59 protein-coding genes (2 of these 59 only partly in view) are annotated in these 56,147 nt (G+C 60.4%); 27 read left to right on the top strand and 32 right to left on the bottom strand.

Annotated elements, in window-relative coordinates; all coding sequences use genetic code 11:
* The 6 genes from BS629_RS23875 to BS629_RS23850 form a co-directional block, all read left to right on the top strand.
* A protein-coding gene (locus BS629_RS23875; RefSeq protein ID WP_018246588.1) for an ABC transporter substrate-binding protein crosses the window boundary here: on the top strand, positions 1-11 show its end. Its footprint begins 1,516 nt before the window's first position; only the last 11 of its 1,527 coding nucleotides appear in the window; its start codon lies off the left edge, out of view; it ends in the stop codon at positions 9-11.
* An 80-nt stretch (positions 12-91) separates the two neighbouring features.
* Positions 92-1,033, top strand: a complete 942-nt coding sequence (locus BS629_RS23870; protein WP_018246589.1) for an ABC transporter permease — start codon at positions 92-94, stop codon at positions 1,031-1,033.
* A complete protein-coding gene (locus BS629_RS23865) occupies positions 1,033-1,902 on the top strand; it encodes an ABC transporter permease (RefSeq protein ID WP_018246590.1) in 870 nt (289 codons plus the stop codon). The genes BS629_RS23870 and BS629_RS23865 overlap by 1 nt, the downstream gene beginning before the upstream one ends.
* 35 nt (positions 1,903-1,937) lie before the next feature.
* The gene (locus BS629_RS23860; protein WP_018246591.1) at positions 1,938-2,450 is read left to right on the top strand and encodes a RidA family protein; all 513 of its coding nucleotides are present in this window, start codon (positions 1,938-1,940) and stop codon (positions 2,448-2,450) included.
* A gap of 68 nt (positions 2,451-2,518) precedes the next feature.
* Entirely contained in the window at positions 2,519-3,715 is a 1,197-nt protein-coding gene (locus BS629_RS23855; protein ID WP_018246592.1) for an aminotransferase class V-fold PLP-dependent enzyme, read from the top strand.
* A 35-nt stretch (positions 3,716-3,750) separates the two neighbouring features.
* On the top strand, positions 3,751-5,586 hold the full coding sequence (locus tag BS629_RS23850) for an ABC transporter ATP-binding protein (RefSeq protein WP_018246593.1): 1,836 nt from the start codon (positions 3,751-3,753) through the stop codon (positions 5,584-5,586).
* A 31-nt stretch (positions 5,587-5,617) separates the two neighbouring features.
* Here BS629_RS23850 and BS629_RS23845 read toward each other — a convergent pair whose 3' ends face one another.
* Positions 5,618-6,832 carry a polyhydroxyalkanoate depolymerase gene (locus BS629_RS23845; protein WP_077988520.1) on the bottom strand — a complete coding sequence of 405 codons (1,215 nt, stop codon included), beginning with the start codon at positions 6,830-6,832 and terminating at the stop codon, positions 5,618-5,620.
* 122 nt (positions 6,833-6,954) lie between these two features.
* Here BS629_RS23845 and BS629_RS23840 point away from each other — a divergent pair, with 122 nt between their 5' ends.
* The 4 genes from BS629_RS23840 to BS629_RS23825 all read left to right on the top strand — a co-directional run bounded on the left by BS629_RS23840 (position 6,955) and on the right by BS629_RS23825 (position 9,478).
* Positions 6,955-7,608: a glutathione S-transferase gene (locus BS629_RS23840; protein WP_077988519.1), complete on the top strand. Its 654-nt coding sequence runs from the start codon at positions 6,955-6,957 to the stop codon at positions 7,606-7,608.
* Between the two features lie 114 nt (positions 7,609-7,722).
* On the top strand, positions 7,723-8,541 hold the full coding sequence (locus BS629_RS23835; RefSeq protein WP_026188779.1) for a bifunctional allantoicase/(S)-ureidoglycine aminohydrolase: 819 nt from the start codon (positions 7,723-7,725) through the stop codon (positions 8,539-8,541).
* A gap of 19 nt (positions 8,542-8,560) precedes the next feature.
* Positions 8,561-9,082 (top strand): GNAT family N-acetyltransferase, encoded by a 522-nt coding sequence (locus BS629_RS23830; protein ID WP_018246596.1) that lies wholly within the window; start codon positions 8,561-8,563, stop codon positions 9,080-9,082.
* A gap of 21 nt (positions 9,083-9,103) precedes the next feature.
* Positions 9,104-9,478, top strand: coding sequence for a type II toxin-antitoxin system RelE/ParE family toxin (locus BS629_RS23825; protein ID WP_018246597.1), 375 nt, complete (start codon positions 9,104-9,106; stop codon positions 9,476-9,478).
* A gap of 14 nt (positions 9,479-9,492) precedes the next feature.
* Here BS629_RS23825 and BS629_RS23820 read toward each other — a convergent pair whose 3' ends face one another.
* A complete protein-coding gene (locus BS629_RS23820; RefSeq protein WP_011655201.1) occupies positions 9,493-9,807 on the bottom strand; it encodes a helix-turn-helix domain-containing protein in 315 nt (104 codons plus the stop codon).
* A gap of 515 nt (positions 9,808-10,322) precedes the next feature.
* On the opposite strand from BS629_RS23820, the gene BS629_RS23815 reads away from it, so the two are divergent.
* Positions 10,323-11,060, top strand: a complete 738-nt coding sequence (locus BS629_RS23815; protein ID WP_026188781.1) for a hypothetical protein — start codon at positions 10,323-10,325, stop codon at positions 11,058-11,060.
* 6 nt (positions 11,061-11,066) lie between these two features.
* On the opposite strand, the gene BS629_RS39310 is transcribed toward BS629_RS23815, so the two are convergent.
* Both BS629_RS39310 and BS629_RS23810 read right to left on the bottom strand, forming a co-directional pair.
* Entirely contained in the window at positions 11,067-11,228 is a 162-nt protein-coding gene (locus BS629_RS39310; protein WP_018246599.1) for a hypothetical protein, read from the bottom strand.
* Between the two features lie 817 nt (positions 11,229-12,045).
* The gene (locus tag BS629_RS23810; RefSeq protein WP_018246601.1) at positions 12,046-12,606 is read right to left on the bottom strand and encodes a hypothetical protein; all 561 of its coding nucleotides are present in this window, start codon (positions 12,604-12,606) and stop codon (positions 12,046-12,048) included.
* Between the two features lie 559 nt (positions 12,607-13,165).
* Between BS629_RS23810 and BS629_RS23800 the strand changes: the two genes are divergently transcribed.
* A complete protein-coding gene (locus BS629_RS23800) occupies positions 13,166-13,507 on the top strand; it encodes a hypothetical protein (protein ID WP_018246603.1) in 342 nt (113 codons plus the stop codon).
* A 53-nt stretch (positions 13,508-13,560) separates the two neighbouring features.
* On the opposite strand, the gene BS629_RS23795 is transcribed toward BS629_RS23800, so the two are convergent.
* The 6 genes from BS629_RS23795 to BS629_RS23770 form a co-directional block, all read right to left on the bottom strand.
* Positions 13,561-13,965: a type II toxin-antitoxin system VapC family toxin gene (locus BS629_RS23795; protein ID WP_018246604.1), complete on the bottom strand. Its 405-nt coding sequence runs from the start codon at positions 13,963-13,965 to the stop codon at positions 13,561-13,563.
* A complete protein-coding gene (locus tag BS629_RS23790; RefSeq protein WP_018246605.1) occupies positions 13,962-14,231 on the bottom strand; it encodes an antitoxin in 270 nt (89 codons plus the stop codon). Before BS629_RS23790 ends, BS629_RS23795 begins: the two co-directional genes overlap by 4 nt.
* Before the next feature lie 221 nt (positions 14,232-14,452).
* Complete coding sequence (locus BS629_RS23785; protein WP_003547964.1) at positions 14,453-14,671, bottom strand: hypothetical protein; 219 nt, start codon at positions 14,669-14,671, stop codon at positions 14,453-14,455.
* 60 nt (positions 14,672-14,731) lie between these two features.
* Positions 14,732-15,577 (bottom strand): pirin family protein, encoded by an 846-nt coding sequence (locus tag BS629_RS23780; RefSeq protein ID WP_018517211.1) that lies wholly within the window; start codon positions 15,575-15,577, stop codon positions 14,732-14,734.
* 95 nt (positions 15,578-15,672) lie between these two features.
* Entirely contained in the window at positions 15,673-17,433 is a 1,761-nt protein-coding gene (locus BS629_RS23775) for an MOSC and FAD-binding oxidoreductase domain-containing protein (protein WP_018246607.1), read from the bottom strand.
* A gap of 52 nt (positions 17,434-17,485) precedes the next feature.
* A complete protein-coding gene (locus BS629_RS23770; protein WP_018246608.1) occupies positions 17,486-18,019 on the bottom strand; it encodes a mismatch-specific DNA-glycosylase in 534 nt (177 codons plus the stop codon).
* Between the two features lie 142 nt (positions 18,020-18,161).
* Between BS629_RS23770 and BS629_RS23765 the strand changes: the two genes are divergently transcribed.
* Complete coding sequence (locus BS629_RS23765) at positions 18,162-18,647, top strand: DMT family transporter (RefSeq protein ID WP_026188782.1); 486 nt, start codon at positions 18,162-18,164, stop codon at positions 18,645-18,647.
* Positions 18,644-19,084: a DMT family transporter gene (locus BS629_RS23760; RefSeq protein ID WP_018246610.1), complete on the top strand. Its 441-nt coding sequence runs from the start codon at positions 18,644-18,646 to the stop codon at positions 19,082-19,084. The genes BS629_RS23765 and BS629_RS23760 overlap by 4 nt, the downstream gene beginning before the upstream one ends.
* 269 nt (positions 19,085-19,353) lie before the next feature.
* On the opposite strand, the gene BS629_RS23755 is transcribed toward BS629_RS23760, so the two are convergent.
* The 8 genes from BS629_RS23755 to BS629_RS23720 all read right to left on the bottom strand — a co-directional run bounded on the left by BS629_RS23755 (position 19,354) and on the right by BS629_RS23720 (position 28,851).
* A complete protein-coding gene (locus BS629_RS23755) occupies positions 19,354-20,802 on the bottom strand; it encodes a M20 family metallopeptidase (protein WP_026188783.1) in 1,449 nt (482 codons plus the stop codon).
* 134 nt (positions 20,803-20,936) lie between these two features.
* A complete protein-coding gene (locus tag BS629_RS23750; protein ID WP_018246611.1) occupies positions 20,937-22,481 on the bottom strand; it encodes an ABC transporter substrate-binding protein in 1,545 nt (514 codons plus the stop codon).
* Positions 22,482-22,505: 24 nt separating this feature from the next.
* Positions 22,506-23,369 carry a serine hydrolase gene (locus BS629_RS23745; protein ID WP_018246612.1) on the bottom strand — a complete coding sequence of 288 codons (864 nt, stop codon included), beginning with the start codon at positions 23,367-23,369 and terminating at the stop codon, positions 22,506-22,508.
* 1 nt (position 23,370) lies between these two features.
* Positions 23,371-24,999 carry an ABC transporter ATP-binding protein gene (locus BS629_RS23740; RefSeq protein ID WP_018246613.1) on the bottom strand — a complete coding sequence of 543 codons (1,629 nt, stop codon included), beginning with the start codon at positions 24,997-24,999 and terminating at the stop codon, positions 23,371-23,373.
* Positions 24,996-25,814 (bottom strand): ABC transporter permease, encoded by an 819-nt coding sequence (locus BS629_RS23735; RefSeq protein ID WP_017992060.1) that lies wholly within the window; start codon positions 25,812-25,814, stop codon positions 24,996-24,998. The genes BS629_RS23740 and BS629_RS23735 overlap by 4 nt, the downstream gene beginning before the upstream one ends.
* Positions 25,811-26,755: an ABC transporter permease gene (locus BS629_RS23730; RefSeq protein WP_018246614.1), complete on the bottom strand. Its 945-nt coding sequence runs from the start codon at positions 26,753-26,755 to the stop codon at positions 25,811-25,813. The genes BS629_RS23735 and BS629_RS23730 overlap by 4 nt, the downstream gene beginning before the upstream one ends.
* A 178-nt stretch (positions 26,756-26,933) precedes the next feature.
* Positions 26,934-27,839 carry a LysR family transcriptional regulator gene (locus BS629_RS23725; RefSeq protein ID WP_018246615.1) on the bottom strand — a complete coding sequence of 302 codons (906 nt, stop codon included), beginning with the start codon at positions 27,837-27,839 and terminating at the stop codon, positions 26,934-26,936.
* 37 nt (positions 27,840-27,876) lie between these two features.
* A complete protein-coding gene (locus BS629_RS23720) occupies positions 27,877-28,851 on the bottom strand; it encodes a LysR family transcriptional regulator (protein ID WP_018246616.1) in 975 nt (324 codons plus the stop codon).
* A 39-nt stretch (positions 28,852-28,890) separates the two neighbouring features.
* Here BS629_RS23720 and BS629_RS23715 point away from each other — a divergent pair, with 39 nt between their 5' ends.
* On the top strand, positions 28,891-30,264 hold the full coding sequence (locus tag BS629_RS23715) for an MmgE/PrpD family protein (protein WP_018517212.1): 1,374 nt from the start codon (positions 28,891-28,893) through the stop codon (positions 30,262-30,264).
* A gap of 67 nt (positions 30,265-30,331) precedes the next feature.
* Here BS629_RS23715 and yghX read toward each other — a convergent pair whose 3' ends face one another.
* Complete coding sequence (gene yghX, locus BS629_RS23710) at positions 30,332-31,219, bottom strand: YghX family hydrolase (RefSeq protein WP_018246085.1); 888 nt, start codon at positions 31,217-31,219, stop codon at positions 30,332-30,334.
* Positions 31,220-31,548: 329 nt separating this feature from the next.
* Here yghX and BS629_RS23705 point away from each other — a divergent pair, with 329 nt between their 5' ends.
* The 5 genes from BS629_RS23705 to BS629_RS23685 all read left to right on the top strand — a co-directional run bounded on the left by BS629_RS23705 (position 31,549) and on the right by BS629_RS23685 (position 37,073).
* Complete coding sequence (locus BS629_RS23705; RefSeq protein WP_018448632.1) at positions 31,549-32,706, top strand: Gfo/Idh/MocA family protein; 1,158 nt, start codon at positions 31,549-31,551, stop codon at positions 32,704-32,706.
* A 13-nt stretch (positions 32,707-32,719) separates the two neighbouring features.
* Positions 32,720-33,604, top strand: a complete 885-nt coding sequence (locus BS629_RS23700; RefSeq protein ID WP_018246087.1) for a carbohydrate ABC transporter permease — start codon at positions 32,720-32,722, stop codon at positions 33,602-33,604.
* The gene (locus BS629_RS23695) at positions 33,601-34,458 is read left to right on the top strand and encodes a carbohydrate ABC transporter permease (RefSeq protein WP_018246088.1); all 858 of its coding nucleotides are present in this window, start codon (positions 33,601-33,603) and stop codon (positions 34,456-34,458) included. Before BS629_RS23700 ends, BS629_RS23695 begins: the two co-directional genes overlap by 4 nt.
* A gap of 73 nt (positions 34,459-34,531) precedes the next feature.
* The gene (locus BS629_RS23690) at positions 34,532-35,737 is read left to right on the top strand and encodes an ABC transporter substrate-binding protein (RefSeq protein WP_018246089.1); all 1,206 of its coding nucleotides are present in this window, start codon (positions 34,532-34,534) and stop codon (positions 35,735-35,737) included.
* Positions 35,738-35,939: 202 nt separating this feature from the next.
* Positions 35,940-37,073: an ABC transporter ATP-binding protein gene (locus tag BS629_RS23685; protein WP_026188731.1), complete on the top strand. Its 1,134-nt coding sequence runs from the start codon at positions 35,940-35,942 to the stop codon at positions 37,071-37,073.
* A 160-nt stretch (positions 37,074-37,233) separates the two neighbouring features.
* On the opposite strand, the gene BS629_RS23680 is transcribed toward BS629_RS23685, so the two are convergent.
* From BS629_RS23680 to BS629_RS23660, 5 genes are all read right to left on the bottom strand, one after another.
* Positions 37,234-37,734 carry an SRPBCC family protein gene (locus BS629_RS23680; protein WP_018246091.1) on the bottom strand — a complete coding sequence of 167 codons (501 nt, stop codon included), beginning with the start codon at positions 37,732-37,734 and terminating at the stop codon, positions 37,234-37,236.
* The gene (locus BS629_RS23675) at positions 37,721-38,074 is read right to left on the bottom strand and encodes an ArsR/SmtB family transcription factor (RefSeq protein ID WP_018246092.1); all 354 of its coding nucleotides are present in this window, start codon (positions 38,072-38,074) and stop codon (positions 37,721-37,723) included. The genes BS629_RS23680 and BS629_RS23675 overlap by 14 nt, the downstream gene beginning before the upstream one ends.
* A gap of 321 nt (positions 38,075-38,395) precedes the next feature.
* Positions 38,396-39,496 carry a D-TA family PLP-dependent enzyme gene (locus BS629_RS23670; RefSeq protein ID WP_018246093.1) on the bottom strand — a complete coding sequence of 367 codons (1,101 nt, stop codon included), beginning with the start codon at positions 39,494-39,496 and terminating at the stop codon, positions 38,396-38,398.
* On the bottom strand, positions 39,497-40,972 hold the full coding sequence (locus tag BS629_RS23665) for a M81 family metallopeptidase (RefSeq protein WP_018246094.1): 1,476 nt from the start codon (positions 40,970-40,972) through the stop codon (positions 39,497-39,499). It lies immediately after the preceding gene.
* A 30-nt stretch (positions 40,973-41,002) separates the two neighbouring features.
* Positions 41,003-41,485 carry a hypothetical protein gene (locus tag BS629_RS23660; protein ID WP_018246095.1) on the bottom strand — a complete coding sequence of 161 codons (483 nt, stop codon included), beginning with the start codon at positions 41,483-41,485 and terminating at the stop codon, positions 41,003-41,005.
* 111 nt (positions 41,486-41,596) lie between these two features.
* Here BS629_RS23660 and BS629_RS23655 point away from each other — a divergent pair, with 111 nt between their 5' ends.
* The 5 genes from BS629_RS23655 (at position 41,597) to BS629_RS23635 (ending at position 46,438) form a co-directional block, all read left to right on the top strand.
* Positions 41,597-41,986 (top strand): RidA family protein, encoded by a 390-nt coding sequence (locus tag BS629_RS23655; RefSeq protein WP_018246096.1) that lies wholly within the window; start codon positions 41,597-41,599, stop codon positions 41,984-41,986.
* Between the two features lie 22 nt (positions 41,987-42,008).
* On the top strand, positions 42,009-42,872 hold the full coding sequence (locus BS629_RS23650; protein WP_018246097.1) for a MurR/RpiR family transcriptional regulator: 864 nt from the start codon (positions 42,009-42,011) through the stop codon (positions 42,870-42,872).
* 39 nt (positions 42,873-42,911) lie between these two features.
* Entirely contained in the window at positions 42,912-43,688 is a 777-nt protein-coding gene (locus BS629_RS23645) for an SDR family oxidoreductase (RefSeq protein ID WP_018246098.1), read from the top strand.
* Positions 43,689-43,851: 163 nt separating this feature from the next.
* Complete coding sequence (locus tag BS629_RS23640; protein ID WP_018246099.1) at positions 43,852-45,051, top strand: MFS transporter; 1,200 nt, start codon at positions 43,852-43,854, stop codon at positions 45,049-45,051.
* Between the two features lie 184 nt (positions 45,052-45,235).
* The gene (locus tag BS629_RS23635; RefSeq protein WP_018246100.1) at positions 45,236-46,438 is read left to right on the top strand and encodes an ROK family transcriptional regulator; all 1,203 of its coding nucleotides are present in this window, start codon (positions 45,236-45,238) and stop codon (positions 46,436-46,438) included.
* A gap of 140 nt (positions 46,439-46,578) precedes the next feature.
* Here BS629_RS23635 and BS629_RS23630 read toward each other — a convergent pair whose 3' ends face one another.
* Positions 46,579-47,490 (bottom strand): DMT family transporter, encoded by a 912-nt coding sequence (locus BS629_RS23630; protein ID WP_018246101.1) that lies wholly within the window; start codon positions 47,488-47,490, stop codon positions 46,579-46,581.
* 154 nt (positions 47,491-47,644) lie between these two features.
* Between BS629_RS23630 and BS629_RS23625 the strand changes: the two genes are divergently transcribed.
* The gene (locus tag BS629_RS23625; protein ID WP_483414382.1) at positions 47,645-48,508 is read left to right on the top strand and encodes a helix-turn-helix domain-containing protein; all 864 of its coding nucleotides are present in this window, start codon (positions 47,645-47,647) and stop codon (positions 48,506-48,508) included.
* Between the two features lie 106 nt (positions 48,509-48,614).
* On the opposite strand, the gene BS629_RS23620 is transcribed toward BS629_RS23625, so the two are convergent.
* Together BS629_RS23620 and BS629_RS23615 are read right to left on the bottom strand one after the other, a co-directional pair.
* On the bottom strand, positions 48,615-49,616 hold the full coding sequence (locus BS629_RS23620) for an NADP-dependent oxidoreductase (protein WP_026188732.1): 1,002 nt from the start codon (positions 49,614-49,616) through the stop codon (positions 48,615-48,617).
* Between the two features lie 50 nt (positions 49,617-49,666).
* Positions 49,667-50,482, bottom strand: coding sequence for an oxidoreductase (locus tag BS629_RS23615; RefSeq protein WP_018246104.1), 816 nt, complete (start codon positions 50,480-50,482; stop codon positions 49,667-49,669).
* A 90-nt stretch (positions 50,483-50,572) separates the two neighbouring features.
* Between BS629_RS23615 and BS629_RS23610 the strand changes: the two genes are divergently transcribed.
* Positions 50,573-51,037, top strand: a complete 465-nt coding sequence (locus BS629_RS23610) for a winged helix-turn-helix transcriptional regulator (protein WP_018246105.1) — start codon at positions 50,573-50,575, stop codon at positions 51,035-51,037.
* 100 nt (positions 51,038-51,137) lie between these two features.
* Here the strand turns inward: BS629_RS23610 and BS629_RS23605 are convergent, their stop codons facing one another.
* The 5 genes in view from BS629_RS23605 to BS629_RS23585 are tightly spaced (at most 21 nt apart) and all read right to left on the bottom strand, a layout consistent with a single transcriptional unit that may run on beyond the window.
* Complete coding sequence (locus tag BS629_RS23605) at positions 51,138-53,159, bottom strand: beta-N-acetylhexosaminidase (protein ID WP_032980956.1); 2,022 nt, start codon at positions 53,157-53,159, stop codon at positions 51,138-51,140.
* Between the two features lie 21 nt (positions 53,160-53,180).
* Entirely contained in the window at positions 53,181-53,651 is a 471-nt protein-coding gene (locus BS629_RS23600; RefSeq protein WP_018246107.1) for a GNAT family N-acetyltransferase, read from the bottom strand.
* A gap of 11 nt (positions 53,652-53,662) precedes the next feature.
* The gene (locus BS629_RS23595; protein ID WP_018246108.1) at positions 53,663-54,589 is read right to left on the bottom strand and encodes an ABC transporter ATP-binding protein; all 927 of its coding nucleotides are present in this window, start codon (positions 54,587-54,589) and stop codon (positions 53,663-53,665) included.
* Positions 54,586-55,401, bottom strand: a complete 816-nt coding sequence (locus BS629_RS23590) for an ABC transporter ATP-binding protein (protein WP_018246109.1) — start codon at positions 55,399-55,401, stop codon at positions 54,586-54,588. Before BS629_RS23590 ends, BS629_RS23595 begins: the two co-directional genes overlap by 4 nt.
* Positions 55,398-56,147 carry the 3' portion of an ABC transporter permease gene (locus BS629_RS23585; protein WP_018246110.1) on the bottom strand. 153 nt of this gene lie beyond the right edge of the window, so 750 of the gene's 903 nt are visible here — the last part of the coding sequence; its start codon lies beyond the right edge, outside the window; its stop codon occupies positions 55,398-55,400. Before BS629_RS23585 ends, BS629_RS23590 begins: the two co-directional genes overlap by 4 nt.

Below are 56,147 nucleotides of genomic sequence, written 5' to 3'. Positions count from 1 at the left end.
TCAAGAAGTAAGCGTCGCCATCGGTACCGGCCATTCCTGACCGGTACCGGTCTTATTTTTCGCAGCATCTGCAAAGGTTTGCCAGGCATTCATGATACGCTACATCCTCCAGCGCCTGTTCGGCATGATCGTCGTGATGTTTCTCGTCGTCACGATCGTCTTCGTCATCGTGCGCGTGACGCCGGGAGATCCGGCCGCCGTCATGCTCGGGCCGGATGCGACGCCGCAGGATATTGCCGATCTCAGATCCCGGCTCGGCCTCGATCAGTCTCTCGGCCTGCAATATGTCTATTATATCGGCCAGCTGCTGAAGGGCGATCTCGGCCAGTCGATCTTCCTCAACATGCCTGTCACCTCGGCCTTGCTCGACCGCGCCGAGCCGACCTTCTTCCTGACGCTGTTCTCGCTTGCTATCGCCAGCATCATCGCCTTGCCGATCGGCATCTATGCCGCCTATCGGCGCGGCTCCTTCGTCGACCAGGCGGCAACGACGCTCGCGATGTTTGCCGCTAGCATTCCAAGCTTCTGGCTCGGTCTTATCCTGATGCAGTTCTTCGCCGTCAGGCTCAATCTCTTCCCGGTTTCAGGTTATGGCGGTCCCGGTTCGACCTTCTTCGAGCGGATGTATCACCTGACGCTGCCCGCCTTTGCGCTCGGCATCGTCTCCTCGGCGCTGATCCTGCGTTTCACTCGCGCCTCGATGCTCGATGTGCTCGGCGACGATTATATCCGCACGGCGCGCGCCAAGGGGCTGATCGAGCGCCGGGTGATCCTCAAGCACGCGCTGAAGAATGCACTGATCCCGATCCTGACGGTGATCGGCCTGACGGCAGCGGTGCTGATTTCGGGCGCCGTCGTCACCGAAACCGTCTTCGGCCTGCCGGGTGTCGGCAATCTCGTCGTCTCGGCGGTTCTGCGCCGCGACTATCCGGTCATCCAAGGGGCGCTGCTCGTCATCGCCGCGCTCTACGTGCTGATCAATTTTGCGATCGACATGCTTTATCTGTTGATCGATCCGAGGGTGCGCTACTGATGGCCGATATCGCAATCAAACCAGTCGAAGGCGAGGGCAGCAAATTCGTTCGCCGTCTGCTGAAGCGCAAGACGGTCGCCTGCGGCCTGGTGATCCTGACGATCTTCGTGCTTCTGGCGGTCTTCGCGCCTGTTGTCGCGCCCTATTCGCCGTCCAAGCTTTCCATTGTCAACCGGCTGAAGCCGCCGAGCGGCATGTTCTTCTTCGGCACGGACGAGTTCGGCCGCGACGTCTTCTCGCGCACGATCTTCGCCGGCCGCCTGTCGCTGCTTGTCGGTGTTGCGGTCGTGACCCTGTCGGCCATGATCGGCGTGACGCTCGGCCTGCTTGCCGGCTTCTTCCAGAAGCTGGATACGCCGATCGCCCGGCTGATCGACGCGATGATGGCGTTTCCGGATATTCTGCTGGCGATCGCGCTCGTCGCAGCCCTCGGTCCCTCGCTGACGACCGTCATCATCGCGCTGTCGATCGTCTATGCGCCGCGCCTTGCCCGCATCGTCCGCGCGTCGACGCTGGTCATTCGTGAGCTGCCCTATGTCGAGGCGGCAAGGGCGCTCGGCATCTCGACCTTCCATATCATGACGCGACATGTGCTGCGCAATCTGCTGTCGCCGATCCTGGTGCAGGCGACCTTCCTTTTCGCCAGCGCGATGCTTGCCGAAGCCGGCCTGTCTTTCCTCGGCCTCGGCGTCAGCCCCGAAATCCCGACCTGGGGAACGATGATCGCCGCCGGCCGCCAGTATATCGGCCAGGCCGACTGGATGACGCTGTTTCCTGGCGTCGCCATTATTCTCTCCGTGCTGTCGCTACAGATGGTCGGCGACGGCCTCAGGGACATGCTCGATCCAAGACTTCGCAAGGATCTTTAATCTGCCGACCGTGGGTCGGCCCAATCGAAATTCGCATGACAGGAGTTTGCGTGAATCAGTTTCCTACCGCCGCCGGCAAGGTCGAGAACTCGCCTTACGAACGGCTTGCCGCCCTCGGCATTACGCTTCCGCCGCCACCGCCGCCGATCGCCAACTTCGTGACGCATGTGTTGGAGGGCAACATGCTCTACCTCTCCGGCCAGGGACCGCGCGAGGCCGACGGCTTCATGCATGCCGGCAAGGTCGGCGGTGGGGTCAGTGTCGAGGCGGCCTACGGCCATGCGCGGCTGACCGGCATCAACCTGCTTGCAGTCATGCATGACGCGCTCGGCGATCTCACCCGGGTCAAGCGGGTGGTGAAACTGCTCGGCATGGTCAATGCCGTGCCTGAGTTCGAGGATCATCCGAGCGTCATCAACGGCTGCTCGGATCTGCTGATCGCAGTCTTCGGCGCGGCCGGCGAACATGCCCGCTCGGCCGTCGGCTTCGGTTCGCTGCCCGGCAACATCACCGTCGAGATCGAGGCAATCGTCGCCTTGCACGGTTGATGGGAGCTCGACACACTTGATCGACCGCCCCATGTTTCGTTTTTCGACCCAGAATCCTGGAGATCTCCATGTCCACTGATATCCGCCCGTCGCTCGGCCTGCGCCCTGTCATCAATGTATCGGGCACGATGACCAGCCTCGGCGCATCGATCGTCGTTCCCGAAGCCATCGAGGCGATGGCATCGATCCTGCCTCACTTCGTCGAGATCAACGACCTGCAGCGCAAGGCAAGTGGCGTCATCGCCCGGCTGACCGGCGGCGAGGCGGGCTTCGTCACCGCCTCTTGCTCGGCCGGCATTTCGCTCGCCGTCGCCGGCGCGATCACCGGCAACAATCTGCTGGCGATCGAGAGGTTGCCGGATGTCGTGCCGGAGAAGAACGAAGTGCTGGTGCAGATGGGCCATGTCGTCAGTTACGGCGCTCCGGTCGATCAGGCGATCCGGCTTGCCGGCGGCAAGGTCGTGCTTGTGGGGCAGGCGACCTCGACGCATCGCTTCCACATGGAAAACGCCATCACCGACAAGACCGCAGCCGCCGTCTATGTCGTCTCCCACCATGTCGTCGATTACGGCCTGTTGAACCTCAAGGAATTCGTCGAGATCGCCCATGCCAAGGGCGTGCCCGTCATCGTCGATGCAGCCTCGGAATATGACCTGCGGATCTTCCTCGAGCAGGGGGCCGATATCGCGCTCTACTCCGGCCACAAGTTCCTCGGCGGCCCGACCTCGGGCATCGTTGCCGGCAGGAAGGAGCTGGTGCGCCACGCCTTCCTGCAGAATATGGGCATCGGTCGCGGCATGAAGGTCGGCAAGGAGAGCATCTTCGGCGTCATGGCGGCACTCGAAGCCTGGGAAAATCGCGACCATGCCGGCATCCGGGAACGCGAGACCAGCTATCTCAACCTGTGGAAGCGCACGCTCGACGGCCGCCCTGGCCTCACTGCGCTGATCGAGCCTGACCCGACCAACAATCCGCTCGATCGGCTGCGCCTGATCGTCGATCCCGAGCAGGCGCATATCACTGCCTGGGATCTGGCGGATGCGCTTGCCAAGGGCAGCCCGCCGATCATCGTGCGTGATCACGAGGTGGAGCACCGCTATTTCTACCTCGACCCGTGCAATCTGCACCCGGGCGAGGAGACGATCGTCGCGGAGCGCCTGGCGCAGGAACTCGACAAGGCGCGCGCCTCCAACGAGATCATCGCAACGCCGATCGAAAACCGCAGCAGGCACCGCTTCGACGGTGCGCTGCGCTGGCCGGATTGATCCGCCGCCGCTCATCTGCCGCAAGAGGAACCACCATGGCCAGTGCCCAAGCGCAACCGATTGAGACAACCAGCGCCGTTCTTTCCGTCGAAAGGCTGACGACGTCCTTCCTGGTGGACGGCGTCTGGAAACCGGTCGTGCGCGACGTTTCCTTCACCGTGGCGCCGGCGGAGACGGTGGCGATCGTCGGCGAATCCGGCTCGGGCAAGAGCGTCACCTCGCTCTCGATCATGCGGCTGCTGCAGGCGGACACGAGCCGTGTCGAGGGCCGCGTCATGCTCGGCGGGCGCGACCTGCTGGCATTGCCGGAAAATGCCATGCGACAGGTGCGCGGCAACGAGGTGGCGATGATCTTCCAGGAGCCGATGACATCGCTCAATCCGCTCTTCACCATCGGCGACCAGATTTCCGAAGCGCTGCTCTGCCATTCCGACATGAGCAGGGCAGATGCCAAAGCCGAGACGATAAGGCTGCTGGAAAAGGTCCGCATCCCCTCTGCCGCTTCGCGCTTCGGCGAATATCCGCATCGTTTTTCCGGCGGCATGCGCCAGCGGGTGATGATCGCCATGGCGCTCGCCAGCCGGCCGAAGCTATTGATTGCCGACGAGCCGACGACGGCGCTCGACGTGACCATCCAGGGCCAGATCCTCGATCTCATCAAGGTGCTGCAGGACGAGGAGGGGACCTCCGTTCTGTTCATCACCCATGATATGGGCGTCGTTGCCGAGATCGCCGACAGGACGGTGGTGATGTATCGCGGCGAACAGGTGGAAAGCGGCGCCACCGCCGATATCTTCCACCGCGGCAAACATCCCTATACCAGGGCGCTCCTGTCAGCCGTGCCGGTGCTCGGCTCGATGCAGGGCCGGCAACGGCCGCTGCGCTTCCCCGTGGTCAATACCGCAACGGGTGAATCCGACATTCCCGCCGAGGCCGCCGATACCGTCGCTGCGACGCCGGTCCTGCAGGTGAAGAACCTTACGAAGCGCTTCGACATTCATTCCGGTCTCTTCGGCCGGCTGACCAGCCGGGTGCACGCGGTCGAAAACGTCTCCTTCGATCTTCATGCCGGCGAGACGCTGTCGCTGGTCGGCGAATCCGGCTGTGGCAAATCGACGACCGGCCGCGCCATCATGCGGCTGATCGAACCGCAGGCCGGTTCCGTTCTGGTCGAGGGCAGGGAGGTACTCGGCCTCGACAGGAAGGATCTGCGCGAGATGCGCAAATCCGTGCAGATGATCTTCCAGGATCCCTTTGCCAGCCTCAATCCGCGCATGACGGTCGGCGCAGCGATCGTCGAACCCTATCTCGAACACAGGATGGGCAACTCAAAACAGGCAAAGGACGTCGTCGCCGACCTGCTGGTGAAGGTCGGTCTGTCCTCGGATATGGCCGCGCGTTATCCGCATGAATTTTCCGGCGGCCAGCGTCAGCGCATCTGCATCGCCCGCGCGCTTGCCTTACAGCCGAAGGTCATCGTCGCCGATGAAAGCGTCTCGGCGCTCGACGTTTCGATCAAGGCGCAGGTCATCAACCTGATGCTGGATCTGCAGCAGAGCCTCAACCTTGCCTTCCTGTTCATCTCGCACGACATGGCGGTGGTCGAACGCGTCAGCCACCGGGTGGCGGTGATGTATCTCGGCGAGATCGTCGAGATCGGCCCACGGGGCGCGGTTTTCGAAAATCCGCAGCATCCCTATACGAAGAAACTCATTGCGGCAGTGCCCGTGCCCGATCCAGACCGTCGCCATGAAAAGCGGATGGTGGCGAACGACGAGATCAAGAGCCCGATGCGATCAGTCGACTATCAGCCCGCGAGCACTTCTTATCGCGAAGTCGGGCCGGGCCATCTGGTCATGGCCGATCGGTAAACTTGCCGTCGCGTTTCGGATTTGGCGGGCACTATTCCATGGCCAGGATCATGTTGCGCACGACGGGGTAGATTTCCCCCTCCCAACGACGGCCGTTGAAGACGCCGTAATGTCCGACATTGGCTTGAAGATGATGGCGCTTCAGATGCGGGCGCAGCGCCCGACAGAGATCGTGCGCGGCCGAGGTCTGGCCGAGGGCGCAGATATCGTCGCGCCCACCCTCGACGGTCAAAAGCGCGGTGTTGCGGATCTGGCCCGGATCGACCTTGCGGCCATGGTGGGTCAAGTCGCCGGTTGCGAGTTCCGCTTTCTGGAAGACGCGTTCGATGGTCTCGATGTAGAATTCCTCGGTGAGGTCGAGCACTGCGAAATATTCGTCATAGAAATTCTTGATCTTGCCGGCCTCGGCGGTCTCGCCCTTCGCCAGATGGTCGTAAAGCTTGCGATGAGCGTCCTGGTGGCGCTCCATGTTCATCGACATGAAGGCGACGAGCTGAAGGAAGCCGGGATAGACGCGCCGTCCGGCGCCCCGATAGCGCCAGGGAACAGCTGCGATCAACGAATTCTCGAACCAGGCGAGCGACTTCGACACCGCGAGTTCGTTGACTTTCGTCGGGCTTTCGCGCGGATCGATCGGCCCGGCCATCAGCGTCATGGTGCGTGGGGTGGCGGGATGCCGCTCTTCCGACATCACGGCAACGGCGGCCAGCGCCTGCACGCAGGGTTGGCAGACGGCGAGGATATGAGCGCCCGGACCGATCTCCTCCAGGAAGCGGATGATATAGTCCACATAATCGTCCATGCCGAAACGCCCTGCCGACAGCGGCACGTCGCGGGCATTGGCCCAGTCGGTGATATAGACGTCGTGATCGCGCAGCAGGGTCTGCACGGTGCCGCGCAGGAGTGTGGCGAAATGACCGGACAGCGGTGCGACGACCAGCACCCGCGGTCGCGGCGCGTCTGTTTCCGCTGCAAAGCGCAGCAGCGTGCCGAAGGGCATGTCGAGCACGGTCTCGACGGTGACGGGCGCCATGCGGTTGCCGATCATCGCCGAGGTGATGGCGAAGTCTGGACGTTCGTGGGTGATCTCGAAGCGTGAGATCATCTCCAGCGCACCGGCGAAGTGCCGGCCCATACTGCCGACAGGTTCCCAGAACGCTGTCGCAGAGAAGATCTGCAGGCGCCGTGCCAGATCGCGCAGGGGCGCGATGAGATCATCCTGGAACTGATAGGCCTGATAGAGCATGGCCGAAATCTCCCGCACTGCCGCATCGATGCGGCGGTGCAAAAAATGCTAGTGGAATATGTCCTGCCATGCGAGAAGATTATCGAGGAAGAAGCAACATTGTCCGACAAGGATAGAGCCCGATGTCGCAGGCGGCACTGACGATTTCCTCGAAGAACTACTCCTCATGGTCTCTGCGCGGCTGGCTGCTGTGCCGGATGGCGGGGCTGGACTTCGCCGAAGTCCTTGTGGAGCTGGATGACGAGCCGCGCCAGGAACTGCTTCTGCTTTCACCGTCGGTTCTAGTGCCGAGGCTGACCCATGACGACGTGACGGTCTGGGACACGCTGGCTATCGCGGAATATCTCCACGAAGTGGCGCCCACTGCCGGGCTCTGGCCCGCCGAGCGCGCGGCGCGCGCCCGCTGCCGGTCGGTCTCGGGTGAGATGCATTCGGGTTTCCACAATCTGCGCTCGGCATTGCCGATGAACCTCAAGGCGCGGCATGCAAGCTTCAAGATATTCTCGGGCGCGCGGCCCGATGTCGAGCGCGTCAAGGCCATCTGGACCGAATGCCTCGAGGCAAGCGGCGGGCCTTGGCTGTTCGGGACCGCGCCGACCGTGGCCGATGCGATGTACGCGCCGGTCTGCACCCGCTTTCGCACCTATGCGGTGGAGTTGGAGCCGCGGCTCGCAGCCTATGTCGAGACGGTACTGTCATGGCCGCTGATGGGCGAATGGACCGAAGGGGCGTTGGTCGAGCCGGACGAGATCGTCGAGCTGGAAGTCGAGTTCTGACGGAAACGCGGCCGGTCGGCTCCGCATCGATTTTCACGGTCGAATTAGGAGTTGCCTGGAAGGTGAGCGGCGCATAAAGCAGATGCAATGCCAAATGCCGCGAAGCCTGGACCGATGAACAGAGATTATTATTCCAAACTCGGCGGACTACCGCCGCAAACCGAGCTGCTTTCCAGCAAGGCCGTCTTCACCACAGCCTATGCGGTCATCCCGCGCAGCGTCATGACCGACATCGTCACCAGCGTCCTTCCCCATTGGACGGGGACACGGGCATGGGTTCTCTCCAGGCCGCTCTCCGGTTTCTCCGAGACTTTCTCGCAATATGTGATGGAAGTTCAGCCGGGCGGCGGAAGCGACCGGCCAGAGCCCGACAAGCGGGCTGAAGCAGTTCTATTCGTCGTCGAAGGCGAGATGACAGTGGAACTCGAAGGCGTCAGCCATGCGCTTCGCAGCGGCTCGTTCGCCTATATTCCGGCGGGTTCGGTCTGGTGCCTGAAAAACGGCGGCTCGACTGCGGCAAAATTCCACTGGATTCGAAAGGCCTTTCAGGAGGTGGAGGGGCTAGAGCCGCCTCCGGCGATCTTCACGCATGAGGACGAACACGCCATCTCGGCAATGCCGGACACTGATGGACGTTGGGGGACGACTCGGTTCATCGATCCGGCCGATGTCCGCTACGACATGCACGTGAATATCGTGACTCTGGAGCCGGGTGCCGTGATCCCCTTCATGGAAACCCATGTCATGGAGCATGGTCTCTATGTGCTGGAAGGCAAGGCGGTCTATCGGCTGAACCAGGATTGGGTCGAGGTCGAGGCCGGCGACTTCATGTGGTTGCGCTCCTTCTGCCCGCAAGCATGTTACGCCGGTGGCCCCGGCCGTTTCCGCTACTTGCTCTACAAGGACGTCAACCGTCACATGACGCTCTGGTAGGATCTGTCGCAGAGGGACGATGAGGCTCGAAAGCGAACGTCTGATTTTGAGACCCTGGCGATCGCAGGATCGCAAGCCCTTCGCTGCGATCAATGCCGAGCCCGACGTTATCAGATATCTCAATCCTCTGACCGGCGAACAGTCGAATGCTATGCTCGACCGCATCGACCTTCACTTCGAGGATCATGGCTGGGGGTTCTGGGCGCTGGAGGAGAAGGCAAGCGGCGAGTTGATCGGTCTCTGCGGTCTCAACAATGTTTCGCCGGCTTTGCCGTTTGCCCCGGCAGTCGAAATCGGTTGGCGGCTTTCAGCGTCGCGGCATGGCGCCGGATATGCGCGCGAGGCCGCGGAACGGTCTCTCGACTTTGCATTCAACGATCTGAATCTTGACCGCATCGTCAGCTTCACGGTGCCCGCAAACAGCAATTCCTGGGGTTTGATGAGACGACTGGGAATGAACCGGATCGGTGAGTTCGATCATCCCAATTTGGCCGACGGGCATCCGTTGCGCCGTCACGTGCTCTACGAGAAGGTCAGCTAGAAAGAGGGCTATCGTGAAGTGATGGGGAAAAATGTCAAAAAAATGAATTTAGAGTACGTGAATAACTCCGTGCTGAAGGCGATGAAGGCTCTCCCAAAGGAGATCGCACTCCAATTTGCGACGGACCTGCAGAGGGTGCAAGAAGGCAAGAGCCCCCTGTCGGATTTTAAACATTTAAAGGGTATCGGGCAGGGCGGGGTAATCGAATTAATCGAAAACGGCAGCCCGGCTTATCGGGCAGTCTACTGCGCCAAGTATGAAGATACGGTGTTCGTATTGCACGCATTCACCAAGACCACGAACGGGGTAGACAGGGCTGCAATGAAGACGGTGGAGGAGCGCTACAAGGCCATGATGGCCGAGGTGAACGCGCGAAAGAAGCAAAAGAAGAATTGAGACAACTGAGGCCGCTAGGCGGCCTCTGTCATTTCCACATCACAGACGATTCTGTGATGTTCAAAGGATGGTTTGAAGCGAACGCCGAGGCGAGCCAGGTAGCCTATGAGCCGATCAGCGGAGAACAGATGAACCTTTCCCCGCATCAGCTCACTAACTCGTGGCTGTGGGATGCCTAGTGCTTCTGCTACATCTGCTTGCTTCCAACCGCGATCCTCGAAGAGATCGACGAGAGCGGAGATCAACGACGCGCGGAAGCTCAAGTCGGCGGCTTCATCTTTGTCGTCAACGAGTGACTCGAAGACGTTGTCGTAGACAAGCCGTTCCATATGATAACCCCTTTATACAGGTTCCAGTATATAGGTCAAAATGACGGGACCGTCAAGCTGGTTCCGTAAATCGCTTCGCCCCGCCTACGAAAAGCTGCATCGCACCGTCAGCTTTACGGTGCCGGCAAACATCAAAGAGACGACGGGGGATGAGCTGGATCGGTGAGTTCAATCATCCCAATTCGCCGAGGTGCATCGCTTGCGCGATCACGTGCTCTACGAACTGCGATTATCAAACGGTATTGCCGCCGCATTCGAAATCAACCCTTGAGAGCAACTGTTCTAATTCGCAATCTGTCTTAACAATGTCAAAGCTGAATAGATGTGCGACGTCACCAGCCAGTTAGAAATGCGACATTGGCCCCTCAGTCAGCCCCCGATCCGACCGGCTTGACCGGTTGCAAGGGAGGAGCGGGTTAGACCCACCCCTTTAGCTTTCTCACTGGCAATTGTTTTCTCGCCGGTCGATATTCGCTGGCACTTGCATGGCCCAGGACAGGGATCAAAGTCGCACGATGCTTCCGGAAATCAAGCTGCAGGGTAACATTGACGTCGCCGCGCTGTCACCACTTCTGCGCGGCATGCTTCTTTCGGTTGCCTATGCTTACGATGAGGGTGGCATAGGATTGACGGCAACCGGCGCCATGAACCGCAAGTTCGTGCATTGGGCCGCTGTGCACTTCCTCTGGCCAGGCTTCACAGCCGAAGACCTCTACAGCATGAACAAGGTACTCAATGAAAGCGACATGCCGCCGCTTTGGGTCGTGCGCGACATGACCCGTCATCTGAAGCTTCTTCGCCGGAAAAAAGATGTGCTGCTGCCAACCAGACGCGGTCGGGAGTTCCTGGTGAACCCGCAAGCCTTCTTCGATCTGGTCGCCACGGACTATCTCTATTCGTATGTCCACACCACCGAGCGGGAAGAGCAGGTCCGAGCGCGGTTACGCTGGTGGCGCATGTTCCTCAATCTTCTCAATATCAAGGCCAGAGAAGGGTGCACGCCAATAGACATTGTGAAGATCCTCTATCCAGACTTGGCGCCTCTGTCGGACACCGAAATGACCATAGAAGCCTGGAAGTTGAAATCCGATCTCCAATATGGCGTCTTTCGACGCCTGTGCTGGCTCGGTGTGCTCTATGAGGCACGAGAGGGGCTCACGCTCCTCCAGGATGGAGCCTTCCACAAGACGCCACTTTGGCCAGCTTGCCTGCAGTTGGAATCGGATACGCAGAGCGACATCGGCGTGCATTGACGCTGTTTATTCCGCCGCTGGCTGCCTCATCAACGCTTTCTCTCGTCGCGCAAGAACCTTCGGATCGTTCATGAAATCCGTGCGCCGACCGGGCTTGCGACCGTCGATGACTTTCGACAAAACCTCGATCCGCTGCAGGTCACGCTCGCTCATCGCAATCAGTCCCATCGGCAATCTCCCACGTCATCAAACGCGGGGAGTGTGACATTCCAACTTTGCAGAAACAGGACACTTCAACTTTGCGGCTACAGGCAAAAGTGGCATAAGATATCTTATGGAACTATAGGCGTCTGCTTGGTCTTGGGTTGATATCGCACGGGTCGGAAAAACCGGGAAATGTGACGGTAGCCTCCAACTCTCTGCTTAGTCAGTTGATGAATAGAAATGCCGCATGACAGACCATCACGCAACGATGGGCTGGTCCGAATTGATTGGAAATGCGCCGACAAAAATTGCGTGAAAGTACGTGCCACAAAAGCCGATTAGATCGCCTTGTGCCTACGCCAGCCCAGGGCCCAAATCACTCGCTACGCCAATGATCACAACAGCGGGCTGAATTCCCTAGTTGTCCTAGTTCTTTTCGCGCTGCTCGGTCATCCTGACCTTGAGCTTTTTGTGATCGCGTCGGTGGCCGATAATAATCCTTATTGGGTGCGGCTCGAAGTCTGCGCCCAACCTCGCTCCTAACTTGCCATCAAGCTGAGTTTCTTTGGGCAACGGGCTTCGAGTACGCGGTATCATTGCGCTTTAGTTCGGCTTGGGATTTCAAATCAATTACGCGTGGTTCCAAGCTTCCAGCGGAGCCATTGGTATCGATCCGGTTGTCGTGGCGGCGATTAGACTTGGTCTGGTTTTGTGTTTCCTTCCTCGGCTGCTCAAAAGTTCGCGGAATCGGCGTAGCCGCCACTAGGCGATCCCTCTGCCGTGGACGTGTTCGATAGCGGAGGGAGATGGAATACGCTACGCAAACGCCGTGGAGCCAGGCCTACCAGATCACCTTGGAAAGTTCGGAGAGGACATCGTTGCCATAGCTCTCGTCTTTGATGCTGAACTCAGCCTCGCCAGACACGAGATTGAAGTTAAAATAGACTTCAGCCTGATCTTGTCCGAGGAAAATCTTGGTAGTGTACCAGTCTCCAGGACCGCCGCCGAAACCGCCTCCGAAGGAGCGGATGGTCGGTGGTCCGAGAAATGCTATATCGAACGCTAGCGTGTCCTGTTTGGCGTCTGAAAGGCGAAGATCGCTCGCTTCCAGGGCTTTGCCCAGTTCGGAAAGGAAATGCGTGGGGCGCGGCCCGCCTGTGACATGGCGGAACATGCCATGCGACTCGCTCTTTAGTTCGATGGCGAATTTCGTTTCGTCGTCACCCTCACCATACGACGCCATCAAAGCGAGGTCATCGGCGTTCGACTTAACGGGCAGCGGTGTGATCTTGAAGGCAAGCGACCCCGGAGACCGGCCGTCGGTAACCTGATCCTGTGCATATACGCCGCCCGACAAAGCAGCTCCTGCAAAGACTATCAGGGCGGAGCGTCGGCTGATCATGTCATTCTCCTGAGAAAGAAACTGCGGCCGCTGACATAGCACATCCTCCTTGGCTCCGTCGCGGACCGCATGGAGGTTCATTCGGGGCCTGCCCTGCGGGTAACTGGCGGTTCACCATCTCACTAAAGTATGTGTGAAGCGATGCGCCGGTCTAGTTGATTTCAAAGGGATTTCAGGCTGAGGTGAACGCTTCCACTCTAAGGCTTCAGTATGCCGCGCTACGAAATACAAGCACTTGAGAACGGGATGTGGTCGGTCATGGATCGCCAGACCGGCAAGCCAATCGCCGACCGTGAGGGGGCCAGCGAACGGACGAGGCTGGAAGCCCAAGCCCTGGCTGATTTCCGCAACGGCATGTTGATTCCTCCCGCAAAGGAGCGGATTTCCTCCAGGCTCGAGAAGATACGTCGCGCCTGGGAACTGCTCTCTGGGAAGCACCAGCCACGGAAACCCGTCCGCGTAGTCCCAATCCGACCCTCTCAGCAATGTTCCGACGCCGTTTCAACAAGATGACTGGCGACCGGTCGGGAGGAGCGTTAACCGACCCGGAGAATGGTAAATGCGAAAGATTTTAGAAGCGTTTCGGGTCGAAGGCCGCAATGGCACTATGGTCGCCGTCGAAGGATCGACCGACGTCCCTATCGGCAGTAGGCTTATTGCGAGATTACATGTTCCTGGCAAAGAAATACGTGAAGTCGCAGCTTACAAGGACCGGCTTCGTCCCAGACCATTGAAGGAGTCGTCAACCGAGGGCTTCCTATTAGTTGGATTGGATAACTCCGAGATCAAAGACGGCGCGATGGTTGAGATAAGCAGCTCGCTTGCGTGTCAGTTCGCGATCTCTGCGACAGAACCCGAAATGATCTTCGCGCCAACCTACCTGGCTATGACCGGATTGTGAAACTGATGCAGAGGGTTGCCATCGGGAATCTCCCGATCGGGCCTGTCGCCCTTTCAAATCAACCAGTTTTCGACCTGCAAAGCGCGGATACGCATGAACTCGCCCATGTTCGCCGTCACCAGAACTGCTCCGAGGGCAGAGGCGTGGGCAGCGATGAATAAGTCATTTGGACCGGTAGGCTTGCCAGCACCCTCCAGTTCAGCCCGGATGCCACCGTATTCAGCATCGGCGGGCAGATCCAGCGCAAGCACCGGTATGCTGCCAAGGATGGCTTCGATCTGTGCTAGAAGTTTCGGTGATCCCTTCTTGGCGCACCCGTAGCGCAACTCCGATGCCGTGATAATGCTGACGCAAATTGCATCGGGCCCAACCTCGGCGATGCGTCGGGTGATTGTGCCCATCGGGTTTCGAGCAAGCTCCGAGACGATATTGGTGTCCAGCATATAAAGCCTGCTCACAGGTCGATTTCCTCCACAGGAAGCAGGGTATCGTCGACATCGGGAAACTGATCTTCAGGACCAAGCGGCTCCAGACCAGCCAGAACTTCCAGGAGGTTCTTCCGGTGCACAGGCTCTATAATGAGCCGATCGCCGTCGCGGTGGATCATCACTCTGTCACCGGGTAGCTCAAAGTCAGCCGGGATTCGTACAGCCTGACTCTTGTTGTTTCTGAAAAGCTTGGCCTCCCGCTGGGGAATAGGCTCTTGACGTCGGGAATTGACCACGTCGGACTCCTATGTATATACACATGCATATACATGTCGGCGAAGATTTCAAGTAGGATCGAGGTCTTGTGACCTCCGCTGCTTTTGAAAAGGCTTGGCGCGGTTCATGGTTGAGATTAAAAATCATCGAGTGAAATGGGATAACATCTCACAGAATCTTTCTGAGGCCCGGAAGGTGCTGTGCTAACCACGTAACCCGATCTTTGCCGGAGTTTTATCGGTCAGGCCGTTCGTCCAAGGGTGGAAAGCGCATCCTGCAGTCTAAGCGCCGCCAGCGCCTCGGTTGCCTCATCCGAAGACCATCCCGCTTCCAGCGCCGCAGACAGGACCAGCGATTCCGTTTGAAGCTCAAGCTTCTCATAAAGCGGCTCGATGGCTTCGCGCGCTGTTACCACGTGCTGGTCTGGTGGGGTGATGGGTGTGGCGGCAACCGTAGGCATGAAATGCTCCTCCTATTGAACGCTAAGGTTCGAAACCCGTTAGGGGCATCCTTGTTCCATTCATATCGCCTTTTCGGTCTTCGAGCGGCGATGCGAAAGATGACGACGCCACATATGGCGAAATTTCCTCCATCGCAGGAACGCGCGAATGATGATTGCCGGCGGGATCTTCTTGTGGTCGCCGACAGTCCCCTGCCTGGTGATAGATGCGTTCGGGTCGAGCAGAAACGCGACCAACGTGCTTGCACTCTGCGCCTCTAGTTCGAGCTTGTCATCAGATAAATGCAGCCCCTGCTCGCCTTCGGCGAAGGTCTGCTGATCGACGACAATGGATCCGCCAAAGACATAGAAATAGAGGTCTCGGCCTTGTTTCTGCGGGAATTCCACCCGGACGCCTGTCTCTAGCCGCATGTCGAAGACGTCGATTGCGCTGCGGACATAGAAGGGCGCGCCCTCTCCTTCCTGCCCGACCAAGTGTCGCCAGACGTTTGCCGCGGCAGCTGGCATCGGCCCGTGCTGGATCCTTGGCTCCAGATCGACCGCATAAGGGCGAACGAGGATCTGCAGCATCCGCAGAGGCGGATCGGATGCCAGCGTCTCTTCGGAATGCCAAAAGCTTTTTCCGGCATTCATCACCATCAGATGGTCACGGTCGATCACTAACCGGCCAGCTGCCTTGTCGTCGTGACGCATGACGCCTTCGGGCACCCAGGAAATTATTTCGTCGTTCCTGTGCTCGTGCATGGCGATCAGGCGGCCGGGATCGAGGATCGATTCAACGACCATTGCGAGAGGGCCTTGGCCGTGATCGGTCGGCTTGGGCTTCAACCACCCTGGCATGTTGATGTGCGCGACGAAGCCTCCCATATCCCGCACCACGAATGTTCGTTCGCCCTTGAGCAGCATCGCATCCTCCATGCTTGCAAGGCAGTGACGACACCGGGCCATTACCGCGCCGTGCGTCGTGAGCAAGACTCACGGTCGGCGCGTTCGTCCAGGAGTTACAAATCAATCACGATGTCGCCCTCAGGTTTTGAGCAGCAAATCAGCACATTGCCATCCGCCGGAGCATCGACAGGCTCCGGCCGGTAGCCGACATTTCCCTCCACAAGTCCGGTCTCGCAAGTGTGACAGACGCCAGTTCGGCACGACCATCGCACAGGCACATCGCAGGCCTCGGCCAGTTCGAGCAAGCTCTGGAATGTCGGCTCCCAGCGCACGTTGAGACCGGTGCGGGCAAATGACACCAACGGCCCCGAGCCTGGGAGCCCGGCAGGCAAATGTGGTGGCCGGCGAGATGAAGCAGCTATGCCGGGGGTCATCGCAGGACCGGCTCCGAACATCTCGGTGTGGATGCGATCCGGCGCGATGCCCAAGGCTGCAAGGCCGACGGTCAGATCGCTCATGAAGCTCGACGGTCCGCAGACATAGACGTCACAATCGCGTGGCAGGTTGAGCGACTTGAGCGCCTGCGCATCCAGGTGGCCGCGAGCGTCGAAATCTATATCGGGCCGATCCTCAGGGTCGGGAGAGCTGTAGCAAATATGGCTGTGATGGTGAGCGAGCGCCTTCAGCAGCCCGCGCGCCTCATCGGCAAACGGATGTTCGCGGCCATTGCGGGTTCCATATAACCACCAGACCTCCCGCGTCGATGCTTCGGCCGCCAAAACATGAAGCATCGCCAGCACCGGCGTCACTCCGATCCCGGCACTCATCAGAACAACCGGCGTATCGCCTGGCCGCAATGTGAAACTGCCGCGGGCGGCACTTGCCTGGACGATGTCGCCAACCTGCAGCTCGTCGTCGATGTAGCCGCTGGCAGCGCCATGGGCCTCCCGCTTGACGCTGACGCGGTAGCGGGTGGCGCTGGGCTCGCCTGACAGCGAATAGCTGCGCATCAGCGCTGGCGCCGAAGTCGGCCCGAGCCGCAGCACCACGAACTGCCCGGGGAGTGCGGCGGCAACAGGTTGGCCATCCGCCGGTTCGAGCACGAGCGAAACCACGCTACCACTTTCGCGCACCTTGCGCGACACACGCAGCGGGCGGAACCCGCGCCATGCCGGAGGTGGGGCGGACGCGGCGGTCAGCCCGGCATTTCCTGTCGGCGCGCCCTGCTTCCGCTCCTGCTTGATCAGCGCCTGGAAAGAACGACGCCAGCCTGGGCTCAGCGCCGGGATGCGCAGCGCGCGCTCCAACTGATCGCGGGGGTGGCCCGGCATATAAAGCAGCGCGTTGATCTCGAAAACGCTCATGCCTTCAGGCCCGGACGCCACTTTCGTGATCTCGTTGCCGGCCTGCACTTCCCCTTCCTCCAGCACACGGAAATAGAAACCAGGCCGACCGTGTTTGACCATCAGCGCGGCCATCTCCGGCTCGTCCATGCGTATGCCGAGCCGGTAGCAGGTGACGCGTGGTTGCGTCACTTCGAACAAAGCACCGCCGATCCGGTAACGGTCTCCAATGCATACTTCTGCATCGGGCAAACCATCGACGGTGAAATTCTCGCCGAACTGCCCGTAGACGAAGTCGTCTCGGCGCAATTGCTCCTGCCAGTACCGATAGGAATCGATTTGATAGACAAAGACTGCGCGGCGTTCGCCGCCGTGGCCAGCCAGGTCGCCTTGTCCATCGCCGTCCACGTTCAGGCGCCGCACCATACGCGGGCCGTCGACCGGCGTCTTCCAAATGGCCGTGTTGACGATCTTGCCTTGCCAGGTGATGTCGCGCGGCAGGCCCACATTGACCGAAAGCAAGTGTACCATGACATTTCTCCCGAATGATGCTCACCGCAATTTCGAGATCGACGGAGGACGGTTACAGCGTCAATCTCAGCTCGAGATAGTGTTCGGTCAACGTCGTCAAGGTGAAGGCTCTGTTGAGGCCGCTCGGATTTGGCAACAGCCAGACGGCGGCGCCGGCAAATGTCTCGGGTTGCCGACCCCATTCAACATCGGCGCGAAGACTGATCCCCGCGTATGCCGCCTTTCCGAGAAAGGCCAGATTGGCCGGCGCAAACTTTCGTGTCTTGTTTTCCAGGACAGGCGCGGCGCTCAGATAATCCTGCCTCTTGAGCTCGCTTGCGCTTTTCGTCGGACGTGAAACCGCCGATGTCAGACCACAGCCATATTGCAGCAGCTCGCGCTCTTCATCCGCCTGCAGCAGCAACACGCGCCAAAAACGGTTGCTCGGGTTCGAGAAATTATGCCCGTCGCGAACGGCCGACAGAGCCGGATTCAATCCGCAGAAAACCGCGGAAAGGCCAGGTACGAGGATTTCCGACAATCCGGCTTTCGGCATCGTGGAGGCATCTGGACCATCGAGATCCGCGGACGCGGCATCATCTTGCATTGTAGGACGTCGCTCGAATTTAGCCTGTCAAATACACCAACCATGTGTCGATCGGACGGTGCTAATCATCTTGCTGAAAATGCCGATGAATGGCCTTAGTGGCAATTTGAAAGGCGCAATCGATTCTTTGACAGGATCCGTAATGACCACCGAAGCAGCGCGTAATTCGCATCCCATCTACTTCATCGGAGCTTTTGCCACGGGTGGGCTCCTGACTTTTATGGTGCATCTCAATGGGGAATTGGCCCGTTATGGGAATCCCCTGTTCTCATCTTGGACCGCGCACGGCACGGGCATCATCGCAGCCGTCATTCTTCTCCTGGTGGTCCACCGCCGAGGCAGGCCGAGGGTAGAAAAAGCCCCCAACGCGCCTTGGTGGGCCTACTTCGGTGGGATATCCGGTGCGGCAACGGTGATTCTGACCTCGACTGCGGTCAACTCACCGCTCGGGCTCTCCGGCACCTTGGCGTTGGGTTTGGCAGGCCAGGTCGCCTTCAGCGTCGCGGCCGACAGCTGGGGACTGTTCGGTCTGCCAAAGCGGCATCCAGATAGACGAGACATCGCCGCGCTCGGCTTGGTCGTCACGGGGGCTGCACTCATTATCCTGTTTGGGCGAGGTGCGGCGTGACGGTGTTTATTCTCCTGGCTTGCCTGGGCGGTGTGCTCGTTGGCCTCAGTCGTCAGCTGAATGGGCGGTTGAGCATATCCACCACGCCGCTGATCGCATCCTTCTGGAATCATGCCATAGGTTTTGCTGCCCTCACCTGCCTTGGTCTCTTTGTCGGAGGTCTGCTTCCTGCGGGCGCTGCCGAGGCGCCTTGGTACGCCTATCTGGGTGGTTCCATCGGCGTTGTTTTCGTGGCCGCGGGCAGTTGGGTCATTGCTCGAATAGGTGCGGTTAATTCGGCTCTGCTGATCATCGGTGGCCAGATGGTAACAGGGGTGGCGTTTGATTATATCAGCGCCGTTCCAGCGTCATTTTGGGCGAACGCGACCGGAATTATTCTCATCGTCGGCGGAATGATGGTCAGCCGGCGACGACGCAAAGTCGACGGCTCGCAATAGCCAAGCGCTGCGCTGTCATTCCGGTGCCATCGCTGACCGGTCGCAAGCCACGGGGATGGATGGACGGCGGGCAATGGATCCCCGCCGCATTTGCTCTTTCACTCAGCCCTTAGTCGCCGGGCTCACTTGCCCCGGCTCCCTAGCGAAAGGGCTAAATCCAGGGCAGGCGGCCGGCGTCCGACCGGACAAAGACTATTGCAACAGCGGCTAAAATGAGCAGGCGCGCGCTCGACAAGCGGAAATAGCCGGGAAGCCCGAGCGGGCGGGAACTACCGGCTGTGAACCGTTGCGGGCATCACATTGTCGGGGATCGGGCATGTATAGGCTTTGCCGCTGGTCTTTTCTCGCCACTCGGCCGTCGCGGCTGCCAGGAGGTCGGATGACGACATCAATGCGAGCCCCGTTGTCGCAAGCGTCTTGGCCGCATGCGCCATGGCCTTGTGCGCGGCCGGGCTTTTTCCCTGCGCGACGACCTGCCAGGTATGGGGATTGGTGCCGATCGCCCAGGCTGGCGCCCAGCATTGCGCGGTCGGCGTCACCCAGCTGACGTCGCCGACATCGGTCGATCCGGCCCGGAAATGCGATTGTCCCTCGAAATCGCGCAGACCGGTGTGCAAGGGCGCCGAGCCATCGACCTTGGCATTGGAGAACACATCGCCCTTGATCTGATAGAGGCGGATGCTGCTCCTGATCGCTTCCTCAGTGAAGGTAACCTGGATTTTCCTGGCGAAGGCGATGTCGGCCTCGTCGAAGGCTATCGGCCCGAGCGCGACCATGTTTTCGTGCATTGCCGTTTCCAGCGTGATGTTGGGAAGAAGGTTCGTCGAGGCGGTGTCGAACACGATCTCGACCTCGGTTTCGGTCATCATCGCCGCACCTCGTGCAACTTTCTCGACGCGCCCGGCAAGCTCAAGCGCCTGCGGCATGTCAGGCGCCCTGATCAGATAGAGAACCTCGGCACTGGCCTGCACGACATTGGCGGCCCTGCCGCCGGTGTCGGTGATCGCGTAATGAACGCGACAATCCTGCGGCATGTGTTCGCGCAGGAAATTGACGCCGACATTCATGAGTTCGACCGCATCCAGTGCCGAACGGCCGAGATGGGCGCTGTTGGCAGCATGTGCCGCGACACCCCTGAAGCGATAGTAATATTCGAGAACGGCAAGATTGTTCGTTGAACGTACACCGTTGAACGGGGCCGGATGCCAGGTCAGGGCGGCATCGACGTCATCGAATGCGCCGGCGCGAACCATGAAGGTCTTGCCGGAACCGCCCTCCTCTCCTGGGCAGCCGTAATAGCGCACCGTCCCGGGCAGGTTGTTCTCCTTGAGGTGGCGGGCAAGCGCAACCGCCGCCATCAGCGACCCGACGCCAAGCAGATTGTGTCCGCAGCCGTGACCGGTCGCCCCCGCCGCTTGGGGACGAGGCTCGGCCACGTCGGCGGTCTGGCTCATTCCGGCCAGGGCATCGAATTCGCCGAGGAAGGCAATCACCGGCTTGCCGCTGCCGGATTCGCCGATGAAGGCCGTTTCCATGTCTGCGACGCCGTGGCGCACGGCAAAGCCGTTTTCCTCGAGTGTCCTTGCCAGCAATTGCGACGACCGCCGCTCCTCGAACTTCAACTCCGCGAAATCCCAGATACTGTCGCTGAGAGCGACATAATCCGGCTTCATCTTTTCGATCGTCGCGGCAATAGAGCTGATCGCGTCAAGATTCATGGCATTTCCTCGCTGTCTGTCCTGCCGCCACAGGGACGTGTTGCACCGGATCCGGCAGGACTGCCTGCCGGATCTCCTATTGACTGTCGAAGTGGGATGGCGGCGCCCGATCCACCGGGCGCGGCAATTCGGGCTCAATTGTCGAGCGAAACTTCCCAAAGACGAGCATTCGATTGCCAGACGGGCTGACCCTTCAGCTTCTTGGTCGCGCCCCAGACATCGACCATGTCGTAGAGGAAGATGCCCGGCATTTCCTTGAGCATCAGCGTGTGAAACTCGTCGAAGATCGCCTGACGCTTCGTCTGGTCGGACTCCGCATAGGCGGCCTTCATCAACTCGACGGCTTTCGGGTCATCCCACATCAAAGAAGCGTTCTTGTCCTTGTTGCCGACATAGAAGCCGTACATCAGCGCCGGATCGAGCCGCGGCGCGACCGATTGCGAGATGATCTGGTAGTTGCCGGAGCGGCGACGATCGACCTGCGTCGCATAGTCGAGCACCTCGATCTGCACATTGAGACCTGCCTGCTGCATCATGGCCTGCGCCATCACCGCGGCCGGGAAGCTTGGCACGTTGCTGCGCTTGTTGGCGATGATGGTGATCGGCTCGCCCTTGTAGCCGGCCGTCGCAAGCTCCTTCTTCGCGGCCTCTAGGTCGTAGGGCAGACGCGTCTTCTGGACATCGTCGAAATAGAGCGAGTCTTCCGAAACCATGGAGCCGTTGGCTGCTCCGGTGCCATTGGAGGCGGCCTCGACGAGCTGGTCGAGATCGAGTGCCATCGCCATGGCGCGGCGCACGCCGGGATTGCTCAGAACCTTGTCGCGCGTCTGGATGTAGAAGAGGTTTTTGCCGTTGTTGCGCGCCACGATCAGTTGCATCGTGTCGCTCGTCTTGAATTCGGGAATGAGATCCGGCGAAATCTCCGCGGTGTCGAGCACACCGGACTGAAGGCCGGCCTTTACGGTCGAAGCATCGGGAATGACCATGAACTTGATGCCATCGACGAGAGGGCGTTTGGAGCCGACCATGCCATCGGGCTTGCCGTCGTTCTGGGGCGACACATAATCGTCAAACTTGGCAAGGTGGATATACTCGCCCTTCTTCCATTCATCCCATTTGAAGGGACCGGTGCCGATCGGTTTGATGAAGCTGCCGTCCGAGCCGACCGATTCCGGCGAGATCATCCCGGTATAACCGCATTCGGGGCGCGACATCAGGCCAAGGAAAATCGCGGATGGCTTTTCCAGCGTGATGGTGACTGTGGAAGCATCGACTGCCTTGACCCCCGTAACATGCACGCTGCCGCTGCCGTCGAAATCAGGAAGGCAGGTCCATTTCGTTTCGGGCTTGAGATAGCGGTTCCAGTTCCACACGACGTCATCGGCGGTCAATGTCTTGCCGTTGTGAAATTTGACGTCGTCACGCAGTTTGAAGCTGTAGCTCAGCCCATCCGCCGAGACTTCGAAGCTCTTTGCCAGCAGCGGCTTGACCTCGCCGTTGTTGGCATAGCCGACGAGTCCTTCGACGATATGCAGGATGACGCCATCGGTATTGCCGTCGCGATTGACGCCTGGATTGGCGCTGCGCAGATCGGAGCTTTGAGCCACGACGATGTCGCGGGCGTCGACCACGCCGGTCATCGCCATCAACATGGTCCCTGCAAGAAGAAGCTTATGCATTGTTCTACCCTCTTTTATGGATTGTTAGGATCGGAGTTCATCCCAGCAGGCGCGTGAAAGCCTGCCGATGGTTTCAAGCGCGACCGTGTAGCCAGGGGTGCCGTCCGGCATTTCCTGCGGCACATCGTCGGTATAGGCGGCGATGATGTAGAAGGGGGACCCGTCGCGATAGACGATACCGGCATTCATGCGGCCGCGCTTTCCCGTGCCGCCCTTGTGGGCGACGAGCACACCGAATGGCAGCCGGGAAGGAATGGCATAACGCAGGATCTGGTTCTTCAGGGTTTGAAGCGCGTAAGCGCACAGCGCCTGCGAGCAGCCGAGCCGGTCCGCGGCTTCCGGCGAATCCTGGGCATCCAGGATGGTCTGCAGCAGATAGACCTGATCCCGCGCCGTCGTCGTGGTGACGGCCTTCAGGGAATGATCGGGCGACAGCGCCAAGGGAGGGATGAGGAAGCGATGGTTGGTGCCTGACATGCCGATCGACTTGCAATAACCGTCGACCTCTTCGAGCGTCAGCCTTTCGAAGACCATCTTGGTGCAGACATTGTCGCTCAGCACCATCATGCCGGTGATGGCATCGCGCAGCGATATGACGATACCGGGCGTCAGATAGCGGAACATCCCGCTCGCCACTTCCTCGGCGAAGCGCTTTTCGTAGGTAATCCGTTCGTCCAGATCGAGGCGGCCTTCATGCGCGGCCTTCAGGGCTGCCATCATGATCGAGGTCTTTCGGGTGCTGGCGGAGGGCGTTTCCTCGTCCGCGCCTCTGCCGATCGTTTCACCGCTGCCAAGCGCACGCACCATGAAGCGCGTCACGAAAGGCTGGGCATCGCAGATCGCGTTCAATCGCTCCGCGAGCTTTGTGGATTCAATCATCGTCGTCATGTCAGTTCTCCAGGCGCCATTTGAGGATCACGCCGCCCTGAGCATTGTGGTCCAGAGCGGGGATGGCCGAGAGAAGCCTTTGCGTATAGGCCTCCTTCGGGCTGTCGAAAACCGTATTGCGGTCGCCCTCCTCGATGATCCGGCCGTCCTGCATGACGACGACGCGATCGGCAACCTGTTCGACCACGCCGAGATCGTGGCTGATGAACAGGCAGGAAAAGCCGTAGCGTTTTTGCAGATCGGACAGGAGTTCGAGCACCTGCGCCCGGACCGTCACGTCAAGCGCCGATACCGGTTCGTCGGCGATCAGGAATTTCGGCCGGCGCGCAATGGCCCGGGCAATCGCCACGCGCTGGCGCTGGCCGCCCGAAAGCTCATGCGGGTAGCGCTCGGCATAATCGGCCCCAAGCCCGACTTCCTCCAGCGTCCCCAGGGCGCGCTTGCGCTTTGCCGCAGCGTCGAGATCGGGAACGAGCCGCAGCGCTTCTCCCACAAGCGCGACGATGGTCATGCGCGGATCGAGCGAGGAATAAGGATCCTGAAAAACCATCTGGCAATTCAGCCGATAGTCCATCCAGTCGTCGTCGCGGCTGCGTCCCTTGAACCGGATATCGCCTTCGCTCTCCCGGACCAGTCCGGCAATGGTGCGGCCGAGCGTGGTCTTGCCGGAACCCGAACCGCCGACCAGGGCCACGACTTCGCCCTCGTGGATATCGATGCTGACGCCATGCAGCGCCCGTTTCGGCGTTGCCTTCTTCATCAGCGACCGCCGGCCTGCATAGTCGACGACGATATCCCGCGCCGAGACCATCGGCGCCTTGGTCTTGTCGATCGTCCGCGTCTCTCCGCGAAACGGCAGGGAGGAGAGCAGTTTCTTCGTATAGGCACGCTGCGGCGCGTCAAGCAGATCGGCGGTGCGTCCTTCTTCGACAATCACGCCCTTTTCCATGACGACGATGCGGTTCGTGTAACGGGCAACCATCGGCAGATCGTGACTGATCAGCAGCACGGCGGTGCCTTCCGCCTGTGTCAGTTCCACCATCAATTCCATGACGTCGCGCTGGATCACGGCATCGAGCGCCGTCGTCGGCTCGTCGGCGATCAAGAGCGCCGGTTTCAGCAGCATGACCGATGCCAGCATGATGCGCTGGCGCATGCCGCCCGAGAATTCATGCGGATAGGAAGTGAGCGCTCCGGCGGGATCGCGGATCCCGACCCGGTTCAGCATGTCGAGGATCCGGCTGCGCCGCTCTTCCCGCGAAAGTTTCGTGTGCAGCTGCAACCCTTCTTCGAGTTGGCGGCCGACGATCATCGAGGGATTGAGCGAGGTCATCGGCTCCTGGAAGACGACACCGATTTCTGCTCCACGCAATTGGCGCAATTGCGCGCCGTTCATCGCAAGCACGTCGCGTCCCTTGTAGGCAACAGAACCGCCGATCACCTTGATGGGCGCCGGCAGCAGCGAGATCAGGGCGCGTGTTGCCAGCGTCTTGCCCGATCCGCTTTCTCCGACAATGCCGAAGATCTCGCCTGGCGCGATGTCGAAGCTCACGTTCTTGACGACCTGCACACCGGTCCCAGTGACCTGAAGCGACAGGTTGCGGACATTCAAAAGCGTTTTATTGGTCATTTCAGCCCCCTCATCCGCGGATCAAGCTTGTCTCGAAGAGCGTCGCCCAGAAGATTGATGCCGAGGAGCGTCAGGGCGATCGCCAGGCCTGGGAACAGACCCAGCCAGACAGCCTGTTCGATGAATGGTCGGCCGGCGGCCAGCATGTTGCCCCAGGTCGGCGCCGGTGGCGGGACGCCGAGACCGAGAAAGCTGAGCGCGCTTTCTGAAAGGATCGCCCAGCCGAACATCGAGGTCGCAAGCACGGTGATCGGGGCGATGCAATTGGGGAGGATATGGCGGAACATGGTGTAGAGCTCGCCATTGCCCATCACCTTGGAGGCCTCGATGAACTCCCGCTCGCGCAGCGACAGGACGGCACCCCGGACAACGCGGGCCATCGAGGGCGAATAGGCAATGCCCAGCGCGAAGATGATGCCATATTGGTTGGCGCCGAAGACCGCGAGCAATCCAAGCGCCAGAAGGATGCCCGGGAAGGCGAGAAGCGCATTGTTGACTGCCATGATGACGGCGTCGATCCAACCACGGGCGTAACCGCTGACGAGACCGATCAGCGTGCCGCACACCGTTGCGAATGTGACCGTCAAGGTGCCGATCCAGACGCTCGCCCGGGCGCCGACGATCAGGCGGCTGAGCACGTCGCGGCCGAATTCGTCGGTTCCGAGCCAGTGGGCGCTGCTTGGCGCCGCCAGCCGTGCGGTGAAGCCGAGCTTCATCGGATCATAGGGGGTCCAGAAAAGGCCGATCGCAGCGGAGATGAGCAATGCGGCAATCAGAATGCTGCCGATGAAGCCGTTGAACGTGACGTTTTTCATTCGGCGACTACCCGCGGATCGAACAAGGGATAGAGCAGGTCGACGACCAAATTGACCAGCACATAGGAAAGCGAGACGAACAGCAGGCAACCCTGGATAACGGGGTAGTCGCGGGCAAAAATACTGTCGACCATCAGTCGCCCGAGCCCCGGAATGGTGAAGACCGTCTCGATGACGGCAATGCCGCCGAGCAGATTGCCGAGGATCAGACCGATGACTGTCCAGGTTGGGCCGAAGGCATTCTTGAAGGCGTGCCGCCAAAGCACGGCGCTCTCGGAAAGCCCCTTGGCGCGGGCGTGGGTGATATAGTCGAGCCGCAGCACTTCCAGCGTCGAGGCGCGTGCCATGCGGATCAACACACCCATTTCGTGAATGACCAGGGTCATGATCGGCAGCACGAGGTAGAGCAGGCCACCGGTGACGTTGCTGCCGATCGAGACATAGCCGAGGACCGGTAACCAACCGAGTTTCAAGCCGAAGAAAAGCAGAAGCAGAAGTCCGAGCCAGAATGTCGGGATCGACAGCAGGATCGTGGCCGTGCCGACCAGCGCCAGGTCCGTCAGACTGTTTTGCCGCCAGGCGGCGATGACGCCCGCCGGCACGGCGATGAGGCTCGCCAGAAGAACGGCGACGACGACGATTTCGGCGCTGACCAGAAAGCGTGATGCGACGAGCGGCAGAACCGCCTCGTTATTGACGATCGAACGGCCGAAGTCACCCTGCACGACGTTGGCGGTCCAGATCAGGAACTGTTCCGGCAGCGATTTGTCGAGGCCGAGTTCCGAGCGCATCGCCGCGATCTGAGCCGGCTCAGCCATATCACCCAGCATCAGTGCCGCCGGATCGCCGGGTATGAAGCGGATCAGCGTGAAGACTGTCACCGAAACGAGGACGATCGTCGGCAATGCCATCAACAGGCGGTTCAGGACGAATTTCAGCATTTTTGTTCCCCGCGATGGGCGACGGGCAGTGCCCAGCGCCATCGGTTTCGTTGCCGCAGACTATGATCGAATGAAGAAATATCCGCAATATTATGCGATTCCGTCATAAGTCTATGCGGAATACGACCGCAACCAAAGCGGCTGCTTTCGTGTAGGAATTCAGGCTAAAAATTTGATTTCAAATGTCTTTTTGCGAAAGCTTGATCTGTCGCTTCAAGGCGTCGCTCAGGGCGTGGGCGGCAATCGAGAGTGGCGTCCCGACCGCCCTCGCCAATCCGAATTCCTGGGTCGCGCGTGGCACAAAAGGACGGTGAACCACCGGCAGGTGGCGATAGAGATTCGCATAAAAGCTGCTGATGATCGTGACCCCAAGGCCATGCGCGACGTAGGAACAGGCCGAACTGTTGGTATGCGTCTCGATCTTGACGATCTGCTTGACGCCGGCCCGCCGGAAGGTCTGGTCGAGCGCCATGCGGTTCGGCCGCTGGCGACCAATCAGAATGAGAGGCACGTCGCGCAAATTCCTGACCGTGATTTCCTCCAGCTTCGCGAGAGGATGATCCTTCGGCACGACGCAGACACTTTCGCCGGTGGCGACGCGCTCGACCTCGATGCCCGGTCCGCTCTCACCCTCCATGCGCAGAAAGCCGAAATCGATCACCCTCTGCTCGACGAGCTTATTGATCGCGGTCGTCGTCTCGAAGAAGGTTTCGATCCGCACACCGGGGAAATCGCTGATGTAATCGGCCAGCATTGCCGGCGCGAAATGCTCCCACATGCTGCTCGGCAGGCCGATGCGGACGATCTCCGGGCCGGCGGCGCCGCTTCTTAAATCCTCCGCGTGGCCCGACATCCGATCGACCGCGAGCAAGATGGTCTCGGCATCGCGGGCAAGAAGCAGAGCCTCGGGGGTGGGGACGAGACGGCCTTTGTCGCGGACGAAAAGCGACATCGAAAGGTCCGCCTCGAGCTGCTGCAGGAGGCGGCTGACGCCGGATTGACTGAGCCCCATCGTCTTTGCCGTGGCAATCGTCGACCCCGTCGCCAGAAGCGTGCGCAAGACTTCCAGTTGCTTGATATTCATGCGTTTTCGATCCCCCGGGACGGTTCAAGCACCGTCATCATGCCCAGTCCGAAATGCTTTGAAGGAAGAGGCCGGCTGCCTTGGGCATCGGAAATTTCTCTCCGCTGATCAGCGCATAGGCAACCGGCAGTTCCGGTTCGAGCGGAATGAACTGCAGCGGCAGCGTCGCAAATTCGCGGGCGATGATCTCGCCGACCAGCGCAATGCCGAGCCCCTGGGCGGCCAGCGCGCAGGCACTCGCCACCGAATGCGCTTCGAGCAGGGGGCGTTGGCGGATGCCGGCCTTGTAGAATAACGCCTCAAGCTCGTGGCGAACCGGTCGCTCCCTGTTCAGCATGATCAGATCCTGCCCCTTCAGGTCGCCGACCAACAATAGGCGGCTGCCGGCCTTGGGATGATCCTTGTGTAGGGCGCAAATGATCCGCGACGACAGGATCTTCTCCTGTTTCAGTCCCGGGCTCATCAGCGGCAGACGCGCGAAACCGAGATCGGCCTCGCCGTCGGCCACCATCCGTTCAATTGCGAGATAGCTGCCGGATGCGACTTCGACGCGCATCGGACCATTCGCCGCGAGAAAGTTCTTCAGCAGCTTCGGAATGCGCGTCGTGGAAAGGCTGGCGGGAAAGGCGAGCCGCAGCATGATCTCGCGCGATCGACCGCTCTCGAGCTCCATCGCCGCCGTTTTCAAGGCACGTAGCCGGTCGGAAATGGCACGGATTTCCGGGCCGAGCTGCAGCCCCTCGCGGGTCGGTTGAAGCCGGTTCTTTTCCCGGTCGAAAAGCCGGACGCCGAGATAGTCTTCCAGTTGCTGCAACAAGCGACTGGCGTTCGATTGCGAGATCCCAAGCTCAACGGAAGCGGCGATCGTCGAGCCCGTCGCGGCGATGGCGTCATAGGCCTCGATATGCTTCAGGCTGATCGCCGCACTCGTGTCTCGCGCCATTCTATCTCCAATGTCGATAGCCCTACCCGCAAACCGCATAAGATTGCGGACCAGCGGAAACTTGAACATTTTCCGCTGAGAACCAAACTCACGGAAAGACTTTCGTCAATGGCCACCATTCTCCGGAAGATCGCGGAACAGGTCCTGTCGCGAACGGCGTTCTCAAACCTCGCCATGGACCGGGCAAGAGATGCAGCGGTGGACGCCATCGGCTGCATGATTGCGGGCAGAGGCGATGAAAGCGTTGCCGCGCTCACTCGCGCTTTCGATGGGGAAATCGTCGGAGGTGGCGAAGCGCGGCTCGTCACCGGCGGCTCCGTCTCACCCTCGCTCGCCGCACTCATCAATGCAACGGCGGCTCATGCGCTCGATTTCGATGACAATTTCCATCCGGCGAGGGCGCATGCTTCCGCGGTGCTGGTGCCGGCGCTGCTGGCGGTTCTGGCGAGCGGCAAGGTGACAAGCGGAAAACGGTTTCTCGAGGCCTACCTGGCCGGGCTGGAAGCGCAGGCGGCGGTCGGCTTCGGCGTCAATCCCTCTCATTACAACAGGGGCTGGCACGCAACGGCGACGGTCGGCAGCATTGGGGCTGCGGCTGGAGTGGCACGGCTTCTCGGTGCCGACGAAGAAAGCCTGGTCGCGGCCATGAGCCTCGCGACGAGCTTCGCCTGTGGCCCGAAAGGGCAATTCGGCACGACCGCCAAACCGCTTCACGCCGGCATTGCCGCGCGCAATGCCGTGGATGCGGCGCGCATGGCGCTTGCGGGCATGAGCGGGCGGCCGGATATCCTCGAGCGGCCGCAAGGCTTCCTCGACCTTTTCGGAGGCGATGATGCCAAGGGCTGGGAAGGCCTGACATTTGACGAAGAGCATATCATCGAAAGCCGGGGTGTGGTGACCAAGCGCCATCCCTGCTGCGCCTCCACCCATCGCGCAATCGACGCGCTTCTGGATCTGAAGCAGGAGCATGGACTTTTGGCGGGCGACATTGCCAGGATCGAGACGAAAGTCGGCATATCCGCTGCCCGCAACCTCGCTTATCCCGACCCCGCCGACGAGGTGGAGGCCCGCTTCTCGATGCAATATTGCCTGGCGACAGCTTTCCTCAAAGGCGCCCTTAGCCTTTCGGACTTTACACGGCAGGAGATCGGACGGCCGGAAATCCGGGAATTCATGCCGCGCATCGAAATGCGGTCCTATTCGGCTGATGAGGAAAAAGGCGTGGAGCGCCTCCCGCATGTCGTCACGGTCACGATGCGCGACGGGCGCGTTTTGAACAAGTCCCGCTTGCATGCGAAAGGATCGCTCGAAGCGCCGATGAGCGTGCATGAACGCGAAGTCAAATTGATGGACTGCTTGCGCTGGGGAAATCGGAATGTGTCCGGCGCCTCTTTCCTGCAGCTTCGCAGGCTTGCCGATTTGGAAAACCTGTCCGGCGACGATCGCTTCTGGAACCTGATCACAGGCCGTCAGTCGCCGTGACAAGCCGCGGGACGGATAGGCGGCGGGGAAGCCTCCCCGCCGCAGCATCGTTCAAGCCACGGCCTTCTCAGGCGAGGTATTTCGTAAACCAGTCGACCGTTCGCTGCCAGGCGAGCTTGGCAGCCGCCTCGTCATAGCGCGGCGTGGAATCATTGTGGAAGCCGTGATTGACGTCAGGATAGATGTAAGCCTCGAATGTTTTTCCTGATGACTTCAGCGCAGCTTCATAGGCCGGCCAGCCTTCGTTGATGCCCTTGTCCAGCCCGGCATAATGGAGAAGCAACGGCGCCTTGATCTTCGGCACGTCTTCGGCGCGGGGCTGTCGGCCGTAAAAGGGCACGGCGGCGGCAAGTTCCGGATAGGCAACCGCCGCAGCGTTGGCAACGCCACCGCCATAGCAGAAGCCGGTGATGCCGACCTTGCCGGTGGTGAGATCGCTGTGCATCAAAAATTCGACCGCCGCGAAGAAGTCGTTCATCAGTTTTTCCGGGTCGACCTTCTGCTGGAGTTCCCGCCCCTTTTCGTCATTGCCGGGGTAGCCTCCGACCGACGTGAGGCCATCCGGCGCAAGTGCTACGAAACCCGCCTTTGCCACACGCCGCGCTACATCCTCGATATAGGGGTTCAGGCCCCTGTTCTCGTGAACGACCACCACGGCCGCGATTTTGCCGGTCGCGTTTTTGGGGCGGACGAGATAGGCGCGGACATCTCCATTTCCCTTTGGCGAGGGATAGGTGATGTATTCGGCTGATATATCGGGATCGGTGAACTCGACCTGGGTCGCCAGCGCATAGTCAGGGCTCAGCGATGCAAGAATGGCGGCCGCCGTGACGCCGCCGACGGCGAATTTGCCGGCGCGGTCGAGAAACTCGCGCTTGGTAATTCTCCCGTGCGCGTAATAATCGTAGAGTTCGAGAAGTTCCTGAGGGAAATCCTTGGCTGTCATTCGGGTCATGATGGCTCCTCCTTGCCTCCGGTTCTCGCACCATCCTACACAGGTAAACTCGCGACTCTTTTCAACATTTCGCGAGTTCCGCGTGAGCTTGCCGGGGCAATCGATGGCTGCGCCAACAGTCGCTGAATTCGCCGCCCCGGCTTCAAGAGAAGCGGACTGTTCCCTTTGGCAATCGGCGTCCGGCCGGTCGCAGCCAGCAATCGACCGCCGGCTACCGATCTATGAAAATTAATTTCATACTCGCGCTTTGAGGCCCGTTTTCTATTGACGCCTCCCGATTTTTGTCCCAACTTAAAGAAAATAAATTACTAAATGGGAACTTGATCGGCATGAAAGTGGGAATCATCGGGCTAGGATTCCGGCTCGGCTATCTCGGCTATGTTTTCAAGGCAATTGATAGCAGCTTCGACATCGTAGGCTATGTGGATCCGGAACCTGCCGGACTTCCCGGATTGACGGAAAAGGGAATTTCAGTCGGCAAGGCCTATGGCTCGCCGGAGGAACTCCTCGCTTCCGAAAAGCTCGATCTGCTGATGATCGGCTCTCCCAATCACCTGCATCTCGATCATATCAGGCTCGGACTTCAAGCCGGCCTCAAGGTCTTCTGCGAAAAGCCGATCGTCACGACCATCACCGAAAGCATCGAGCTTGCCCATCTGATGGCAAAATTCGGCCACGAGCGGCTGATGGTCGGTCTCGTCCTGCGCTATTCTCCTCTTTACAAGGATCTGCGCGCCATCCAGGCCGAGGGCAAGCTTGGCCAGATCGTGTCGATCGAGGCCTCCGAACATATCGAGCCTTATCATGGCGCCTTTTTCATGCGCGACTGGCGCCGCTATGAGCGCTATTCCGGCAGCTTCATGCTGGAGAAATGCTGCCACGACCTCGATCTTTACAATGGTGTCGTCGGCGCAAGGCCGGAGCGCGTTGCAAGTTTCGGCGGCCGCAAGAGTTTCATTCCGGACAACGACCCGGCGCGCGAGGGTATCAACGACCTCGAGCTTTTCCACCGCAAGCCGAGCGGATGGATGGGGTCGGACAAGGTCTTCGACAGCGACGCCGATATCATCGACTATCAGGTCGCGATCGTCGAATATGCCAATGGCGTCGGCATGAATTTCCACACCAATCTGAACGTGCCCGACCAGTTCCGCCGTTTCGCCATCATGGGCTCGCGCGGCATGGCCGAAGGCGATTTCGTTCGCGGTTATCTCGACGTGCACGAACAGCTGACCGGCAACAAGGTGGTCGAAAACAAATATGCCGCCACGGAGCTGTCCCAGCATTACGGCGCCGATGAACAGATGGCGAGCGACCTGCTTGAAAGCGTGCGCACCGGGCTCGAGCTTCCTGTTTCGACGCTGAATGCGCTCGAAGCCGGCATCCTCGCCTTGGCGATGGACGAAGCGAGGATGAAGAAAATGGTCGTCGATCTCAGACCCGTCTGGGACCGCTTCGACGAAGCCCTTCACGCAAGAGCGGCTTGAGGAGGGCGGCAAGATGAGTGTTCAAAGAAGCACGGTCATCTTCGCCTGGATCCTTCTTCTTCCGGCTGTCCTTTATGTTCTGGCGATCGTCGCCTACCCGCTGGTCGATACATTCATTCTCTCCTTCACCGATGCCTCCCTCAAGAAGACCACCAATTGGGTCGGCTGGATTAATTACGAGAAGATCTTCGATGCGCGGTTTGCGGAAGTCATCATCCGCACCTTCATCTGGACGTTCTTCTCTGTCGCCTTGAAAATGGTGATCGGCACGTTCGGTGCGACCATGCTGAACGCCGCGGTGCCCGGCCGCTCATTGTTCCGGCTTTTGACCATGCCGCCATGGATCGTGCCGATGGCGATCGGCATCTTCATGTGGGGCTGGATGTATAATGGCCAGTTCGGGATGATATCGGGCATGTTGCAGCGCTTCGGTCTCGTCGACGGCCCGGTCGCCTTCCTCGCCTATGGAAGCACGGCCTTCTGGGCCACGATCATCACCGACGTGTGGATCGGCGTGCCGCTGGTGACGATCTACTTCCTGGCGGCGATCCAATCGATTCCGAAGGATCTCTACGAGGCCGCCTGGACCGACGGCGCCGGTCGTTGGTATCGCTTCCGCCGCATCACGCTGCCTCTGATGGTTCCGGCGATCATCACCATGTCGATGCTCTCGCTGATCGCCACCTTCAACTCCTTCGACATCATCTGGATTCTGACTCAGGGCGGACCGAGCGGCGAGACGACGACGATGATCATCGATACCTATCAGACCGCGATCGGCTCGAAGAAATACGGTGAAGGTGCAGCGCGCGCCGTTTTGATCTGCATCTTCCTGTCGCTCTTCTGCTTCGCCTATTTCCGCGTTACCCGCCGCCTCAATCCGGAGAAGCGCGCATGAGCAATGCAGCCATGATCGACCGTTATCGCTGGTGGGAAATCATTCTGATTTATTGCGGCATCGCGGTGTTTCTTTTCTTCGTGCTGTCGCCCTTCGTTGAAGGTTTCCTGGTTTCACTGAAGCCGCTCAGCCAGCTCTTCTCCTCGCCCTACCGCTTCTGGCCGGAGAACGGCTCGTTCGAAGCCTATCGGACGATGTGGATCAGCGTGCCGGGTTTCGGTCGCTATATCTTCAATTCTTTCTTCATCTCGATCATCGTCACGCTGATCGTGCTTTGCCTCGTCATTCCGGCCGCCTATGCTTTCGCGAAGTTCGAATTCAAGGGCATGGGGATCCTGCTCGGCGCATTCCTGACCGTGAACATGTTCTCCGGCGCCGTGCTGTTGATCCCGCTCTTCCGGCTGATGCGCAGCATGGGTGTGCTCAACACCTATCTCGCGATGATCGTGCCGGGCGTCGCCTTCCTGATTCCTTCGGCGATCTGGCTGCTGCGCACCTACATGATCCGTATTCCGCAGGAGCTGAACGAAGCGGCCTATATGGATGGCGCCAGCCATTTCTACACGCTTCGCCGTGTCATCCTGCCCATCGCGATGCCGGGGATTATCGTCGTCGCCATAACCACCTTCATCGGCGCTTACGCCCAGCAATTCATCTTCGCGCTGACGTTCAACTCGAAGACCGAATACATGCCCTTGCCGGTGGGGCTCTTTGCTTACTTCGGCAAGCAGGAGGTCATCTGGAACGAACTGATGGCGGCTTCCTTCGTCGGTATCGCGCCGGCGATGGTCGTTATCTTCTTCCTTCAGCGCTACCTTGTCGGCGGGCTGACCGCCGGTGCGGTGAAACAATAAGACCAAAAAACGAGTGAACAGCTAACACAAGAATGGGAGTCACGACGTGAGCATTACCATCAAGACAGGCCTTATGGGGCTCGCTTTGCTCGGTTCGACGGCACTGACCACAGTCACTGTCCAGGCGGCCGACAAGGAAATCAGCTGGATCTATTGCGGCGACACGATCGACCCGGTCCACACCAAATACATCAAGCAGTGGGAAGAAAAGAACACAGGCTGGAAGATCGCCCCCGAGGTCGTCGGATGGGCGCAGTGCCAGGACAAGGCAACGACGCTCGCCGCCGCCGGCACGCCGGTGGCGATGGCCTATGTCGGTTCGCGCACGCTGAAGGAGTTCGCGCAGAACGACCTCATCGTTCCGGTGCCGATGACGGACGACGAGAAGAAGACCTACTATCCGCACATCGTCGACACGGTCACCTTCGAGGGCTCGCAGTGGGGCGTTCCGATCGCCTTCTCTACCAAGGCGCTCTATTGGAACAAGGATCTGTTCAAGCAGGCCGGCCTCGATCCCGAGACGCCTCCGAAGACCTGGGCTGAAGAAATCGAGATGGCAAAGACCATCAAGGAAAAGACCGGCATTCCGGGCTTTGGTCTCTCCGCCAAGACCTTCGACAATACGATGCACCAGTTCATGCATTGGGTTTACACCAACAACGGTGCGGTGATCGATGCCGACGGCAAGGTCACGCTGGACAGCCCTGAGATTCTTGCTGCGCTGAAGGCCTACAAGGATATCGTTCCCTACTCCGAAGAAGGCCCGACGGCCTACGAGCAGAACGAAGTCCGCGCCATCTTCCTCGACGGCAAGGTCGCGATGATCCAGGCCGGCTCGGGCGCGGCCGACCGCCTGAAGAAGACGAAGATCAGCTGGGGCATCACGACACTGCCGCTCGGTCCCGACGCCAAAGGCCCCGGCACGCTGCTGATCACCGACAGCCTGGCGATCTTCAAGGGTTCAGGGGTGGAGGACAAGGCGACGGAATTTGCCAAGTTCATCACCTCGCCCGATGTGCAGTCCGAATACGAACTGCAGGGCGGCGCCGGCCTCACTCCCCTGCGTCCGTCCGCAAAGGTCGACGAGTTCGTCGCCAAGGATCCTTACTGGAAGCCCTTGATCGACGGCATCAGCTATGGTGGTCCCGAGCCGCTCTTCACCGACTATAAGGGCTTCCAGAACTCGATGATCGAGATGATCCAGTCCGTGGTGACGGGTAAGGCCGAGCCTGAAGCGGCGCTCAAGAAGGCTGCTGGCGAAGTCGAGGCGTTCAAGTAAGCTTTTGGGCACCTTGGGATCGCGGACGGCAACAGCCCGCGATCCCTCCCCTACAGCGCCGCGCGTCTTTTCGAGAGCCGCAAGGGAACGCTGTAACACTTTGAATTGCTGCATAGTTTTATCTCTAAATCGAATCCGATTTAAGGAATATGCAGGAACGATGATCGAATGTGCGACGAAGGCCGCCGGTGGAGACAGATTTTTGGGACAGCTCTTTCTCAACAAAGTTCAGAAGTTCTATGGCGACTACGAAGTTTTGAAGGGCGTGCAGCTCGATGTGAGGAACGGCGAGTTCGTCGTCTTCGTCGGCCCGTCAGGCTGCGGCAAGTCCACCCTGCTGCGCATGATCGCCGGTCTCGACGCGACGAGCGCGGGCGACATCGTCATCGATGGTATCAGGGTCAATGACCTGCCGCCGGTCAAGCGCGGCATCGCCATGGTGTTCCAGTCCTACGCGCTCTACCCGCACATGACAGTCTTCGAGAACATCGCCTTTCCGCTTCGCGTCGAAAAGATGGAGGAGGAAAAGCTCAAGGCCAAGGTGGAAAATGCAGCGCGCATCCTTCACCTCGAACAACGGCTGCAGCAGAAACCCGGCATGTTGTCCGGTGGCCAGCGCCAACGCGTGGCGATCGGCCGCGCCATCGTGCGCGAACCGAAGATATTCCTGTTCGACGAGCCGCTCTCCAACCTCGACGCAGCACTTCGCGCCGACATGCGCATCGAGCTTGCCAAGCTGCACAGGCAGTTGAAGGCGACGATGATCTATGTGACGCACGACCAGGTCGAGGCGATGACTATGGCCGACCGTATCGTCGTGCTGGATTCCGGCGATATCTCCCAGACGGGGGCGCCGCTGGAGCTTTATCACAAGCCCGCAAACCAGTTCGTCGCCGGCTTTATCGGCAATCCGAAAATGAATTTTCTTCCCGTGACCTGCAAAAGCGTCAGCGCCAATGGCGTCGAGGTGGAGTATCAGGGCCAGACAGCCCTGTTGCCGGTGACGCCGCGCGATGGCATGACCGGTAAGGCTTTGACGCTCGGCATCCGGCCGGAGCATATCCAGCTCGGCGGCGGCGATATCGTCTTTACCGTGACGCCGACGGTCATCGAGCGCCTCGGGGCCAATACTGTCGCTTACGCCTCGCTCAACGGCGAGGCCGAGAATTTCTGCGCCATGCTGCCCGGCAGCGTCGGCATCCGCGCGGACGCGCCGGTTGCGACCGGCATCAATGCCGTCGATTGCCACCTGTTCGACGAGGCGGGCGTGGCCTTCGAGCGACGCGTGGAACTCACCGAAATCGATATGAACGTGATCAATCCGACGGCGGCCTGAACCGACTGGTTCTGTGTCGGCGGTTTGTCCTGCAGGGTCGAGTCCAGGGGCGATGAGACGCGAGGCAATTACGGCTGCCGGCCGGCAGATATTACCCAGCCGGGGAATTTCACGAATCCCTATGTGCAGACGTTCCCCGGGGCGAGTCTCCCGACCCGCGCTACTCGCCTATGCTGGAAAGCAATTCGTCGAGCTGCTCCAGCTGCTCCGGCAATGCGGCCGCCGAGCCCTGTAGTGCTTCCTCAAGCGCCTCCTTGGACGGATAGACCTCGTGGAAATTCAGTAGTGTCCTTCCGCCTTGGTCCTCGAAGGTCACGGTCGTGATCGCGCCCTCTTCGCCCTCGTCGTTGGTCCAGACGATGCGCTCGTTCGGCACCACCTCGAGATACTTGCCATAGAAGGCCATGGTGTCCGAACCGCCGGAGCCGAATTCCAGCCGATATTTGCCGCCGGTACGGACGTCCATATCGCACGATACGAGCGAAACGCCGGATACCGATTTTGGCACCCACCAACGTTGGAACAGCTCGGGCTGGCTCCACGCCCTGTAAACCGTGCTCGGCGGCGCATTGAATGTCCGCGTTACGACGAGTTCGCGATCCCCTCTGCGCTCGACTGACGTGCGGTTCTGCGCACCACCTGCAATGTTAACTTGAGTCATCGCTTCCCTCCCGTTTCATTTCTCTGATGATTTCGTCCAATGCTTTGAAGCGGGCTTCGAAGAGCTTGCGATGCGCCTCGATCCATTCGGCCTCCGCCTTGAGGCCGCGTTTCCCGAGCTTGCAGGTTCTCACCCGTCCGACCTTCTGTGTGACGACGAGCCCCGCCCGCTCGAGAACCTGGATGTGCTTCTTCATGCCGGTCAGCGTCATCTGGAACTTATCCGCGAGACTGGTAATCGACGCGTCCCCTCGCCCAAGCTGATCGATGATCCCGCGGCGGGTCGCATCGGATAGCGCCGCAAACGAGAGATCGAGGGGAGGACTTAGATACTGAACCATCTAGTTCAGTATCTAACCTACTCGCGCAGGTAGCGCAAGCGTCCCGAACTTTTCATGCCGTGTACCGGTCATCCGAGATTATGCACCGCGGCGGCAGCAGCAATAAATCGTCTGCTGCGGGTCAAAAGCGGACCTTCGAGCCGCCTGCTCTCCGAAAGCGGTCCGCCTGCTAACGACTCCAAAGCGGACACTCGTCCGTTGAGTCTATGTCCGCCATAGGCGCAACGAGGTCACCCGCCGCGCGCACGTGTTCTGATACTCGTTGCTAATACCGATACCTTCGGCGATCAGGGCCACTTCACCCTCAACCGGAACCGGCTCCTACCAGACGAGGCCGCGGGCCGCGACCTCTTCGACGCGGGTGACGATGCCGCCCCGGTGGAAGACCATCGTATCGAACAGGTTGGACACCACGCAGGTGTGGTTCGGGATGATGAAGAGCTTCTCGCCGATCTGTGGTCGGGGGCCGGCGCAGTTCGAAAGGTCGATGACGCCATGCTCTTCCGAGAGGCTGCTGATCCGCGCTTGGGGATAACCGACGATCAATCCGTAATCGCTAAAACCCTGAAGATCCGATGTCAGAGCCTTCGAGCCGGCATCGATAACGGCGCGGTCGGCGTTTGGCCGCGACACGACGGTTGCCAGCACATGCATGGCGCAATCGTCCTCGGTGCAATGGCCCATGCGCACCATCTGGCGATCGTTGTAGATATAGGTGCCGGCGCGGTGTTCCGTGGCCGAGGTGACGAGATGCGCCTCGAAGAGGCTCGGCGTTCCGCCATTGCTGACGATCGGGCAGTCAATGCCTTCCGATGTCAGCTGTCGCAGCGTTTCGGCGATGAAGGCTTCCACGGCGGCCGCCGATTGCGGCTTCGGGTAGGTCACGATGCCGCCAAACTCCAGACCGTCGGCCGCGGCAATCCGCTTGGCGAGCGAGGCCGCTTCTCCTGATGTCTGCACGCCGCAGCGGCCGCCGCCCGTATCGCATTCGACCAGGACTGTAAGCGGCTTGTGGCCGGAGAAATGCGCTGCGAGCCCGTCGACCGTCACTTCGCTGTCGGCGACGACCTTGAGGGCCGAAATTCTCTCGTTCAACTTGGCCAGGCGCTCGAGCTTCTGCGGTCCGAGGATGTTGAAGGTGATGAGGATGTCCTCGAAGCCGGCTGCGGCAAAGACTTCGGCTTCCGTCACCTTCTGGCAATTGATGCCCTTGGCACCGGCGGCAACCTGCGCGACGGCCAGGGCCGGGATCTTGTGGGTCTTGATATGCGGGCGAAAATTCAGCCCGTGCTGATCCATATAGGATTGAACGCGGCTTATGTTCGCTGCCAGCCGGTCTTCGTCGATCACAGGACGCGGCGTCGAGAGATCGGCGATCCTGTCTCCTGCCTTGGCGACGACGGCAAACCTGGCATCAGGCATCTAGGCGGCTCCGCGTTCTGTTCCATGTGGATCGGCGACGATCGGCCATATGGTCTTCGGTGCCCGCTGGTACGGCGTCGTCGCCGGATTATTGGGATAGGGCGTTCCGGCAGAGCAGTAAAGGATTTCCGCCGCAATCTTCGAGAAGGAGGCGAAGAAGTGGTTGGTGGATTTGATCACCAGGATCTTCTGCCTGGCGGGATCGATACCCATCACCGAAAACAGGCTCGGGTCGAAGCTTTGGGCGCGAGTCGAATTGAGGATGATGTCGATGCCGTTGAGGACGATATGTGCGGCATCGCCGAAAGGTGCGAGGCTCTCGCCGAACTGCATCTCGGCATTGTTCACCAGCTTGACGACCTTCACGGTGCCGTCGATGGGGTTGCCAGTGCCGGGCGCCGACTTGGCGCCGAAGCGCAGCGGAATTTCTGCCCCCTCGCCCGCTGCAAAACAAATCTGGACGGCGACCGGATCCCAGATGGTGCCAATCGCAGCACTGGTGACGCCGCGGGCCATGAGCTCCCCGAGAATGACAGTCGCATCGCCTGCCGTGCCGCCGCCCGGATTATCCCAGACGTCGGTAATGACAACAGGCCATGCGGTGGCGGTCATCGCGCGTGAGACGGCTTCCTTCTCGTCGATCTGCGGGACCATGAAGGTGCCGCGCTTCGAAAACAGCTCGAGGCCGAGTTCGCGCGCCAAAGCCGCGCCCTTTTCCGGCTTATTGTCAGTCACGACAAGCAGCTTCGTTCCCATTTCAGGAACGTCGCCCACCATGAAGCCGTGGACCACGGAGATCGACAGGACGTCCGGATCATCCTTCTCGATCTGCATGATCTTGTCGACGAAGGAGCGCATGGGCTCGCGCGATGTCGGGAAGACGTCGATCATCTTGCAGTCGAACACCGACATAACAGGCTTGATCCGGCCTTCGAGCGTTTCGACCGCGATGCGCCAGAGGTCCTCGGCGCGGTCGACGAAGTCGGTGTGCGGAAACTCCTTGAAATAGACCGCGAAATCGAGTGCAGCGACCCGTTTTGCCGTGAGATGGCTGTGCGGATCGAGTTCGGCGCAGATGAGCACATCAGGCCCGACGATCTGGCGGATGCGCGAGAGAAGATCGCCTTCCGTATCCTCGTATCCGGCCGCCACCATGGCGCCGTGCAGGCCCATGACAACCGCGTCGACAGGCATTGCCGCGCGGAGTTGACCGAGAATTTCGTCACGCAATTCCTCGTAGGTCGTCCGGTTGACGAGGCCTGCGGGGTCGGCCCAGGTGGCGGTTCCTTCGATCAGCTCCCAACCCTTTTCAGCAGTGACGCGCCTTCCGACGGTGATCGGCGCGGTGCAGAGTGTCGGTGTTTCGGGATGTTGGCCGGGCGGGGCATAAAGCGACGCTTCGAATGCGCGACGATCCACGCAGATCGGGGAAAAGGTGTTGGTCTCGGTCGCCAGTGCTGCCGTGAAAATGCGCAAGAAAGTGGCCTTCGTGTTGTCGGCCCTGCGTCAACCCATCGGGTTCGGCAGGTAGCCGGTGAAACCTGAGATTTTCCAGCGTCCTTGGTGAAGCCTGCAATAATAGAGCGTCTGCCATTGCATGACGTCTCGGGTGCCGTCAGGCTTGGAAATGCCGCCGTCGAATTTCTTGCGGACGAGCGCCGTGTCGCCTTCGATTTCGATATCTTCCAGCGTCGTCGTGGTGAAGATCGCCGTGCGCGCATCTTCCGCGAAACTCTGTTGGGCGAAATCCTGCGCCTGCCTCAGCCATTCCTGGCGATAGGCAGACAGCGTCGGAAATGCGAGGCGCCACTTGTCGGGGCTGACTTCCTTTCGGCCATCGATGCCGATGAAGCCCTCTTCCACGAAATCACCAGCCACCATCGACCAATCGGCGGCGAGAAAGGCATCGATATCGCGCGGAACGAGCATTTCCCAGATGGCATGCCGGGCACTGTCGGAGGGGAAAGGGTTCTTGAAAGGATCGCGCATATCTGCCCCGGATTGAAATTCTTTTCATAAATCGCGTTTTTCACTGGTCAAATTCTGCTTTCTATGGTCATTTGTCAACTTATCAAGAAAATAATTTGCAAGGACTTCAGCATGCCCATCAAGCGCTATGGCACTGTTCAAACGGGCGCCGGCGGCAAGGCGCTGCCTTTCGCGCGTGCGGTCGAAGCCGACGGATGGCTGTATGTTTCCGGGCAGGTTGCGATGGAAGATGGCGAAATCATCGACGGCAACATCGTTGCCCAGACCCACAAGACGATTGCCAATGTTCTGGCGATCCTCGATGAGGCCGGATACGGCGTCGAGGACATCGTGCGCGTCGGCGTCTGGCTCGACGATCCGCGCGACTTCTGGACCTTCAATAAGATCTATCAGGAGTATTTCGGCGAACATCCACCGGCGCGCGCCTGTGTGCAATCGTCGATGATGGTTGATTGCAAGGTTGAGATCGACTGCGTGGCCTATAAGAAGAAGGGTAAATAGAGAACCATTGGGGGGGACGGGCTTGGATATCTTTTCAACGCTGCAGGAAGACAAGAGCAGGCTCTCTCCCTCCGAGAGCCGCATCGCGGAGATCATCGTCAACGATTTCGAGTTTGCCGTGAACGCCTCGATCATCGAGCTCGCGGAACGGGCGGAGGTTTCGCCGCCGACCGTCACCCGCTTTTGCCGGCGGCTCGGTTGCGAGAGCTTTTCCGACTTCAAGGTGCAGCTCGCCCGGACCGCCCATATCGGCGTTCGCTATCTGAAACCGGAATCGAAAAGCACCGATCCGGCCGATGTCGCCCAGGACATCATCACCAAGGCCCAGAACGCGCTCTTTCTCCTGCATCGCTCGCTCGATCTTGCGGCGATCGAAGCCGCCGTTTCGCATATCGCCAAGGCCGATATGATCTATGCGTTCGGGTCGGGCGGCAATTCGTCGATGATCGCCGACGAGCTCCAGAACCGGCTCTTCCGTCTCGGGCTTCGCATCACCGCAAGTTCCGACCACAGCATGCAGCTGATGATGGCTGCCGCGGCACGGCCGGGCGATGTCGTGATCGGCTCGTCCTTCTCGGGACGCAATACCGAGCTGGTGCGCGCCTTCGAGCTTGCCCGCCAGGCCAAGGTGAAGACGATCGCCCTGACACAGACGGCAAGCCCGGTTGCCAAGGCTGCCGAAATCGTCGTACCGATCGACCTTCCCGAGGGCAATAACATCTATCGCCCGACCTCGACGCGTATCGCCTACATCGCGACGGTCGATATCCTGTCGAGCCTCGTCGCCTACGCCGTTCAGCCCAAGGCGACGACCACGCTTCGGCGTATCAAGCAGCAGCTTGTCATTCACCGTGACGGCGACGACCGGCAATTGCTTGGAGATTGAGACCCATGAGAATCCGGTTGTGAACGGGAGCGACAGGAAATGACGCAGTCGATAGCCATCATTACAGGCGCTGCCGGCGATATCGGCGCGGCGATCGCCGCACGGCTTGCCGATGACCACGATGTCGTGTTGCTCGCCGATATCGATGCTCCGGCTGCGGCTGCCGTGGCGTCGAGGCTCGGGCCGGACAATCGCTTCGTGGCGGTCGGATGTGATGTGACCAGCGAGACGAGCATTGCGGAATTGGCAAGGCGCGCTGCGGAGGTCGGCGTGGTTCGAACCCTGGTCAACAATGCCGGTGCTGCCCGCGCGACCAGCCTGCACGAGACGACGCCCGAGATCTGGCGGGCGGACAATGCGCTCAATCTCGAGGCGGCATTTTTGTGTTTCCGCACATTCGAGCCCATGCTGAAGGCCTCGAAGGGTTCCGTCGTCAACATCGCCTCGGTCAACGGTATGCATGTCTTCGGACACCCGGCCTATAGCGTCGCCAAGGCCGGCCTTCTGCATTTCACCCGGCTGGTCGCCGTTGAATACGGCAAGTTCGGCATCCGGTCCAACGCCGTCGCACCCGGCACGGTGAAGACGCAGGCCTGGGAAGCACGCGCGGCAGCCAATCCCAACGTTTTCGAGGAAGCGCGCCGCTGGTATCCGCTGCAGCGCGTCGTCGATCCCAAAGATGTTGCCAATGCCGTGGCCTTCCTTGCCGGCCCCCAGGCCGCAGCCATCACCGGCGTCTGCCTGCCTGTCGATTGCGGCCTCACGGCCGGCCAGGCCGAGCTCGCGCGAACCTTCTCGCAATCGGAACATTACTGAAACCTAGAGCGGTTCAACTTTTCATGGAAGCGCAGAACCGCTCTAACTTTTTGTTTTTACGCAATTCCGGACGAAAAACCGCTTCGCACTTTTCCTGGAATTTCTCTAGAGGAAGACGAGAGGAGCAGGTTGTGAAGCCGGCTTACTTCTGATCGATGACCGCATGAGCCGACTTTTTCCCGACGTCTTCCGCACTCCGGCGATCCGCGCCAGCATGATCGCCATTTTCACCTTCGGAATGGCGGGGGCGATGACCGCACCTTACCGTTCGGTCGTGGGTATCCGCGAATTGGGCTTGAGCGACGGCCTCTATTCGTTCCTGAGTTTCGTCTCGGCGGCGGTGAACGTCGTCATCAGCATTCTGCTCGGCAATCTCGCCGACCGGCTTGGCGAGTACCGGTCGACGATGATCGGCGCCTGCCTGTTCGGCATCGTCGGCTACGGCATGGTCTACGCCTTTCCGACTGCGGCCATATTCGTCATCAGCGGGTTGCTGCCGCTGCCGATCTACGGGGCGCTGAACTCGCTGCTGTTTGCCAATGCGCGCGCGGCGATGCACGGCATGAACCGAAGCGACATGGTGACGGCCAACTCCGGCGTGCGCGCCATGATCTCGCTGTCCTGGGTGCTGATCCCAGGGGTAACCGGCTTGCTGCTGTCTGGCGCATCGAGCATGCTGCCAGCCTACCTTTTTGCCAGCATTTCCTGTCTGCTCTGCCAGGGGATCATCGTCTTCGCCCTGCCGAAGCGGGCGGGAACGGAGATGGCGGCGGCTCATCATCTCAGCTATCTCGGCGCGCTTCGCCAGGTGGTTTCGCCGCGCATCTCGGCGCATATTTGCGGAGTGGCGCTCATCACCAGCACGCTGCATCTCAATGACGCCCTTCTGCCATTGATTGCCACTGGTGCTGCACATGGCAGGCTGAGTGACGTCGGCATTCTCGTTGGCATCGTCGCATTGCTGGAAGTCGTCTTCATCATCGTCTGGTCGCGAATCGCGCGGAAGGCCGGCCAGATGACGGCGCTTGCCGCTGGTACCATCATCTATGCCGTGTTCCTCAGCCTGCTCGGCTTTGCCTCCGAGCCGTGGCACCTCTATGCGCTCACCTTGCTTGCAGGCATGGGAGCGTCGGCGATCATCAGCATTCCGATCACCTATCTGCAGGATCTGATCTCCGACCGGCCGGGGCTCGGCAGTGCACTGATCTCCGTCAATATCTTTGCCAGCGCCGGGATCGGCGCGCTGGTCTTTGCCACCGGCACCTACGTGACAGGTTATTCGGGAACCGCGATCCTGAGCGCCGTCACCGGATTGGCGGGGATAGCGATCATCGGCCTCCTGCATAGAGGCAAAGCCCGCTAAAGCGCGTCGCGATCTTTCAGATTCGCTTGTCGCGCTTTGGGTCTTTATTGTTACGCATGTCGTTGTCGCAAAACCGCGGCACAGTTTTGCGCGACATGCTTAGTCCAGGGACGTGACGAAGAATGTGGCTTTCATCGGTGTTCGTCTTGTGACAAGGGTGACGCACCATTTCTTTGAAGGCGACATGAAGGCAATTTCCGGCACGAATCTCGAGCAGGCCAAGTCTCACAACCGGCGTGTGGTGATTGAGGCTGTCCGCACGAACGGTCCCTTGTCGCGCGCAGCGATCGCCCGGATGACGGCGCTGACTGCCCAGACCGTGTCGAATATCGTCGAGGAACTGGAGAGATCGCACCTTCTTGTCCCGTCCGAGGCGCAGAAGCTGGCGCGCGGCCAGCCGATCATTCCCTACACCATCAATCCGCGCGGTGCCTATTCGATCGGCCTCGAACTTGGCCGCCAGCGCGCCAGCGGGGTCCTGACGGATCTCTCCGGCGCGGTTTGCGCCCGCATCGAGCGCCATGTCGAACATCCAGATCCGCAACGTGCCATGCCGGCTCTTCAGTCCATCGTCGAGGATCTTCAGCAGGCCTTCGTTTTCGATCGGAACCGGCTGCTCGGCGTCGGGATGGCCCTGCCCGGCCGCTATGCCGATGGCGGCACCACCTCTCTCAGCCCGTTGAACCTGCCCGGCTGGCAGGGTTTTCCTGTCGGGCATGAGCTGGAACAGCGGGTTAAGGTGCCGGTGCTCGTCGAAAACGATGCGACGGCAGCAGCGATCGGCGAGCGTCTTCACGGCGTCGCCCGCGGTTTGGGCAGCTTCGTCTATCTCTTCCTCGCCGGCGGAGGCGGCATCGGCGCCGGAATGTTCCTCGATGGTCACCTCTACAAGGGTAGCCGCAACAATGCCGGTGAGATCGGCCATATCATCGTCGAACCGCAAGGCAAGCTCTGCAGCTGCGGTAAGCGCGGCTGTCTGGATCGCTACATCTCGTTGACGGTCGCCTACGAATTCATGGGCATTGCCAACGCCGAGGAGCTTTCGCCCGATGATCTCGATGCGCTGATCGCCAAGGGCGGCGAAGGTCTCGACGCCTGGCTGGATCAGGCCGTCCAGCCGCTGCGGCAGACCGTCGACTTTCTGGAACTGGCCTTCGATCCGCAGACCATCGTGCTTGGAGGCAGCATTTCGACATCGCTGATGCTTCGGCTTGCCGAGCGGCTGGAGCCGCTGCACACCCCGATCGACCCCAACCAGAAGCGGACATTGCCCCGCGTCATGATCGGCATGACCGGCAAGGATACGGCGATCCTCGGCGCCGCCGCCCTGCCGATCTTTTCGGAAACCAATCCGCGCTTCGACGTTCTTCAAAAGCCGCTCGGCTAGAGCAATTCCAGCAAAAGTGGGTAGCGGTTTTGCGTCCGGAATTGCGTGAAAACAAAGAGATAGAGCATTTCCGTGATTCGGAGAAAAACGGAAAGGCTCTAGTACACCTCGTCACGGGAGATTGCCGAGCCGGCCCCTCATCAGCCTGCCGGCAGCCTTGCATCTGCCTGCACCGGGCGGCGGGCTAGAGGTCGCGCAAAGATGACCACGTTCCCGAGAAGCGTCAGCGCCAGACCGATCAGGCCCAGGCCGCTCCAGTGGTAGCCCTCGAAAACCGTCGACAACGACAGGGCGACGATCGGGAACAGGACGGTGGCATAGGCAGCGCGTGAGGAGCCGATCCGGGACACCAGCATGAGGTAGGTGGTGAAGCCGACCACCGATCCGATCGCCGCGAGATAGAGCAGGGCGGCAAGATAGGTGATGTTGGGCGGCGCCACGATCGGCGTTTGCGTCACGGCAATCAGGAACAGGAGGACGACCGCGCCATAGGTCATGCCCCAGGCATTGGCGATCAGCGGTGAGATTCCGGCCGCGCTGTTTCGACGCGATGCCATATTGCCCAGCGAGAAGAACAGCGTGCCAAGCGCTGCGAGCCCGATCCCTTTCAACGTGCCCATATCGAAATTGACGACAACGTCTTGTCCGAAAAGCAGGAGAAGGCCGGTTGCTCCGAGCGCCGCTGCGAGAAGCGTGCGGCCTGTAATGCGGTCGCCGAAGAAGAGGCGCGCATTGACGGCATTGTAGATCGTTGCGAGTGAGAAGATCACGGAGATTAGCCCGGACGGGATAGAGGCGGCGGCGTTGTAGAAACAGATGAAATTGAGGCTGAACAGGCAGAGCGCCTGCGCAAGGATGAAAGGTTGATCGCGCAAGGCAGGGAGCTTGAGCCGCCGCATGCCAGCCAGGATGGCGACGAGGATCACTGCTGCGACCGCAAATCTGTAAAAGACCGAGACCAAGACCGGCACGGGACCGACCTGCATCGCAATGGCGATCCAGGTCGTCCCCCATATGAGGACGGTTGCGATGAAGAGAGCGGCATTTGCCATGGAGTGATCCTCGTTTTCCCGACCATTAGGCGAACCGTGAGCAGGCCTCTTGCAGATTCTTGCTATCAAATCGATTTGCCCGGACTTCCGGCTCGCCATGCGGGTCGTCCGCCGGTATTGTTCGCGCGGCATGGTCAGGTGTGGGGAAGAATTGGTGAAATATAGTCACCCCTCGGTTTTCGGGTTTTTGTCAGCATCTCCCACTGCGCGGATGTCACAGTCCATCGATTTGGGGTTCGGGCGATCAGCTGCCATCTGGAGCAATGCACACGACAGGATGAGCTATCAGCGGCCGAACGGTCATACGTTCAGTCTTTATCTCAAAGGCGGCGCCGGAACGCGTCGTCTAGATGGCAGCCCCGCCGTTCGCGGCCGTCCGGGAGTGCTGTGCATCATGCCACAGGAGCACTCGTCCGAATGGGAAATCACCGACTTCTCCCAATTCGTCCATCTGTATGTTCCCGACGACCAGATGCGGCGGATGTTTGCGGAGACGTTTGACCGCGATGCTCGGCTCATGGCTCTTCCCGAAGTGACCTTCGCAGATGCACCCGCCTTGGCGCGCACGCTTTGGCAGATGACGCAAGCGATGGTGGCGGGCGGTCATCTGCAGGCTGAAGAAGCGATGGCACAGACGATCAACGATTTCTTCGTCGATCCCCGTTACGGAGGGATGCGTCCCTGCGCGATCAGCGGCGGGCTCGCTCCTCATGTGCGGCGCCGGAGTCTGGAGTATATCGAGGCCCATCTCGGTGAGACAATCCGATTGCAGGATCTGGCGGCGATCGGGCAGCTCAGCGCCTTTCATTTTCAGCGGATGTTCCGGGCAAGTTATGGTGTGTCCCCGCATGGCTGGGTCGCTCACCGGCGGGTCGAGCGCGCCAAATCGATGTTATCAGGCATGGACCCGATCGCGCAGATCGCTTCGGCCTGCGGCTTCAGCAGCCAGAGCCACATGACACGGGCATTCAAGTTGGGCACAGGCGTCACACCCTCTGCCTATCGGCAACGACAGTGAAGAGCCCCTTCGCTCGACCGCCCTTCTCTTTTCCGAAACCAATCCGCGCTTCGACGTCCTGCAAAAGCCGCTCGGCTAAACCGAGGGCTCCTCGGCCTTCCCGGGTCTACTTCACCGCGATGACGACCTTGCCCTTAACGCGGCCTGTCTCCACATAGTCCAGCGCCTCGTTGGTCTTCTCGAATTGGAAGGCCCGGTCGATGACGGGGCGGATGGCGCCCGCCTCGATCAGCGAGGTGATCTTGCCGAGCTGCGCGCCATTTGCCGTCATGAAGAGGAAGGAATAGCCGATCCCCCGGCGTTTCGATTTCCGCCGGATGCTTAAACTCAAGAAGCGCATGACCTGCCGCAGCAGCCAGCCGAAGCCGTTTTCCCTGGCGAAATCGGGATCGGGCGGACCTGATATCGAGATCAGCTTGCCGCCGGGCTTCAGGACGGCGAGCGATTTCTCCAGCGTATCCTTGCCGAGGCTGTTCAGCACGACGTCATAGCCCTTCAGCACCTTGTCGAAGTCGTCCTTCTTGTAATCGACCACCACGTCGGCGCCGAGGCTTTTCACCAGATCGATATTTGCCGTGCTCACGGTCGTCGCCACGTGGGCGCCGAGATGTTTGGCAAGCTGGATCGCTATAGTGCCGACGCCGCCGGAGCCCGCATGGATCAGCACCCTCTGCCCCTTCTGCAGTTTGGCGCGTTCGACCAGCGCCTGCCATGCGGTCAGCGCCACAAGTGGAATGGATGCGGCTTCTTCCATGCTGAGATTGGCGGGTTTCAACGCGACATCGCCAGCGTCGATGGCGATATACTCGGCGAAGGTGCCGATGCGATCCTGGCCGGGACGCGCATAGACCGCGTCGCCGGGTTTGAACTGCCGGACATTGGCGCCCACCCGAACCACGACACCAGCGACATCATTGCCGAGCACCAATGGAAGCCGGTAAGGCAGGATCAGCTTGAACTCTCCGTCCCGGATCTTGCCATCCAGTGGGTTCACGCTGGCGGCATGGATCTCGACCATGACGTCATTCTCGCGCAGCTGCGGTTCAGGGCTCTGGCCGAACCTGAGGGCGCCGCCCTTCTTGTAGCGATCAATCAGGAATGCTTTCATGATGGCGAACTTTCGTTTTTGTGGTGCGCCGGAAATGCGGTAAGGCAGGCTCAACCGGGAAGTTTGTTGAATTTCCGGAGGCTCTTGTCGACGAAGGACTCGGGCAGGAATCGGCGGATGAAGCGGACCTGTCCTGCCGCCTTTCCGGCAGTATAGCGTCTCTTGGGCGATGGCGCATTGGCGGCCCTGACGACGGTTGCGGCGACCACCTCGGGCGCATCTCCTTTTGAGACGATCTCGCGCATCAGCTTCTCCGCAACGGCGCGCACCGCATCATAGACGGCAAGCGGCCGGTCGGGGCGCGTGATGTTCTCTTCGAACGAGGTGCGGGTGATACCAGGTTCGACGAGCACGACGCGGATGCCCTGTGTGCGCACTTCATGGTCGAGGGATTCCGAATAACCTTCGATCGCGTGTTTGGTCGCTGCGTAGAGTGCGTTGAAGGGCGCCGGGATCAGCCCAAGGATCGAGCTCAGGTTGATGATCCGGCCGTTGCGCTGCCGCCGCATCACCGGCAGTACTGCATTGGTCATGCGCATCGTGCCGAAGACGTTGACGTCGAATACGGCTTTGGCCTGCGCCGTCGTCGATTCCTCGGCGCCGCCGAGCAGGCCGATCCCGGCATTGTTGACCAGAAGATCGATCCGTCCCGTGCGCTTCAGAATCTCGTCGACGACGCTCTGCACGGATCGATCGTCGATGACGTCGCAGACCAGCATGGTGATCCCATCGGCGGTGTCGGCCATCGGCTTTCGGCTGGTGCCGAACACCCGGTAACCGTCGCGCCGCAGCGCCTTCGCCGTCACCAGCCCGATGCCGGAGGAAGCCCCGGTGACCAGGGCAATGCCGCGTTCTCTCTTGCTCATTGACGTCTGCCTTCGTTTTTGTCGTGGAATGTCTATGCGCATTCTGTTACTATCAAATCGATAGCAAGTCACTACTAAAAAGATATCGACATGAAGAATCTTTCGGAACAGCCCTGCCTGATCGCCCGTAGCCTGGCGCTCGTCGGCGATGCGTGGAGCATGCTGATCATGCGCGACGCCCATGCGGGGCTGACCCGCTTCGATGAATTTCGCAAAAGCCTCGGCATCGTCCCGACAATGCTGACGGGGCGGCTGTCATCGCTGACCGAGGAAGGATTGCTGGAAAAGCGTCGCTATTCCGAGCGTCCGCCGCGCGACGAATATGTGCTGACGGAAGCCGGCCGCGACTTTTTGCCGGTGCTGTTTGCGATCGGTGCCTGGGGCCGCAAGTACCGCGGCGGCGGCGACGTCACCCGTTTCTTCGACGCCGAAACCGGAACGGAGGTCGATCCCGTCACCATCGACCGCGCGACCGGCGCACCGATTGGAACACGTCCTATTCGTATCGCAGCACCCGAATGTCAACCGCCCGGGGCAGATGAAGCGGCCACCTGACAACTCGCCTTGAAGCCGATGTCAGTATCCCCCGCCATCACCGCCTCCGGCGATGGCAAGGGTGATCCTCAAATAAAGCCCGCGGCGCCGATCCCGAGCGCTACGACTGCTGCAGTCCGTAGAGCAGCGGCATCAGTCCTGCGAGCGCCCTGAAACGCTCCCACGACTTGGATGACGGCTTTGTCCAGCCCGTTTCGGCAAGTGCGGAAAGGCGCGGGAAGACGAGGCGGTCGAAAACGGCGCGATCCGTCATCGGCTCGGACCAGATGCAGGCCTGGATGCCGAGGAGTTTCTGTTTCTGGCTCGCCGTCCAGCCGCCGATGGGATCGAAATTGTAGAGCTTCTCGGCATCCGAAGTCCCCGCCCAGCTGGCGCCGGGCTCATCCCAGTCGGGCCTGAGCGCCATGTCGAGGTAGTAGACCTGTCCGGGGCAGACGACGATTTCGTAGCCGCGCTCGGCCAGTTCGGCCGAGACCTCGACATTGCGCCAGCTGCAGAGATAGCTCTTCGATTTGTCGATGACATCGCCATGGGCTGCCTCTTCCCAGCCGCCGGTGATGCAGCCCTTGCTCGCAAGGAAGCGCTGGACGCGGCTGAGGAACTCCGCCTGCAGGATGGCGGCACCCGAGCCGTGGATGTCGTCGGCGCCGTGGGTATTGGTCACGACGTTCAGCCGTTTGGCATGCGCATCGGCAACCTCGTTGCCGGCCGCGCTGCGCAGGCGCTCGAGCGCTTCCGGCGAGCCGGACCACGCGCCAAGCGGAACTTCGTCGGCGCCGAGATGGATGATCTTGAACGGAAAGAGTTCGATGAGCTCGGAGAGGATCGTCTCGATGATCTCATAGGTCTTCTCGCGGGCCGGATTGATGCAATTGTCGGGAAAGCCCTGAACCGAATAATAGCTGCCGACCTCGGCCGGATCGCGCAGCTCCGGTATCGCCTGCAGCATGGCGTAGCAATGGCCGGGGACATCGATCTCCGGCACGATCTCCACGCCGAAGCTCTTGCCATGGGCGACGATCTCGCGGATGGCGGCCTTGGTGTAATAGCCGCCGGTGCGGGCCGGGCTCGAACCGAGCAGCGGCGGAACGGCCAGACCGTGGCCGCGCCAGGCGCCGACCGCGGTCAGATCAGGATAGGCGTCGATCTCGACGCGCCATGCTTCGTCGTCGGAAAGGTGCCAGTGGAAGCGGTTGAGCTTGTTCCAGGCAAGCACCGCCAACAGCTTCTTGACCTCGGCGGCGCCGTAGAACTGGCGGGCGACATCGAGATGCAGCCCGCGCCAACCCATCGACGGCTCATCGACGATCTCGCCGGCGGCCGGAAACTGGAAGACCTCGGGATGCAGCCTTGCACCGCGCCAGATCTGGCCGAGCGTGACGAGACCGTAGAGGAAGCCGGTCCGGCTGCTTGCCTCGATCGTGATCACCTCACCCTCGAAGCTCAGTCGATAGGCCTCCGGCCCGAACCTGGCGGCATCCTTCAGGGCAACCGGAACCGCGCCTTCCGCCTCGCTCCGTACGATGCCCTCGACGGCAAAGAGATGCTCGACCAGCGCTGCGAAACTGCGTGCTGCCGCCTCCCCTTCAGCGCTCTGCGCCTGCGGCGCAAAACCGGCCGGCAGCGGCCGGCGGGAAGTGACCGACACATGGTTCGGCCAGGGGATGATCGACACCTGAACGGGCGCATTGATGGGAACCGGATAGATCTCGGCGCCACGCTTCAATGGTGCGTTGCTGACCGAAGATCGCGTCGGCTCGATGGTGAGCACGATCGTGCTGCCATCAGAAAGCGCGAGATAGCCGCTCGTCGCGCCGTCCGTCCAGTGGCGGAACTGCCAGCTCAACGCGTAGACCGAAATCGTCCACGTCTCGCCGGCGCCGAGAACGAAATTGGCCGGCGGCTGGAATTCGGTGAAATTCGAGAGCCGTTGTGAGACCGTCGCGCCTTCGACGCGACCCGCCGGATCGACACGGCCCGGGCCGCTCACGCAGAGGGAGAAATTCGAAAGCGGCTCGGTGCCGAGGTTCTTGAGGCGCAGGACATAGGAAAACTCCTTACCATCAGCAGGCGGATTCCAAAGGGTTTCAAGCCGCAGGGCTTTCGGTCGCGAAATGGACATGGTCACTCTTCCTTCTGAAGATCAGGTCTTGAGCATTCCGGCGTAAATGCCGGGAGCGGAATTGGGGATAGGCATGGCCCCGACGGCCTTTTCGTAAAAGGCAGAAGGGCCGACATCGCCGATGATCGCGTAGGCATAGCCCATCGCTGTCAGGTCGTTCAGGCTGGCAAAAAGCAATGCCCGGCCGATGCCGAGCCCGCGAAGGCCTTCGTCGACGCCGGTCGGTCCGAAGAAACCGCGTGCCGTCGCTTCATGGCAGGAAAAACCGACGAGCTTCTGTTCGCGCGTGGCGATGAAGCAGGTCGTCGGCTGGCGGGTCATCGCGACGGATGCCTCGCTCGCCCATCCCTCACCGAATTGTTCTGCGATCCAGCCAGTGATCAGCCGGAATTCCGGCGGCAGAGCCCGGCGGATCGTCACACCCTCGCGGGCCATTCGCTCGGGCGATTGCGTATCTTGCGGCAGGGTGGAAAGGTTTACCAGGTAGTCCACTTTGCCATCCTTCAGCCGGAAACGCCGAGCGCGCGTATGAAATGATTGGAGCCGACCTGCTCGACGACAGTCGATTCCGGACGGCTGAGCGAGCGTACCTTTTCCGCTTGTTCGAGGAAACGCGCGCTTCCGCCCGTCACGAACGGCCGGCTGCCATCTGGAACGGCTGAAAGCAGCAATCTTGTATAGGGATGGCGCGGATCGGACAGAACCGCATCGGTGTCGCCCCATTCGACCATCTGGCCGGCGAACATGACGACGATCTCTTCGGCCACATGTGCGGCCGTTGCGATGTCGTGCGTGATATAGAGCATGGCGAGCTCATTCTCGCGTTTCACTTTCGCGAGCAGATCGAGAATGTCTTTGCGGATGGAGACATCAAGCATCGAGGTCGGCTCATCGGCAACCAGCACGCTCGGCGCGACGGCCAGCGCCCGAGCGATATTCACACGCTGCCGCTGCCCGCCCGAGAGTTCATGCGGGAATTTCTGCCTGGTCACATCGGGCTCCAGCCCGACGCTTGCCAGCAGGCGGGCAATCTCTTCGGGAAGATCCGCCCTGGAGCCGCTCTGCCGATGCAATTGCAGTGGCCGCGCCAGATGATGGCTGACCGTGAAGGCTGGGTTGAGCGACGAGAACGGATCCTGGAAGACCATCTGCACCTCCCTGCGGTACTGATGCTCATCCTTCGCCTCGCCGCGGGCGGTCAGATCCTGCCCGCGGAAAAACAGCCTGCCGCCCGTCGGTTTGTCCAAGCGGGCGATGATGCGGGCGCAAGTCGTCTTGCCGCAGCCGGATTCGCCGACCAGCGCCAATGCCCGCCCGGGAAAGAGCGAGAAGGACACACCTTTCAGCGCATGTACCGGGCCGAAATTACGCTTGATGTCTTCGAGCCGGATCACCGCGTCGGCGACAACAGGATTTGCCTCCGCTTTCATGCCAAGACTCCCGATAGATGCGGATTGCCCGGAAGCTGCGGAATGGCATTCCAAAGCTTGCGGGTATATTCGTGCCGCGGCGCTTGAGCGACCTGGCGAACATCGCCCACTTCGACGAGTTCGCCCTTCAGCATCACCCCGATGCGCTGGCAGAGCTGCGCCATCAGATGCAGGTCATGGGTGATGAAGAGCACCGAAAAACCATAGGTCCGCTGCAGATCGACGACCTGCTCGAGAATCTCCCGCTGCACGACCACGTCGAGAGCCGTCGTCGGCTCGTCCATGATGATGAGTTCGGGCCTGAGCGCCAGGCAGATGGCGATGACGATGCGCTGGCGCATGCCGCCGGAGAACTGGTGCGGGTAGTCGCCGATGCGATGTGTGGGGATGCCGACGAGGCGGAACATCTCCTCGCCGCGAGCCCTTGATTCCTCATGCGAGCAACCGGTGTGTCGGCGCAGAACGTCATGGAACTGCGCCTCGACCCGCATCAGCGGATTGAGTGAATTCATCGCGCTCTGGAAGACCATGCCGATGCGCTTCCAGCGGATTTTCTGCAACTCGCGTTCGGGCAGCCTCAGGAGATCCTGTCCGTCCAGCCGGATGCTGCCGCCGCTGATCCAGGCAGGCGCCTTGGAAAGACGCGTGATGGCATAGGCAATCGTGCTCTTGCCGCAACCGGATTCACCCGCCAGCCCGAAGATCTCGCCGCGGCCGATATTGAAGGAGACCTCCTTCACGGCGCGGAATTCTCCCTTGTCGATGAGGTAATCGACATTGAGCTTTTCGATTTCCAGAAGATTGTCGCTCATCGGCCAAGCTCCAGTTCCCTGTTGCGGGCACGGTTGAGGCGGAACCAGCGCGTCAGCGCCGGGCCGGAGCGCAGCTGCGGATTGGCGATCTCGTCGAAGGTGAAATTCAAAAGCGCAAGACCAAGCCCCGTCAGCGCGATGCCAACTGCCGGCACCCCGATGTCCCACCATGCGCCGACCATGATCGCCGAGGAATTCTGGGCATTGTAGAGCATCGTGCCCCAGGAGACCTTCAGCGGATCGCCAAAGCCCAGATATTCGAGCGTCGTCTGGGCAACGATGGCATAGATGATGCTGCCGACGAGGTTGATGCCGATCAGCGTCGTCAGGTTCGGCAGGATTTCCACGAAGATGATGCGCCAGGCCGGCTCTCCGATCATCTTGGAGGCAGTGACGAAGTCACGATTGCGAAGCGCCATCGTCTGCGAGCGTGTCATGCGGGCGCCCCAGGGCCAGGAGGTCAGCGCGATGATCGCCATGATCGTCATCGGCCCCACCGTCCCGGCGAAGGAGGCGAGCAGGATCAGCAGCGGCATGTTGGGGACAACAAGCACGGCATTGGTCGCAAGATCGAGCACCGCATCGGTCCTGCCTCCGGCATAACCGGCGACGAGGCCGATGGCCGTGCCGAGAACGGTGATGGCAATGCCCGTGGCAAAACCGACGGAGAGAGAGCTACGGGCGCCCCAGACGAACTGGCGATAGACATCTCGCCCCATCTTCGTCGTGCCCATGACATGTTCGAT

Source organism: Rhizobium leguminosarum bv. viciae USDA 2370 (assembly GCF_002008365.1).
Lineage (GTDB): Bacteria > Pseudomonadota > Alphaproteobacteria > Rhizobiales > Rhizobiaceae > Rhizobium > Rhizobium leguminosarum.
The sequence above is the reverse complement of the archived record's forward strand: the minus strand, read 5'-3'. Positions and strand labels throughout refer to the sequence as shown.

Coding starts and splice junctions, on each gene's coding strand:
- BS629_RS23870 (WP_018246589.1), top strand. CDS start 92: ATGATACGCTACATCCTCCAGCGCCTGTTCGGCATGATCGTCGTGATG.
- BS629_RS23865 (WP_018246590.1), top strand. CDS start 1,033: ATGGCCGATATCGCAATCAAACCAGTCGAAGGCGAGGGCAGCAAATTC.
- BS629_RS23860 (WP_018246591.1), top strand. CDS start 1,938: ATGACAGGAGTTTGCGTGAATCAGTTTCCTACCGCCGCCGGCAAGGTC.
- BS629_RS23855 (WP_018246592.1), top strand. CDS start 2,519: ATGTCCACTGATATCCGCCCGTCGCTCGGCCTGCGCCCTGTCATCAAT.
- BS629_RS23850 (WP_018246593.1), top strand. CDS start 3,751: ATGGCCAGTGCCCAAGCGCAACCGATTGAGACAACCAGCGCCGTTCTT.
- BS629_RS23845 (WP_077988520.1), bottom strand. CDS start 6,832: ATGCTCTATCAGGCCTATCAGTTCCAGGATGATCTCATCGCGCCCCTG.
- BS629_RS23840 (WP_077988519.1), top strand. CDS start 6,955: ATGTCGCAGGCGGCACTGACGATTTCCTCGAAGAACTACTCCTCATGG.
- BS629_RS23835 (WP_026188779.1), top strand. CDS start 7,723: ATGAACAGAGATTATTATTCCAAACTCGGCGGACTACCGCCGCAAACC.
- BS629_RS23830 (WP_018246596.1), top strand. CDS start 8,561: ATGAGGCTCGAAAGCGAACGTCTGATTTTGAGACCCTGGCGATCGCAG.
- BS629_RS23825 (WP_018246597.1), top strand. CDS start 9,104: ATGGGGAAAAATGTCAAAAAAATGAATTTAGAGTACGTGAATAACTCC.
- BS629_RS23820 (WP_011655201.1), bottom strand. CDS start 9,807: ATGGAACGGCTTGTCTACGACAACGTCTTCGAGTCACTCGTTGACGAC.
- BS629_RS23815 (WP_026188781.1), top strand. CDS start 10,323: ATGCTTCCGGAAATCAAGCTGCAGGGTAACATTGACGTCGCCGCGCTG.
- BS629_RS39310 (WP_018246599.1), bottom strand. CDS start 11,228: ATGGGACTGATTGCGATGAGCGAGCGTGACCTGCAGCGGATCGAGGTT.
- BS629_RS23810 (WP_018246601.1), bottom strand. CDS start 12,606: ATGATCAGCCGACGCTCCGCCCTGATAGTCTTTGCAGGAGCTGCTTTG.
- BS629_RS23800 (WP_018246603.1), top strand. CDS start 13,166: ATGCGAAAGATTTTAGAAGCGTTTCGGGTCGAAGGCCGCAATGGCACT.
- BS629_RS23785 (WP_003547964.1), bottom strand. CDS start 14,671: ATGCCTACGGTTGCCGCCACACCCATCACCCCACCAGACCAGCACGTG.
- BS629_RS23780 (WP_018517211.1), bottom strand. CDS start 15,577: ATGCTGCTCAAGGGCGAACGAACATTCGTGGTGCGGGATATGGGAGGC.
- BS629_RS23775 (WP_018246607.1), bottom strand. CDS start 17,433: ATGGTACACTTGCTTTCGGTCAATGTGGGCCTGCCGCGCGACATCACC.
- BS629_RS23770 (WP_018246608.1), bottom strand. CDS start 18,019: ATGCAAGATGATGCCGCGTCCGCGGATCTCGATGGTCCAGATGCCTCC.
- BS629_RS23765 (WP_026188782.1), top strand. CDS start 18,162: ATGACCACCGAAGCAGCGCGTAATTCGCATCCCATCTACTTCATCGGA.
- BS629_RS23755 (WP_026188783.1), bottom strand. CDS start 20,802: ATGAATCTTGACGCGATCAGCTCTATTGCCGCGACGATCGAAAAGATG.
- BS629_RS23750 (WP_018246611.1), bottom strand. CDS start 22,481: ATGCATAAGCTTCTTCTTGCAGGGACCATGTTGATGGCGATGACCGGC.
- BS629_RS23745 (WP_018246612.1), bottom strand. CDS start 23,369: ATGACGACGATGATTGAATCCACAAAGCTCGCGGAGCGATTGAACGCG.
- BS629_RS23740 (WP_018246613.1), bottom strand. CDS start 24,999: ATGACCAATAAAACGCTTTTGAATGTCCGCAACCTGTCGCTTCAGGTC.
- BS629_RS23735 (WP_017992060.1), bottom strand. CDS start 25,814: ATGAAAAACGTCACGTTCAACGGCTTCATCGGCAGCATTCTGATTGCC.
- BS629_RS23730 (WP_018246614.1), bottom strand. CDS start 26,755: ATGCTGAAATTCGTCCTGAACCGCCTGTTGATGGCATTGCCGACGATC.
- BS629_RS23725 (WP_018246615.1), bottom strand. CDS start 27,839: ATGAATATCAAGCAACTGGAAGTCTTGCGCACGCTTCTGGCGACGGGG.
- BS629_RS23720 (WP_018246616.1), bottom strand. CDS start 28,851: ATGTTCAAGTTTCCGCTGGTCCGCAATCTTATGCGGTTTGCGGGTAGG.
- BS629_RS23715 (WP_018517212.1), top strand. CDS start 28,891: ATGGCCACCATTCTCCGGAAGATCGCGGAACAGGTCCTGTCGCGAACG.
- yghX (WP_018246085.1), bottom strand. CDS start 31,219: ATGACCCGAATGACAGCCAAGGATTTCCCTCAGGAACTTCTCGAACTC.
- BS629_RS23705 (WP_018448632.1), top strand. CDS start 31,549: ATGAAAGTGGGAATCATCGGGCTAGGATTCCGGCTCGGCTATCTCGGC.
- BS629_RS23700 (WP_018246087.1), top strand. CDS start 32,720: ATGAGTGTTCAAAGAAGCACGGTCATCTTCGCCTGGATCCTTCTTCTT.
- BS629_RS23695 (WP_018246088.1), top strand. CDS start 33,601: ATGAGCAATGCAGCCATGATCGACCGTTATCGCTGGTGGGAAATCATT.
- BS629_RS23690 (WP_018246089.1), top strand. CDS start 34,532: ATGGGGCTCGCTTTGCTCGGTTCGACGGCACTGACCACAGTCACTGTC.
- BS629_RS23680 (WP_018246091.1), bottom strand. CDS start 37,734: ATGACTCAAGTTAACATTGCAGGTGGTGCGCAGAACCGCACGTCAGTC.
- BS629_RS23675 (WP_018246092.1), bottom strand. CDS start 38,074: ATGGTTCAGTATCTAAGTCCTCCCCTCGATCTCTCGTTTGCGGCGCTA.
- BS629_RS23670 (WP_018246093.1), bottom strand. CDS start 39,496: ATGCCTGATGCCAGGTTTGCCGTCGTCGCCAAGGCAGGAGACAGGATC.
- BS629_RS23660 (WP_018246095.1), bottom strand. CDS start 41,485: ATGCGCGATCCTTTCAAGAACCCTTTCCCCTCCGACAGTGCCCGGCAT.
- BS629_RS23655 (WP_018246096.1), top strand. CDS start 41,597: ATGCCCATCAAGCGCTATGGCACTGTTCAAACGGGCGCCGGCGGCAAG.
- BS629_RS23645 (WP_018246098.1), top strand. CDS start 42,912: ATGACGCAGTCGATAGCCATCATTACAGGCGCTGCCGGCGATATCGGC.
- BS629_RS23640 (WP_018246099.1), top strand. CDS start 43,852: ATGAGCCGACTTTTTCCCGACGTCTTCCGCACTCCGGCGATCCGCGCC.
- BS629_RS23635 (WP_018246100.1), top strand. CDS start 45,236: ATGAAGGCAATTTCCGGCACGAATCTCGAGCAGGCCAAGTCTCACAAC.
- BS629_RS23630 (WP_018246101.1), bottom strand. CDS start 47,490: ATGGCAAATGCCGCTCTCTTCATCGCAACCGTCCTCATATGGGGGACG.
- BS629_RS23620 (WP_026188732.1), bottom strand. CDS start 49,616: ATGAAAGCATTCCTGATTGATCGCTACAAGAAGGGCGGCGCCCTCAGG.
- BS629_RS23615 (WP_018246104.1), bottom strand. CDS start 50,482: ATGAGCAAGAGAGAACGCGGCATTGCCCTGGTCACCGGGGCTTCCTCC.
- BS629_RS23610 (WP_018246105.1), top strand. CDS start 50,573: ATGAAGAATCTTTCGGAACAGCCCTGCCTGATCGCCCGTAGCCTGGCG.
- BS629_RS23605 (WP_032980956.1), bottom strand. CDS start 53,159: ATGTCCATTTCGCGACCGAAAGCCCTGCGGCTTGAAACCCTTTGGAAT.
- BS629_RS23595 (WP_018246108.1), bottom strand. CDS start 54,589: ATGAAAGCGGAGGCAAATCCTGTTGTCGCCGACGCGGTGATCCGGCTC.
- BS629_RS23590 (WP_018246109.1), bottom strand. CDS start 55,401: ATGAGCGACAATCTTCTGGAAATCGAAAAGCTCAATGTCGATTACCTC.